At 64.2% G+C, this 55,942-nt stretch carries 54 protein-coding genes, 4 tRNA genes and 1 pseudogene; 38 read left to right on the top strand and 21 right to left on the bottom strand.

The window, feature by feature from the left end:
* The first annotated feature begins 391 nt into the window (after window positions 1-391).
* Window positions 392-1,744 carry an IS1182 family transposase gene (locus SMD10_RS18590; RefSeq protein WP_331687228.1) on the top strand — a complete coding sequence of 451 codons (1,353 nt, stop codon included), beginning with the start codon at window positions 392-394 and terminating at the stop codon, window positions 1,742-1,744.
* Window positions 1,745-1,866: 122 nt separating this feature from the next.
* Here the strand turns inward: SMD10_RS18590 and SMD10_RS18585 are convergent, their stop codons facing one another.
* From SMD10_RS18585 to SMD10_RS18575, 3 genes are all read right to left on the bottom strand, one after another.
* A complete protein-coding gene (locus SMD10_RS18585) occupies window positions 1,867-2,007 on the bottom strand; it encodes a hypothetical protein (protein WP_331687227.1) in 141 nt (46 codons plus the stop codon).
* 242 nt (window positions 2,008-2,249) lie between these two features.
* Window positions 2,250-2,387, bottom strand: coding sequence for a hypothetical protein (locus SMD10_RS18580; RefSeq protein ID WP_331687226.1), 138 nt, complete (start codon window positions 2,385-2,387; stop codon window positions 2,250-2,252).
* Between the two features lie 55 nt (window positions 2,388-2,442).
* Window positions 2,443-3,555 carry a GNAT family N-acetyltransferase gene (locus SMD10_RS18575; protein WP_331687225.1) on the bottom strand — a complete coding sequence of 371 codons (1,113 nt, stop codon included), beginning with the start codon at window positions 3,553-3,555 and terminating at the stop codon, window positions 2,443-2,445.
* A gap of 236 nt (window positions 3,556-3,791) precedes the next feature.
* Here SMD10_RS18575 and SMD10_RS18570 point away from each other — a divergent pair, with 236 nt between their 5' ends.
* Window positions 3,792-4,760, top strand: a complete 969-nt coding sequence (locus SMD10_RS18570) for a LysR family transcriptional regulator (RefSeq protein ID WP_331687224.1) — start codon at window positions 3,792-3,794, stop codon at window positions 4,758-4,760.
* A gap of 11 nt (window positions 4,761-4,771) precedes the next feature.
* Here the strand turns inward: SMD10_RS18570 and SMD10_RS18565 are convergent, their stop codons facing one another.
* The 3 genes from SMD10_RS18565 to SMD10_RS18555 form a co-directional block, all read right to left on the bottom strand.
* A complete protein-coding gene (locus tag SMD10_RS18565) occupies window positions 4,772-5,053 on the bottom strand; it encodes a helix-turn-helix domain-containing protein (RefSeq protein ID WP_432757274.1) in 282 nt (93 codons plus the stop codon).
* A gap of 605 nt (window positions 5,054-5,658) precedes the next feature.
* The gene (locus SMD10_RS18560) at window positions 5,659-6,042 is read right to left on the bottom strand and encodes a helix-turn-helix domain-containing protein (protein WP_331687222.1); all 384 of its coding nucleotides are present in this window, start codon (window positions 6,040-6,042) and stop codon (window positions 5,659-5,661) included.
* Window positions 6,043-6,123: 81 nt separating this feature from the next.
* Window positions 6,124-6,534, bottom strand: coding sequence for a thermonuclease family protein (locus SMD10_RS18555; protein ID WP_331687221.1), 411 nt, complete (start codon window positions 6,532-6,534; stop codon window positions 6,124-6,126).
* Between the two features lie 410 nt (window positions 6,535-6,944).
* Between SMD10_RS18555 and SMD10_RS18550 the strand changes: the two genes are divergently transcribed.
* From SMD10_RS18550 to SMD10_RS18540, 3 genes are all read left to right on the top strand, one after another.
* Window positions 6,945-7,035, top strand: a tRNA-Ser gene (locus SMD10_RS18550).
* A gap of 317 nt (window positions 7,036-7,352) precedes the next feature.
* Window positions 7,353-9,788, top strand: coding sequence for a phosphoketolase family protein (locus tag SMD10_RS18545; protein WP_490338294.1), 2,436 nt, complete (start codon window positions 7,353-7,355; stop codon window positions 9,786-9,788).
* A gap of 75 nt (window positions 9,789-9,863) precedes the next feature.
* Window positions 9,864-10,679 carry an aminoglycoside phosphotransferase family protein gene (locus SMD10_RS18540; RefSeq protein ID WP_331687220.1) on the top strand — a complete coding sequence of 272 codons (816 nt, stop codon included), beginning with the start codon at window positions 9,864-9,866 and terminating at the stop codon, window positions 10,677-10,679.
* 91 nt (window positions 10,680-10,770) lie between these two features.
* On the opposite strand, the gene SMD10_RS18535 is transcribed toward SMD10_RS18540, so the two are convergent.
* Window positions 10,771-11,367 (bottom strand): hypothetical protein, encoded by a 597-nt coding sequence (locus SMD10_RS18535; protein ID WP_331687219.1) that lies wholly within the window; start codon window positions 11,365-11,367, stop codon window positions 10,771-10,773.
* 239 nt (window positions 11,368-11,606) lie between these two features.
* Window positions 11,607-12,794: a cystathionine beta-lyase gene (locus tag SMD10_RS18530; protein WP_331687218.1), complete on the bottom strand. Its 1,188-nt coding sequence runs from the start codon at window positions 12,792-12,794 to the stop codon at window positions 11,607-11,609.
* A gap of 227 nt (window positions 12,795-13,021) precedes the next feature.
* Here SMD10_RS18530 and SMD10_RS18525 point away from each other — a divergent pair, with 227 nt between their 5' ends.
* The 5 genes from SMD10_RS18525 (at window position 13,022) to SMD10_RS18505 (ending at window position 19,060) form a co-directional block, all read left to right on the top strand.
* Window positions 13,022-14,071: an amino acid ABC transporter substrate-binding protein gene (locus SMD10_RS18525; protein WP_331687217.1), complete on the top strand. Its 1,050-nt coding sequence runs from the start codon at window positions 13,022-13,024 to the stop codon at window positions 14,069-14,071.
* A gap of 85 nt (window positions 14,072-14,156) precedes the next feature.
* Window positions 14,157-15,347, top strand: a complete 1,191-nt coding sequence (locus SMD10_RS18520) for an amino acid ABC transporter permease (RefSeq protein ID WP_331687216.1) — start codon at window positions 14,157-14,159, stop codon at window positions 15,345-15,347.
* A 12-nt stretch (window positions 15,348-15,359) separates the two neighbouring features.
* Window positions 15,360-16,853: an amino acid ABC transporter permease gene (locus SMD10_RS18515; RefSeq protein WP_331687215.1), complete on the top strand. Its 1,494-nt coding sequence runs from the start codon at window positions 15,360-15,362 to the stop codon at window positions 16,851-16,853.
* Window positions 16,854-16,872: 19 nt separating this feature from the next.
* On the top strand, window positions 16,873-17,646 hold the full coding sequence (locus SMD10_RS18510; protein WP_331687232.1) for an amino acid ABC transporter ATP-binding protein: 774 nt from the start codon (window positions 16,873-16,875) through the stop codon (window positions 17,644-17,646).
* Window positions 17,647-17,884: 238 nt separating this feature from the next.
* Window positions 17,885-19,060: an AI-2E family transporter gene (locus tag SMD10_RS18505; RefSeq protein ID WP_331687214.1), complete on the top strand. Its 1,176-nt coding sequence runs from the start codon at window positions 17,885-17,887 to the stop codon at window positions 19,058-19,060.
* 256 nt (window positions 19,061-19,316) lie between these two features.
* Here SMD10_RS18505 and SMD10_RS18500 read toward each other — a convergent pair whose 3' ends face one another.
* From SMD10_RS18500 to SMD10_RS18490, 3 genes are all read right to left on the bottom strand, one after another.
* Window positions 19,317-21,329 carry an OmpA family protein gene (locus tag SMD10_RS18500; RefSeq protein WP_331687213.1) on the bottom strand — a complete coding sequence of 671 codons (2,013 nt, stop codon included), beginning with the start codon at window positions 21,327-21,329 and terminating at the stop codon, window positions 19,317-19,319.
* Between the two features lie 151 nt (window positions 21,330-21,480).
* The gene (locus SMD10_RS18495) at window positions 21,481-22,659 is read right to left on the bottom strand and encodes an FAD-dependent oxidoreductase (protein WP_331687212.1); all 1,179 of its coding nucleotides are present in this window, start codon (window positions 22,657-22,659) and stop codon (window positions 21,481-21,483) included.
* Between the two features lie 2 nt (window positions 22,660-22,661).
* Window positions 22,662-22,907 carry a zinc-finger domain-containing protein gene (locus SMD10_RS18490; RefSeq protein WP_331687211.1) on the bottom strand — a complete coding sequence of 82 codons (246 nt, stop codon included), beginning with the start codon at window positions 22,905-22,907 and terminating at the stop codon, window positions 22,662-22,664.
* A 144-nt stretch (window positions 22,908-23,051) separates the two neighbouring features.
* On the opposite strand from SMD10_RS18490, the gene SMD10_RS18485 reads away from it, so the two are divergent.
* The 3 genes from SMD10_RS18485 (at window position 23,052) to SMD10_RS18475 (ending at window position 25,156) form a co-directional block, all read left to right on the top strand.
* Window positions 23,052-23,819, top strand: a complete 768-nt coding sequence (locus tag SMD10_RS18485) for an alpha/beta fold hydrolase (RefSeq protein ID WP_331687210.1) — start codon at window positions 23,052-23,054, stop codon at window positions 23,817-23,819.
* Window positions 23,820-24,025: 206 nt separating this feature from the next.
* Entirely contained in the window at window positions 24,026-24,850 is an 825-nt protein-coding gene (gene cysE / locus SMD10_RS18480) for a serine O-acetyltransferase (RefSeq protein ID WP_331687209.1), read from the top strand.
* 90 nt (window positions 24,851-24,940) lie between these two features.
* Window positions 24,941-25,156, top strand: a complete 216-nt coding sequence (locus tag SMD10_RS18475) for a DUF3126 family protein (RefSeq protein ID WP_432757273.1) — start codon at window positions 24,941-24,943, stop codon at window positions 25,154-25,156.
* 128 nt (window positions 25,157-25,284) lie between these two features.
* Here the strand turns inward: SMD10_RS18475 and SMD10_RS18470 are convergent, their stop codons facing one another.
* Both SMD10_RS18470 and SMD10_RS18465 read right to left on the bottom strand, forming a co-directional pair.
* Window positions 25,285-25,884, bottom strand: coding sequence for a transglutaminase-like cysteine peptidase (locus SMD10_RS18470; protein WP_331687207.1), 600 nt, complete (start codon window positions 25,882-25,884; stop codon window positions 25,285-25,287).
* 461 nt (window positions 25,885-26,345) lie between these two features.
* Window positions 26,346-26,951 carry a PilZ domain-containing protein gene (locus SMD10_RS18465; RefSeq protein ID WP_331687206.1) on the bottom strand — a complete coding sequence of 202 codons (606 nt, stop codon included), beginning with the start codon at window positions 26,949-26,951 and terminating at the stop codon, window positions 26,346-26,348.
* A 156-nt stretch (window positions 26,952-27,107) separates the two neighbouring features.
* Here SMD10_RS18465 and SMD10_RS18460 point away from each other — a divergent pair, with 156 nt between their 5' ends.
* Together SMD10_RS18460 and SMD10_RS18455 are read left to right on the top strand one after the other, a co-directional pair.
* Window positions 27,108-27,851 (top strand): rhomboid family intramembrane serine protease, encoded by a 744-nt coding sequence (locus SMD10_RS18460; protein WP_331687205.1) that lies wholly within the window; start codon window positions 27,108-27,110, stop codon window positions 27,849-27,851.
* Between the two features lie 67 nt (window positions 27,852-27,918).
* A complete protein-coding gene (locus SMD10_RS18455) occupies window positions 27,919-28,350 on the top strand; it encodes a CBS domain-containing protein (protein ID WP_331687204.1) in 432 nt (143 codons plus the stop codon).
* Window positions 28,351-28,524: 174 nt separating this feature from the next.
* On the opposite strand, the gene hisI is transcribed toward SMD10_RS18455, so the two are convergent.
* Window positions 28,525-28,971, bottom strand: coding sequence for a phosphoribosyl-AMP cyclohydrolase (gene hisI, locus SMD10_RS18450; RefSeq protein ID WP_331687203.1), 447 nt, complete (start codon window positions 28,969-28,971; stop codon window positions 28,525-28,527).
* The gene (folE, locus tag SMD10_RS18445) at window positions 28,971-29,582 is read right to left on the bottom strand and encodes a GTP cyclohydrolase I FolE (RefSeq protein ID WP_331687231.1); all 612 of its coding nucleotides are present in this window, start codon (window positions 29,580-29,582) and stop codon (window positions 28,971-28,973) included. Before folE ends, hisI begins: the two co-directional genes overlap by 1 nt.
* Window positions 29,583-29,766: 184 nt before the next feature.
* Here folE and SMD10_RS18440 point away from each other — a divergent pair, with 184 nt between their 5' ends.
* The 5 genes and pseudogenes from SMD10_RS18440 to SMD10_RS18420 all read left to right on the top strand — a co-directional run bounded on the left by SMD10_RS18440 (window position 29,767) and on the right by SMD10_RS18420 (window position 34,163).
* A complete protein-coding gene (locus SMD10_RS18440) occupies window positions 29,767-30,219 on the top strand; it encodes an iron-sulfur cluster assembly scaffold protein (RefSeq protein ID WP_331687202.1) in 453 nt (150 codons plus the stop codon).
* Complete coding sequence (locus SMD10_RS18435) at window positions 30,200-30,769, top strand: GNAT family N-acetyltransferase (RefSeq protein ID WP_331687201.1); 570 nt, start codon at window positions 30,200-30,202, stop codon at window positions 30,767-30,769. The genes SMD10_RS18440 and SMD10_RS18435 overlap by 20 nt, the downstream gene beginning before the upstream one ends.
* Window positions 30,769-31,026 (top strand): annotated as a pseudogene (yidD, locus tag SMD10_RS18430) (membrane protein insertion efficiency factor YidD); the annotation flags it as partial. The gene SMD10_RS18435 and the pseudogene yidD, both read left to right, overlap by 1 nt.
* A gap of 165 nt (window positions 31,027-31,191) precedes the next feature.
* The gene (gene thrS, locus SMD10_RS18425) at window positions 31,192-33,192 is read left to right on the top strand and encodes a threonine--tRNA ligase (RefSeq protein WP_331687200.1); all 2,001 of its coding nucleotides are present in this window, start codon (window positions 31,192-31,194) and stop codon (window positions 33,190-33,192) included.
* Window positions 33,193-33,350: 158 nt separating this feature from the next.
* The gene (locus tag SMD10_RS18420; RefSeq protein ID WP_331687199.1) at window positions 33,351-34,163 is read left to right on the top strand and encodes a MipA/OmpV family protein; all 813 of its coding nucleotides are present in this window, start codon (window positions 33,351-33,353) and stop codon (window positions 34,161-34,163) included.
* A gap of 106 nt (window positions 34,164-34,269) precedes the next feature.
* On the opposite strand, the gene SMD10_RS18415 is transcribed toward SMD10_RS18420, so the two are convergent.
* Window positions 34,270-35,388: an RgsD C-terminal domain-containing protein gene (locus SMD10_RS18415; protein ID WP_331687198.1), complete on the bottom strand. Its 1,119-nt coding sequence runs from the start codon at window positions 35,386-35,388 to the stop codon at window positions 34,270-34,272.
* Window positions 35,389-35,541: 153 nt separating this feature from the next.
* Between SMD10_RS18415 and SMD10_RS18410 the strand changes: the two genes are divergently transcribed.
* The 5 genes from SMD10_RS18410 (at window position 35,542) to SMD10_RS18390 (ending at window position 39,893) form a co-directional block, all read left to right on the top strand.
* Window positions 35,542-36,165, top strand: a complete 624-nt coding sequence (locus tag SMD10_RS18410; RefSeq protein ID WP_432757272.1) for a nitroreductase family protein — start codon at window positions 35,542-35,544, stop codon at window positions 36,163-36,165.
* Window positions 36,165-36,785 carry a flavin reductase family protein gene (locus SMD10_RS18405; RefSeq protein WP_331687196.1) on the top strand — a complete coding sequence of 207 codons (621 nt, stop codon included), beginning with the start codon at window positions 36,165-36,167 and terminating at the stop codon, window positions 36,783-36,785. Before SMD10_RS18410 ends, SMD10_RS18405 begins: the two co-directional genes overlap by 1 nt.
* 55 nt (window positions 36,786-36,840) lie before the next feature.
* Window positions 36,841-37,644 carry a GNAT family N-acetyltransferase gene (locus SMD10_RS18400; RefSeq protein WP_331687195.1) on the top strand — a complete coding sequence of 268 codons (804 nt, stop codon included), beginning with the start codon at window positions 36,841-36,843 and terminating at the stop codon, window positions 37,642-37,644.
* Window positions 37,645-37,816: 172 nt separating this feature from the next.
* Window positions 37,817-38,662, top strand: coding sequence for a prephenate dehydrogenase/arogenate dehydrogenase family protein (locus SMD10_RS18395; RefSeq protein WP_331687194.1), 846 nt, complete (start codon window positions 37,817-37,819; stop codon window positions 38,660-38,662).
* Window positions 38,663-38,753: 91 nt separating this feature from the next.
* Window positions 38,754-39,893, top strand: a complete 1,140-nt coding sequence (locus tag SMD10_RS18390) for a DUF2336 domain-containing protein (protein WP_331687193.1) — start codon at window positions 38,754-38,756, stop codon at window positions 39,891-39,893.
* A gap of 17 nt (window positions 39,894-39,910) precedes the next feature.
* On the opposite strand, the gene SMD10_RS18385 is transcribed toward SMD10_RS18390, so the two are convergent.
* Complete coding sequence (locus SMD10_RS18385) at window positions 39,911-40,684, bottom strand: NAD kinase (RefSeq protein ID WP_331687192.1); 774 nt, start codon at window positions 40,682-40,684, stop codon at window positions 39,911-39,913.
* Window positions 40,685-40,846: 162 nt separating this feature from the next.
* On the opposite strand from SMD10_RS18385, the gene SMD10_RS18380 reads away from it, so the two are divergent.
* From SMD10_RS18380 to glgX, 7 genes are all read left to right on the top strand, one after another.
* Window positions 40,847-40,921 (top strand) — tRNA-Thr (locus tag SMD10_RS18380).
* 400 nt (window positions 40,922-41,321) lie between these two features.
* Window positions 41,322-42,323, top strand: coding sequence for a cytochrome c oxidase subunit II (coxB, locus tag SMD10_RS18375; protein WP_331687191.1), 1,002 nt, complete (start codon window positions 41,322-41,324; stop codon window positions 42,321-42,323).
* Between the two features lie 9 nt (window positions 42,324-42,332).
* Window positions 42,333-44,279, top strand: coding sequence for a cytochrome c oxidase subunit I (gene ctaD / locus SMD10_RS18370; protein WP_432757271.1), 1,947 nt, complete (start codon window positions 42,333-42,335; stop codon window positions 44,277-44,279).
* Window positions 44,272-44,892: a cytochrome c oxidase subunit 3 gene (locus tag SMD10_RS18365; RefSeq protein WP_331687190.1), complete on the top strand. Its 621-nt coding sequence runs from the start codon at window positions 44,272-44,274 to the stop codon at window positions 44,890-44,892. The genes ctaD and SMD10_RS18365 overlap by 8 nt, the downstream gene beginning before the upstream one ends.
* Window positions 44,892-45,338, top strand: a complete 447-nt coding sequence (locus tag SMD10_RS18360; RefSeq protein ID WP_331687189.1) for a hypothetical protein — start codon at window positions 44,892-44,894, stop codon at window positions 45,336-45,338. The genes SMD10_RS18365 and SMD10_RS18360 overlap by 1 nt, the downstream gene beginning before the upstream one ends.
* Window positions 45,339-45,373: 35 nt before the next feature.
* A complete protein-coding gene (locus SMD10_RS18355) occupies window positions 45,374-45,712 on the top strand; it encodes a c-type cytochrome (protein ID WP_331687188.1) in 339 nt (112 codons plus the stop codon).
* Window positions 45,713-45,842: 130 nt separating this feature from the next.
* Window positions 45,843-48,083 (top strand): glycogen debranching protein GlgX, encoded by a 2,241-nt coding sequence (glgX, locus tag SMD10_RS18350; protein WP_331687187.1) that lies wholly within the window; start codon window positions 45,843-45,845, stop codon window positions 48,081-48,083.
* On the opposite strand, the gene SMD10_RS18345 is transcribed toward glgX, so the two are convergent.
* Both SMD10_RS18345 and SMD10_RS18340 read right to left on the bottom strand, forming a co-directional pair.
* A complete protein-coding gene (locus tag SMD10_RS18345) occupies window positions 48,074-49,039 on the bottom strand; it encodes a cation diffusion facilitator family transporter (RefSeq protein ID WP_331687186.1) in 966 nt (321 codons plus the stop codon). The two genes, glgX and SMD10_RS18345, sit on opposite strands and share 10 nt — an antisense overlap.
* 308 nt (window positions 49,040-49,347) lie before the next feature.
* Complete coding sequence (locus SMD10_RS18340; protein WP_331687185.1) at window positions 49,348-50,022, bottom strand: helix-turn-helix domain-containing protein; 675 nt, start codon at window positions 50,020-50,022, stop codon at window positions 49,348-49,350.
* Window positions 50,023-50,190: 168 nt separating this feature from the next.
* Between SMD10_RS18340 and SMD10_RS18335 the strand changes: the two genes are divergently transcribed.
* The 3 genes from SMD10_RS18335 to SMD10_RS18325 are packed head-to-tail and all read left to right on the top strand — an operon-like array spanning window position 50,191 to window position 52,871.
* Complete coding sequence (locus SMD10_RS18335; protein ID WP_331687184.1) at window positions 50,191-51,714, top strand: PAS domain S-box protein; 1,524 nt, start codon at window positions 50,191-50,193, stop codon at window positions 51,712-51,714.
* Window positions 51,704-52,345 (top strand): response regulator FixJ, encoded by a 642-nt coding sequence (fixJ, locus tag SMD10_RS18330; RefSeq protein WP_331687183.1) that lies wholly within the window; start codon window positions 51,704-51,706, stop codon window positions 52,343-52,345. The genes SMD10_RS18335 and fixJ overlap by 11 nt, the downstream gene beginning before the upstream one ends.
* 25 nt (window positions 52,346-52,370) lie before the next feature.
* Window positions 52,371-52,871, top strand: coding sequence for a response regulator transcription factor (locus SMD10_RS18325; protein WP_331687182.1), 501 nt, complete (start codon window positions 52,371-52,373; stop codon window positions 52,869-52,871).
* A gap of 157 nt (window positions 52,872-53,028) precedes the next feature.
* Here SMD10_RS18325 and hemN read toward each other — a convergent pair whose 3' ends face one another.
* Entirely contained in the window at window positions 53,029-54,378 is a 1,350-nt protein-coding gene (gene hemN / locus SMD10_RS18320) for an oxygen-independent coproporphyrinogen III oxidase (RefSeq protein WP_331687181.1), read from the bottom strand.
* A 63-nt stretch (window positions 54,379-54,441) separates the two neighbouring features.
* Entirely contained in the window at window positions 54,442-55,308 is an 867-nt protein-coding gene (gene rlmB, locus SMD10_RS18315; protein WP_331687180.1) for a 23S rRNA (guanosine(2251)-2'-O)-methyltransferase RlmB, read from the bottom strand.
* Window positions 55,309-55,485: 177 nt separating this feature from the next.
* Between rlmB and SMD10_RS18310 the strand changes: the two genes are divergently transcribed.
* The 3 genes from SMD10_RS18310 to SMD10_RS18300 form a co-directional block, all read left to right on the top strand.
* Window positions 55,486-55,570 (top strand) — tRNA-Tyr (locus tag SMD10_RS18310).
* Window positions 55,571-55,586: 16 nt separating this feature from the next.
* Window positions 55,587-55,660 (top strand) — tRNA-Gly (locus SMD10_RS18305).
* Window positions 55,661-55,815: 155 nt separating this feature from the next.
* Window positions 55,816-55,942: GTP-binding protein (locus SMD10_RS18300; protein WP_331687229.1), on the top strand; the 127-nt coding region annotated here is incomplete at its 3' end.

The following is a 55,942-nucleotide window of genomic DNA, read 5'->3' as shown; positions in this document are numbered from 1 at the left end:
GCCGCCACCAATCCAACGACACGTCCAACGAAGATGGTGTCAGCTTGGCGGACGGCCTCAGGCGTCAGTGCCCGGTGCACGGGGCACGCTTGTGCGGGCGCAACGACGAGCGATAGTCCGAAAGCAATTGCGAGCGTTCTCTGCATCACTCGTCCATTCTCTGGCTCTCTTGGTGACGAATCAGGTCACCTTACATCGTCAGCTGGCAGAAAGCGGACCGTCCGGAACTCTCCCATCTAGGTCGACCGCCTAGCCAACCACATGTCCGCTTCCGAGATCGGCTATTGACGCAAGGAAAGACCTTTATGGGCGTATTCCGTTGAAAAACTCGGCTGTTGAACGGAAGGCGTTTCGCTGATTCACTCCTGTAGAAGGACAGGAGGCGAAAGCGATGATGGGCCCGCGTCAAGTTGATCAGGCGTCGCTGTTCTACGAATTCTCGCTCGATCGGCATGTGCCGGCGAGCCATCTTCTTCGCTCGATCGACCGGTTCGTGGACCTGTCCGACCTGCGGCGAGAGCTGGCACCGTTCTACAGCACCACGGGCCGTCCCTCGGTTGATCCGGAACTGATGCTGCGCATGCTGATCGTCGGCTACTGCTTCGGCATCCGCTCCGAGCGGCGGCTCTGCGACGAGGTGCATCTGAACCTCGCCTATCGTTGGTTCTGCCGGCTCGGACTCGACGGCGCCGTGCCGGATCATTCGACGTTTTCGAAGAACCGGCACGGCCGCTTCCGCGACAGCGATCTTCTGCGGCGTCTGTTCGAAACGGTGCTGACACGCTGCATCGACGAGGGCCTTGTCGGCGGCGAAGGATTTGCCGTGGACGGCAGCCTGATCAAGGCCGATGCCAGTCGGCAGAAGGGTGTCGAACCGGCCGACTGGCCGACGGCGATCAAGCCCCGTCGCGCTGTCGAGGAATATCTCGCCGTCCTGGACGATGCCGCCTTCGGTGCCGCAACGCCGGTGGAGCCGAAGTTCATCTCTCCCGTCGATCCAGCGGCTCGCTGGACCGGCGCCGACGGTGGGCTGGCCTACTTCGCTTACGAGACGAACTACCTGATCGACCTGGACAACGCGATCATCGTCGATGTCGAACCGACGACGGCGATCCGTCAGGCCGAGGTCGCGGTGGCCAAGCAAATGATCGAGCGAACCCGGCAGCGCTTCGGCCTCTATCCGGCTCGCCTCGCGGCCGACACAGGTTACGGCTCCGCCGGCATGCTCGGTTGGCTGGTCTACGATCAGGGGATCGAGCCGCATGTCAGCGTCTTCGACAAATCGGCACGTCGGGATGGCACCTTCGAGCGCAGCGCCTTCACCTACGACCATGTCGGCGACGTCTACTTCTGCCCGACCGGCAAGATGCTCACCACCAAGGGCACGCTGGTCAATGACGGCGCCACGCTCCTCTACCGGGCGAGTCGGTTCGACTGCCAAACCTGCGATCTGAAGCAACGCTGTGCGCCGCGCGAACCGGCGCGCAAGGTCTCCCGCTCCCTCTTCGAAGGCGCTCGTGACATGGCGCGGGACATCATGAACAGCGAGGAAGGCCGCGCCTCGAAACGGCAGAGGAAGAAAGTCGAGATGCTGTTTGCGCATCTCAAGAGGATCCTGAAGCTGGACCGGCTGCGATTACGCGGACCATGCGGTGCCCGCGACGAATTCCACCTCGCAGCCACCGCCCAGAACCTCAGGAAGATGGCAAAGCTGATCCCGATGCCGGAGCCCAGTCCCGCATAGAACCGAGCGGAGGCTGTCCGTCGGCAACCTTCAGCCATCTGCAAACGGGCCGCGCCAGTCACAACGCCGGGTTCTTCAACGGAATAGGCGCTATCCGGACCATGCTTATTGGCCCGTGGGCCCTACGACCAAACGAACCAGCCCGTCACCAGCATGACGATACCGGAGCCGATCAGCGTCCAGTTGGACACGAGGATCGGTCCAAGGAGCGTCTTCCAGTCTTCGCGCCGCAACTGCCCCTGGCGCAGCAGTTTCCATGCCATCCGCCATCGTCCGAGGCGAGGGTGGTCGTGCCACCACAGCTCGCGGCGGAAATAGCGTTCAGTCTCTTCCAGTTGTTCAGGTGTCGGCTCCATTATACTTCTTACCTTTCGCTACGATCTGGAGCGCGTCGTCAGTCGTTCGGTCACCAGACAGAACGGCGGAGGTAGAGCCTCATTTTTTGGAATAGTACTACGGCTGCATGAGGATGAAAGGGCACTTGATCCATAATCCGGACGGACGTTCATTCGTCTTGTTCATCTTCGTCGGGATTGGTGGACATCAGAAGAACCGCAAGCTCTTGAGTGGCCAAATGAAGCGCGAATGCTGCGGGCCTGCTCACGTCTCGAACTTCTGGAATGATGTACTGGATCAGCTGCATCAGCGCCTTGACTTTCCGAGATTCATCCGGACGCAAGCCCTTCGGCCCCTGTCGCCTATTTTCCAACTGGATCGCCTCCGGCGGGATCGTTAGCCTCAAGCCTGCCTACCTCGTGCCAACGTCCTTCTGGTCTCAGCAGGACATACGCTCCGCTGTGAGCGGTGAGGTATTCATTGGGACGCGGGGTCTCCAGATCGCCTTCAAGATAGGTTCGCTCAGTGAGATAGCTCACCGCCGACCCTTCGCGCGCCTGAAACCCAAAACGTCGCCAGAGGGGATATATCGACGCCTCGGCCTGGCCGTAGAACTTGTGGTAGCCCTTCTCGCGCGCAAAGGCGATCGCCGCGCGAACCATCCGAAACGCAATCCTGGTGGATCGAAACCTCGGCAGGACTGCCAGCCGTTCGAGCTTTACGAAATCGGAGAAGTAGCGGAGCCGAAGGCATGCTGCCGGTTCGGCCCCGACATAGCCGATGAGATGCGTGCCCGTGAAGTCGTTGCCATCGACGTCTTCGTTGTAAGGGATGCCCTGTTCGCCAATATAGGCTGAACCCCGGATCGCGAGCACCTGCAATAGTTCGTCCAGCGAGTGGACAACCTTTATCCCGATCAGCCTGGTGCCGCGCGCCTTGGCGGGGTCAAAGCTGTCATAGGGCTTTGCGATTGAAAGTCTGCTGCCCGGCGCCTCAGGTGTTGCAACGGCTTCGACGCGGCGTTGGTAGTGCAGGATATCGGCCGCCAACCGCCCGTGCTTCTCGGTGCCCGGGATGAACCCGAGCGTTTCAAAAAAATGCAGCGCCTTCTCATTGGCCGCTTTGCAATACAGCGGAGCGGCTCGAAACTTATTGGAGGACAGTCGCTCCATCAGATGAGCGATGCCGCCCGACAGGCGCGGCGTGACCCAGATCCCCCAAACATAGACCGAGACGGCCGTCTCGCTCGGCCGGCAGATATACTGGCGAGCAGGTGCAACGGTGTCGAGTTCGCCGCTGAAGAGCGCCTGGTCGCCCGCCGCATTGAGCGGGAGAAGCGCGATAAGCCCCGTTTCGCGGTTGTCGTCGTGGGCGTCGGACGTTCGGACGATTTCCATCATCGTATCGGGGTTGTGCCGATACATCTCGATCACCGTCTCGGGTGTCGCTATGCCGGGCACGTCGGATGCTGCCATCGTTACGAGAGCTCGAAGCCGCTCCTCTGACGGAGCGCGTGCCATCGTGCCACGACCGACCCGCTGCAGATCCATACTGTCCAGATCTCGCATAGACCGTCGTTGGCTGGTGACGCCGCGATGAAAACCTTGTTCCATCGATAACACCCCCTGTTGATCGAATCTCTGTCCTGGACAACTCTGGCAGGAGGTGATGCAGTCGGGGAGGTTCAAAAAATGCGTAGCGCGGTGCAGGTTTGAGACCTCTTCCCGAAAAATTGGCCATCAGCTGGGATGACGTTCGCGTCTTCGCTAAGGTCGCCGAATTGGGGAGTATGAAGGCGGCGTCACGAGCGCTCGGGATGACCATCAACACGGTTCGGCGGCGCTTGGCGACATTCGAGACCCAGATGGATGCGGTGCTCCTGAACCGAACCGCAAAAGGCGTCGAGCTCACGCCGGAAGGCCGCAGCGTCTTCGACATCGCGGTCGAGATGAGCGAACATTCGGTCGCTTTACAGCATCTCTCACAACGTCATAGCCACGCTGCGTCGGGCATAGTCCGCTTGGCCGTGACGGAAGGGCTCGGGGCATTCTGGCTTACCCCGCATCTGGTAGCATTTCAGCGCGAGAACAGCCGGATCAAGCTCGACGTGCGGCACGACATGCGCATTCCGGACCTCTCGCGTCTCGAATGCGATGTTGCCGTGCAACTGCTGCGCCCGCGTGATGATAGCCTGATCGTTCGGCGGCTGGGATACCTGCACCTGATGGTCTATGGCTCGCGCGCCTATATCGCGAAACACGGGCAACCATCGACGTTCTCCCAGATGGAAAAATTCTCGTTTGTGCATCAGGTCGCCGAGCAGATCCCGAGTGCAATGCTGCAGGAGTTGGTCAGAAGCGATCCGATGATGCACTACGTGTCGATCATCGTGAACACAGCGAGCGCCCAGGTGCTAGCTCTGTTCAACAACGCGGGATTCGGCGTATTGCCGACCTACACGTCAGCCTTGACGGACGACCTCGTACCAGTGCGCACCGACTTTCAAATGCGCAGAGAGGTCTGGCTGGTCTATCATCCCGAAGCGGGAAAATTGGCGCGGGTTAGACGCCTGATAAGGGCAATCACCGCGGCGTTCGATCCCGGCCGTTACCCATGGTTCAGAGAGGAATTCGTCGATCCGAGCGAATTCGCCGTGGCAGACCGACCGCTATTCGACTAGAGATCTGCTGATCAGGAGGCCTCGCTTTTGACGATGGCCTTGATCAGATTCTCCACAGCCCGACGAACGCGATCATTGTCGATCGATGACAGACCCTGCCTTGGCTCGGCAGTATTGGCCTCAACCTGCACCGGTTCGTCGTCACAGCCTTCGAAGAAATAGGTTGGCGAGACATCGAGCGCTCGGCACATGAGGTGAAGTCGACTGGCGCCGATGCGGTTGGTCCCCTTTTCGTATTTCTGGACTTGCTGGAATGTTGTGCCGATGGCCTTTGCGAGGGTCGATTGGCTCATCCCCAATTCCAATCGACGCCTTCTGACCCGTGAACCAACAAATACGTCGACCGGCGTTTTCGGCATGCAGGACCCCTCCAAATGAAAAGCACATCTCATGCTTTCATAAGTTCGGAGAACAGATGCAATCCATAATTGTGAAATAAATTAGGTCAGTGCCTTCACATCTCCATTAAGGTAGATAAACGGTTAATTTCGATGAGACGCTCAGCGGTCGAGTTGGCAGGTTGTCGTATCCAGTGGATGGCTGGAGCCGGTTCTGCGCTCGGTCGCGCGCATGACAGTGTCCCAAAGCGCGCTTTCCCTACGTGGTCGCCGGACGTCGCCACTCACGAGCGTCGATCCATGCCGCGGCTGCTCCTTTCTGAGCAGCATGATGGCAGCCGGGCGCCACGCTCGTGCGATTTTAACCCTGCGGAAACTATTCGAGTGACACGGCGTTCACTCGATATATTATGCAACTATGGATAGATCGGAACAGACATCCGAGAAGATCAACGCCCTGCTGAGGTTGCTCGAATACGCCGCAGACGAGCTTCTAGATCTGTCTGTGAGCGCGTCTGAACACATCCGTCGCGCGATCTCCGATCTGGAGCGCCTGGACCTCAAGAGTGAATAGCATCCGGCTCATTCAAGGGCTCCTGATCCTCCGATCCGTTGATTGCCCGCACAAGACTGCGGATGGCGGACCGGACGCGGCGATCGCAGATATCATCGAGCTGCGGTGTGGCGAGGATTGTCGATTTCTTGAGCGAGGACGGCGGCCAATCGTCGTCGAAGCCGTCAAAGAAGGAGGCGGGCTCAACGCCAAGTGCCTTCGCCGCTCGATAAAGCCGGCTGGCGCTTATGCGGTTGATGCCCTTCTCGTATTTCTGCAGCTGCTGGAAGGTCACGCCGAGAGCTTCGCCAAGCGTTTGCTGCGATATGCCACGATCCGTCCGCAGCTCTCGCAACCGCTCGCCGACGAACAGGTCTACTGGATCCGCCAAAGTTGTCCCCTGAACACATAAATGGATGCAGGGTTGTAGCGTTTGCCGTAACGGAAGACGGTTTCAAAATGTAACGAATCGTCACCAACCGCACCAGACGTTGCCGTCGTTCGGCCAGGGCTGTGCCAGACCTTCGCTGATCAACACATCGCCGGCATCTCGGCCGTCGGAGAGCCGTACACGCGCCAGATCGCGCCCGTACGATCCCTTCTTTCCCGACCACTCGATTTCGTAGCCACCGGCCATCAAGGCCCGGAGCCGGTCGCGCGCCTCTTCGGCCTTGCGCTTCTCGGCGCCGCACTCCGGCTTGGACAACTCCGGGGTGTCGATGTCGAGCATCCGCCATTTGACGCCAAGCTCCCATCCGGTGTCTCCATCGACGATGCAGGTTAGCTTGCGCTCCGCGCGATTCCCTCCCGAGCAGACGGGCAGGGGTTTGGCCACCGCACTTCCAGCGACCAGCATCGCCATCGCGACAACGATCAGTCTCATGTTCTTCCCTGAATGTCGGCCGGGTTTACGGTCACAGTTGGATGAAAGTCGGTGCCGCCGCACTCTTTGCATTTGATCGGTAGCCGAACATTCTTGCCGACCATCACGAAGTCCGGACCGACGCGATCTAGCAGCTTCTGCAGGTCTACCTCGAAGGATCGCCCGCAGCCTCGGCAGTGGCAGGTAAGGCCATAGCCGAGATCGATATAGCCGGCGAGATTTGTGTTGCTGATTGTCATGGCCAGCAGGATAGGGCTCGCGCAAGCGATCGTCGAGAACGTACAGAGAACGCAATCCCCCAATTTTCCCCCGCATTTGTCGGGGGAATCCCGTTTCGTTCCGTTTTCTAGCGCAAAAAGCTGCAAGGATGGGGTTGCGCGAATCCTAGTGAAAGCCCTATGAGCGGCGTTGGAGAGGTGGCCGAGTGGTCGAAGGCGCTCCCCTGCTAAGGGAGTATACGTCAAAAGCGTATCGAGGGTTCGAATCCCTTCCTCTCCGCCAGTTTCCGCAAGTTCGCGATATCTCGCCGCCTGCATTCCGTCACCCATTGATTGCCTAGATGACCGGTCGGCGAACGTACCTTCGCGTGGCCGTCGCACGGCCCGAACGCTCTTGTTGGGGCAATTCTGACGGACGGCGCCTCTGCCTCCCGCCTTGCCGCGGCCATCTTCATCTTCACAAAGCGACTGTCGGGAGATGACGAGCGTCCGATCGGCGCTACCTCCGGGTGCGATCCGCTGCAACCGACGCGCTGAAGCGGTGGAACGAGGCGGCGCGGATCCTTGATCTTCCCCAGAAGCTCGATCGGAGAGGCCGAGATGCAAGAGCACGGAGCGAACACAGCGCTGAACCCCGACGCGATCAGGCAGGCGGCCGACGCTCTGCCCGGCGACGAGATGACGCTCATCGACGCCTATTGGCGCGCCGCCAACTATCTGTCGGTCGGGCAGATCTACCTGATGGACAATCCGCTCCTGAAGGAGCCGCTGCAGTCCGCTCACACCAAGCCGCGGCTGCTCGGCCACTGGGGCACGACGCCGGGCCTCAACTTCATCTACGCGCATCTGAACCGCATCATCGTGCGCCACGACTGCAAGGTTCTCTACATCTGCGGGCCGGGCCACGGCGGGCCGGGCATGGTCGCCAACACCTATATGGAAGGCACCTACAGCGAGATCTATCCCGAGATCGCCCAGGACGCGGCCGGCCTTCAGAAGCTGATGAAGCAGTTCTCGTTTCCCGGCGGCATTCCGAGCCACGCGGCGCCGGAAACGCCGGGCTCGATCCACGAGGGCGGCGAACTGGGCTACGCGCTGCTCCACGCCTATGGCGCAGCCTTCGACAATCCCGATCTGGTGGTGGCCGCCGTGGTCGGCGACGGCGAAGCGGAGACGGGGCCGCTGGCCGCCTCCTGGTTCTCCAACAAGTTCCTCAATCCCATCCGCGATGGCGCGGTGCTGCCGATCCTTCACTGCAACGGCTACAAGATCGCCAATCCGACGCTTTTCGGCCGCATGGAGGAAGAGGAGCTTCGCAGCCTGTTCGTCGGCTACGGCTATGATCCGGTGTTCGTTTCCGGCGACGATCCGGCGCTGATGCATCCGCTGATGGCCGCCACGCTCGACGCCTGTTTCGCGCGCATCCGCGAGATCCAGAAGCAGGCGCGCGACAGCGGCAAGGCGGGCGAGCCGCGCTGGCCGATGATCGTGCTGAAGAGCCCCAAGGGCTGGACCGGCCCCAAGGAGGTGAACGGCAAGAAGGTGGAAGGCTTCTGGCGCGCCCACCAGGTCCCGATCACCGACGTGCGCGACAACGGCCAGAACCTCGGCCTGCTCGAGGAATGGCTGAAGAGCTATCGTCCGGAAGAACTGTTCGACGAGGGCGGCCACCTGAAGCCCGAACTCGCGGCGCTCGCGCCCAAGGGCAACAAGCGCATGGGCGCTCTGCCGGAAGCCAACGGCGGACTGCTCCGGCGCGATCTGGAGATGCCGGACTTCCGCGACTATGCCGTGACGGTCGACAAGCCGGGCGAGGGCCGGGCGGAGGCGACGCGCGAACTGGGCAAGTTTCTGCGCGACATCATGAAGCTGAACGAGCCGCACCAGAACTTCCGCGTGATGGGGCCGGACGAAACCGCCTCGAACCGCCTGAGCGCCGTGTTCGAGGCGACCGACCGCGTCTGGATCGAGAAGACCGAATCCTACGACGAAAGCCTGAGCGAGAGCGGCCGTGTGATGGAGGTCCTGTCCGAGCATCTCTGTCAGGGCTGGCTGGAAGGCTACCTCCTCACCGGCCGGCACGGCTTCTTCTCGACCTACGAGGCGTTCATCCACATCGTCGATTCGATGTTCAACCAGCATGCCAAGTGGCTGAAGATCACCCGCGACTTGGAATGGCGCAAGCCGATCGCCTCGCTGAACTACCTGTTGACCAGTCACGTCTGGCGCCAGGACCACAACGGCTTCACCCACCAGGACCCGGGTTTCATCGACCACGTGATCAACAAGAAGGCGGATGTCGTGCGCGTCTACCTGCCCGCCGACGCCAATTCGCTGCTCTGGGTCGCCGATCATTGCCTGAAGACCTGGGACCGCATCAACGTCATCGTGGCGGGCAAGCAGCCGCAGCCGCAATGGCTGACGATGGAGCAGGCGATCGCGCATTGCGAGAAGGGCATCGGCGTCTGGGACTGGGCCTCGAACGATGAGGACGGCGAGCCTGATCTGGTGATGGCCTGCGCCGGCGACGTGCCGACCCTGGAGACGCTGGCGGCGGTCGACATTCTGCGCACCTACATGCCGGAACTGAAGATCCGCGTCGTCAACGTCGTCGACCTGATGACGCTGCAGTCGCACGGCGAGCATCCGCACGGGCTGACCGACATGGACTTCGACAGGCTGTTCACGCGCGGCAAGCCGGTAATCTTCGCCTTCCACGGCTATCCCTGGCTGATCCATCGCCTGACCTACCGGCGCGCCAACCACAACAACATCCATGTGCGGGGCTACAAGGAGGAGGGGACGACGACCACGCCGTTCGACATGGTCGTGCTCAACGATCTCGACCGCTTCCACTTGGCGCTCGACGCCATCGAGCGTCTGCCGGGCTGGCGCAACCAGGCGGGTTCGGCGGTCGAGTACTGCAACGCTAAGCTCAAGGAGCATAAGGCCTATGTCCATGAGCATGGCGAGGACATGCCCGAGATCCATGGCTGGGGCTGGCCCTATCAGACGGCGGCGCGTGCCGGCGACTGACCGTTTTGATCAGGAGGCGGGGCGGCGCCAGACCGGCGTCGCCCGCGCATCCAGCGGACGGGACCTTGAACCGGCATGACGCTGGAGTCCTATATTCGACGTTGGGAACTCGTACCGGACGGCGAGGAAATCGTCACTGCCAGCAGTCGGCTCATGCCGGTTCTCCGGCGCGGCGACCCGGCGATGCTGAAGCTCGCCCTGATCGACGAAGAACGGCGCGGCGTCGCGCTCATGGAATGGTGGGGTGGCGCCGGCGCGGCTGCGGTACTGGCAACGGGCGAGGGGGCGGTGCTCCTCGAACGAGCCACGGGGCCACGCTCGCTCATCCGGATGGCTTATGACGGCCAGGACGAAGAGGCTTGCCGCATCCTTTGCGCGACGGCGGCGCGACTGCACGCACCCCGACCGCGGCCCAAGCCGGCGGATCTCGTGCCGCTTCCGGTCTGGTTCAGGGATTTGGCGCCGGCGGCCGAACGCCATGGCGGAATTTTTGCCCGTTCGGCCGACGCTGCCCGGCTCCTGTTCTCCACCCAGAAGGATGTCGTCGTGCTGCACGGTGACATTCACCACGGCAATGTCCTCGACTTCGGGCCGCGCGGCTGGCTGGCGATCGATCCCAAGTCGCTGATCGGCGAACGCGGCTTTGACTTCGCCAATATTTTCCCCAACCCCTACGTGGCCGAACCCGGCCGACCCGTCGACATCGACCCTGACCGTTTTCGGGCGCGAGTGGCCGTCGTGGCGAAGGCCGCGGACTTGGAGCGACGGCGGCTCCTCCTTTGGATTCTCGCTTGGTCCGGCCTGAGCGCAGCGTGGAGCCGGCCCGATGCGTCCGACCCGCCGCTCACTCTGCAAGTCGCAGAACTGGCGGCCGCCGAACTCGGTCGATGAACGGCGGCCTCGATTCAAGGAGCTAACGCCCGAGCGGCGGCGCTAACTGGTCTGTTTCACGGCGAGATCAGGGCGCCTAAGGCAAGCGGTGCTACCGGGGACCATCCGGAGAAGGTCCGGGCGGGCCCGACATGGGCCGATCGGGCGGCGGCGTATCCAGCCGGTTGTCGGCAACTGACGAATAGCCGCCGGGCCGTGGGCCGCCCGCAAGGCCGAGATCCCGGCAGTCGGAAAAGACTTCGATCGTACTGGCGTTGGCGCCCGCCACCTGCTTCAGGACGAAGCCGAGGCTTCCGTCGGCAGCGCGCTGGCCCTCGACGCGGAACAGCCGCGCTTCCGTGGCGCTCCCGTCCGATCTTCGAGCATTGACCGCGCCGCAGACAGCAAGGTCGCCCGCAACCGTTTGCCCGGCCTTCACGGTGAAGATCTGCACGGTCTCGGGCGTGGTGAAGGCGTTCCCGACCACCGTATGAACGGCATCCTCCTCCGCCTGGGAAAGCGTATGAGGCCGCGTCGCCGTCAGCCGTTGCTTCGAACGGCCTCCAGGCAGCGCCATACGCGACAGGTTCAGCTCGGGCAGTTCCAGTTGCGACAGTTGCTGCGTCGGCCACGCGAGATGGGAGGCCGTTCCGGCGCAAGCCGACAGGCTCGAAAGGCTAGCAAGCGCGACAAGGGCTGTGAGCTTCATACTGCGGATTCTGGGCCGCGCCTGATATTTTGCAATGCTCTTTCGTTGCATTGCATCGCAGCCAAGCCGACGAAAGATCATCCTGTTGCACAAATCCGACATTCGCACCCGAGCCATCGCGGCCCGAAGCAAATGTCGGATTTGAAGATATCGTTATATCATATTGATGACGCGTGTTTTTTGTCAGACAAGTCTCAGGCGATTTCCGGTCTTTAGCCGCAGAACACTGCGCCGCCAATCTAGGCCTGGGCGATCCGTCTCGCGGCGTCCAGCCCCCGTTCGATGTCCGCCTGAAGGTCCGTGACGTCCTCCAACCCGATCTGCAGTCGGATCACCGCTCCCTCCTGCGGCGCCTTGGCCACCTTGCGGTCGGACAGGTCGACCTCCACCGCGAGGCTTTCGAAGCCGCCCCAGGAATAGCCCAGGCCGAAGATCTCCAGCGCGTCGAGGAAGGCCGCGGCGGCGTCCCGGCCACCACCGTCCAGAACGATCGAGAACAGGCCGCTCGATCCGGAGAACTGGCGTTTCCAGAGGTCATGACCGGCAAAGGACGGCAACGCCGGATGCAGGACCTTGGCGACGCCCTCCCGTCCTTCGAGCCATTCGGCGAGCGCCAGAGCGGAGCGTTGGTGCTCGGCAAGCCGCACGCCCATGGTCTTCAGGCCACGCAGCAGAAGATAGGCGTCGTCCGGAGCGGCGTTGACGCCGATCGTCATCTGCGCCTCGCGCAGCCGGGTCAGCGTCTGCTCGTTGGCCGACACGCTGCCCATCATGACGTCGGAATGGCCGCCGGGATATTTCGTCAGGGCATGGATCGACAGATCGACGCCATGCTCCAGCGGCCGGAAGAACAGCGGCGTCGCCCAGGTGTTGTCGATCATCACGACGGCATCGTGCCGATGCGCGACCGCCGAAGCGGCGGCGATGTCCATCATCTCGAACGTGTTGGAGCCGGGCGCCTCCAGAAACAGGACCCGGGTTTCCGGCCGGAACCGCGCCTCGAGATCCGCCATGGTGAGCGCCGGATCGAAATACTCCACCTCGACCCCCATGCGCTTCAGCATCGTGTCGCAGAAGCGACGTGTCGGAGAGTAAACCGAATCCACCGCGAGAAGATGATCGCCCGCCGACAGGAAGCCCAGCAGAGGGACCGTCACCGCAGCCAGACCCGATGGAACGAGCACCGTGCCGGCCGAGCCTTCGAGCTCGTCGATGGCCGCCTCGAGCGCCTGCGTCGTCGGCGTTCCGCGCAGTCCGTAGGTATAGCGCTGCGACCGCGACCGCATCGTCGCGGTGTCCGGATAAAGCACGGTGGAAGCGTGCACCACGGGCGGGTTGACGAAGCCGAAGTACTCGCTGGGTTCGTGCCCGCTATGAATGATACGAGTGCCGATTTTTTGCGCAGATTGTGAGGATGTTTTGGTCAATGGAGCGGCTTTCTTACTCGATTCTATGGCGACCTTAAAAATCAGCGGTCACTTCGTGGAAAAAACAAGACGGAAGCTTGACCTGCTGAAAATTATGGCATGTGATCTGTGCGCGACGGCGTTCTGCCGCCTGGCGCAGTTTGTCCCCCATGCCTTCTAGCACAGGGGACGGCTTTACTCGCAAACCAACGAAGCAGAAACCTGAAACGAATGGGAAGGTTATCCTGATGAAATTGAAGCTCCTGACGGCCGCCCTTGGACTGACGGTCGCAGCGGTGGCCGCTGGCGGCGCATCGGCGGCGACGCTTGACGACGTCAAGTCGCGTGGTGCCCTCAAGTGCGGCGTGAACACTGGCCTGCCGGGCTTCGCCTCACAGAACGACCAGGGCGAATGGCAGGGCCTGGACGTCGACTACTGCAAGGCGATCGCGGCGGCGATCTTCAACGATGCGAGCAAGGTGCAGTATACGCCGCTCTCGGCCGTGCAGCGCTTCCCGGCTCTTCAGAACGGCGAGATCGACGTTCTCGCCCGCAACACGACCTGGACGATGGACCGCGACACCGCGCTTGGCCTGAACTTCGCCGGCGTCAACTACTATGATGGCCAGGGCTTCATGGTGAAGAAGGACATCGGCGTCAACTCGGCGCTGCAGCTGTCCGGCGCCACCGTCTGCGTGCAGTCCGGCACCACGACAGAGCTCAACCTGGCCGACTACTTCTCGGCCAATAACATGGACTACAATCCGGTCGTCATCGAGGCGCAGTCGGACGTGAATTCGGCCTATGACAGCGGCCGCTGCGACGTTTTGACCACGGATGCCTCGGGCCTCTACGCCTCGCGCCTGGAGATGGGCAACCCGGACGAGAACGTCGTGCTGCCGGAGATTATCTCCAAGGAGCCGCTGGGTCCCGTCGTGCGGCAGGGTGACGACCAGTGGTTCAACCTGGTCAAGTGGGTCCATTTCGCGCTGCTGAACGCCGAAGAGATGGGCGTGACCATGGACAACGTCGACCAGATGGTCGACGAGCAGACCAAGGCGGTCGACAGCGGCGAGGGCCAGAACCCGAACCTGTCGCGTCTTCTGGGTGTCGGCGAGAACTTCGGCGAGAAGATCGGCCTGGAGCAGACCTGGGTGGTGAACATCATCAAGGCGGTCGGCAATTACGGCGAGATCTTCGAGCGCAACATCGGCACCGACACCCCGCTCGGCATCGCCCGCGGGCAGAACGCGCTGTGGACCGAAGGCGGCCTGCAGTACGCGCCGCCGATCCGCTGAGCCCATTTGGACTGAGCCGTAACACATGTGAGCTTCGTCGCCCTCGGGCGGCGAAGCCGTGGTGCTATCAAATGATCGGGCAGCGATGACGGTTGATATACGGCCCTTGCCGCGTGGGCGCTCCGGCGACTCCCTCCTGACGAACCCCTTGGTTCGCAGCATTGTCTTTCAGGTCGTGCTCGTTCTCGGACTGGCCGCCTTTATCTGGTGGATCGTCGACAACACGGCCCGCAATCTCGCCCAGGCCCACATCGCCTCGGGCTTCGGTTTCCTCGATAACCGCTCCGGCTTCGACATCGCGCAGCAGCCGATAGGCTATTCGAGCAACGCGACCTATGGCCGCGCCATCGTGGTGGGCATCGTCAACACGCTCATCATCGCGGGCACGGGCATCGTCATGGCGACGATCCTCGGCTTCATCGTCGGCATCGGGCGGCTGTCTCACAATTTCCTACTGCGCGGTCTCGCCACCATCTATGTCGAGACGTTCCGCAACATTCCGCCGCTGCTGGTCATCCTCTTCTGGTATTTCGGCGTCCTGTCGGTTCTGCCGTTGCCACGACAGGCGGTGGCGCTGCCGTTCGGCGCCTACATTTCCAACCGTGGCCTGCAGACCCCCAGCGCGGCCTTCGAGACGCTGGCCTGGCTGACGCTGGCGGTGTTCGTCATCGGCGTCGTCGTGACGGTCTTCCTCTATCGCAGGGCGCGCAAGCGTCAGATGGCGACGGGTGAACAGCGCTCGCTTCTCGGCCCGGCGCTGGGTCTCATCGTCGGGCTGCCGTTGCTGGTGTTCCTCGTCACCGGCCTGCCGGTGGTCCTCGACTACCCGACGAAGAGCACCTTCAACCTCGTCGGCGGCTTTCAGATCCGCCCCGAGTTCCTGGCTCTCTTCCTGGCGCTGTCGGTCTATACGGGGGCCTTCATCGCCGAAATCGTGCGCGCCGGCATCCTGTCCGTCTCCAAGGGACAGACCGAGGCGGCGCAGGCGCTGGGCCTCAGGCGAGCCCAGACGCTGAGGCTGGTCGTCGTGCCGCAGGCGTTCCGGGTCATCATCCCGCCGCTGACCAGCCAGTACCTGAATTTGACCAAGAACTCCTCGCTCGCTCTGGCGATCGGCTATCCCGACCTCTTCGCGATTGGCTCGACGGTGCTCAATCAGTCCGGCCAGTCGGTGGAGATCATCATCATCTGCATGGCCTTCTATCTGACCTTCAGCCTGCTGGTGTCGGCCTTCATGAACTGGTTCAACGCCAAGATGGCGCTTGTCGAGCGGTAGGGCGGAAATCCAATGGAAGAACAAGTCGCCCGCTTCGTCGCGCGGGAACAGAAACAGCCGCTGCCGCCGCCGGCCGACGAGACCGGAGTGATCGGCACCGTCCGCAAGAACCTCTTCTCGACCCCCGTCGATGCGGTGATCAGCGTCGTCGCGCTGTTCTTCATCGCCTGGGCCGTCTGGAACCTGCTGCAATGGGCGTTGTTCGACGCGGTCTTTACCGGCCAGGGTCGCGAGGCCTGCGTGGCGGGTGACGGCGAGGCCGCCGGCGCGTGCTGGATCTTCGTTTCCTCGAAGTTCCAGCAGTTCGTCTATGGCCTCTATCCGGTGGCCGAGCGGTGGCGCGTCAACCTGGTCTTTCTGCTTCTGGCGGTGCTGACCATCGGGCTGCTCGTGCCGTCGCTGCCGCGCAAGGGACTGAACGCGGTCCTGTTGTTCGGAGTGTTTCCGTTCGTCGCCTTCGTCCTGCTCACCGGAGGCCAACTGGCGATCGGCAGCGGCGCGGTGGCGTTGTTTCTGATGCTGGCGGCGGTCGGATCGCTGATCCTGGTGACCTCGCGCAGCGATGTCGACTGGACGGACACGTTGATGAAGGTGGCGGCCGTTCTGGTTCTGCTGTCGATCGTCGCGCTGTTGCTATCGAACACCGTCGCGCGAACCTCGATCGCGCTGTTCGGGCTTCGCTTCACGATCTTTTCGCTGCTCGCGCTCGTCCTGGCGCTGGCGTCGATCGGTGTCGCCGCCTTTGCGGCGCTGCGCGCCAACGACCGGAGAATTGCGCTCGCGGCGGTCTGGCCGCCGGTCGCGATGGTCGCGGTCCTCGTCTTCCTGTCGGTCGACGTCGGGCTGCGGGTCGTTCCCACGCATCTGTGGGGCGGATTGCTGGTGACGCTGGTGGTGTCGGTCACCGGCATCGCCAGCTCGCTTCCGCTGGGTGTCCTCCTGGCGCTGGGCCGGCGCTCCGACATGCCCGCCGTTCGGCTCCTGTCGATCATCTTCATCGAGTTCTGGCGCGGCGTTCCGCTGATCACCGTCCTGTTCATGGCGCAGTTCATGCTGCCCCTGTTCATGCCGGACGGCGTTTCGTTCAACCAGCTGCTGAGGGCCCTGGTGGGCGTGGCGCTGTTTTCTGCGGCCTATATGGCCGAAGTCGTGCGCGGCGGCCTGCAGGCCATCCCCAAGGGGCAGTACGAGGCCGCCGACGCCATGGCGCTGACCTATTGGCAGAAGATGCGGATGATCATCCTGCCGCAGGCGCTGAAGCTGGTGATCCCCGGCATCGTCAACACCTTCATCGGGCTCTTCAAGGACACCAGCCTCGTCTACATCATCGGCCTGGCCGACCTGCTCGGCACGGTCCGGCGCGGCTTCAACGATCCCAACTGGATCACGCCGTCGACGCCTGCCACCGGGCTGGTCTTTGCCGCCTTCGTCTATTGGCTCTTCTGTTTCGGCATGTCGCGCTACTCCATCTTCATGGAACGGCGCCTGGATACCGGACACAGGTAAGGAACTCCTCCTCATGGCAATGCAAAACACGGCCGTCCGCAACGACATCGATGCCAACCGCGAGGTCGGTGTCGAGCTGATCAACGTCAACAAGTGGTACGGCGAGTTCCACGTCCTGCGCGACATCAATCTGAAAGTGCGCAGGGGGGAGCGCATTGTGGTTTGCGGACCATCGGGCTCGGGCAAGTCGACCATGATCCGCTGCATCAACCGGCTGGAGGAGCACCAGAAGGGCACCATCGTCGTCGACGGCATCGAACTGACCAGCGATCTGAAGAAGATCGACGAGGTGCGACGTGAGGTCGGCATGGTGTTCCAGCACTTCAACCTGTTCCCGCATCTCACCATTCTGGAGAACTGCACGCTCGCGCCGATCTGGGTGCGCAAGATGCCCAAGAAGCAGGCCGAAGAAGTCGCCATGCGCTATCTCGAGCGCGTCAAGATCCCCGAGCAGGCCAACAAATATCCCGGCCAGCTCTCCGGCGGCCAGCAGCAGCGCGTCGCCATCGCGCGCTCGCTGTGCATGAACCCCAAGATCATGCTGTTCGACGAGCCGACCTCGGCGCTCGATCCGGAGATGATCAAGGAGGTGCTCGACGTCATGGTAGGCCTCGCCGAAGAGGGCATGACCATGATCTGCGTCACGCACGAGATGGGCTTCGCGCGGCAGGTGGCCAACCGCGTCATCTTCATGGACGCCGGCCAGATCGTCGAGCAGAACGAGCCGGAACAGTTCTTCACCAATCCCCAGCACGATCGCACCAAGCTGTTCCTGTCGCAGATCCTGCACTAACGGGTGCCGGAGCCACGTCGTGGCGCCTGCGATGGCGCCACGGCCGAACTCGCCAGCCGCGGCGTCGGCCCTGATCGATGGCATGCGTCGAAGACTTGCGTTCGGCGGGCGATCGTCACGCGTCCGAAGCGCTCCCAAAGTGCTCTAGGAAACGGTTAACCGCCGGAGCCTTCCGTGCCCGATCCACCGGAACCTTAGACCTGCCGCTCCGTTACAGCGGCTGGCCTTGGAGAGTGCTGTGCCGGATTCCACGATCGAGCATCGGAATGACAAGAACTCGATCGTTGCGCCTGCGATCGGATTGGTCAATTCGCAAACCTTTCAGCAGGGTCCGCGCTGGGCGATCATCGGGATCTTCCTGATTTTGTTTTTCGGCGCGCTCTATCTCGCCGCCAGTTTCGTGCTGCCAGTGGTGATCGCGCTTCTTTTCGCGCTCGTGCTGAGCCCGATCGTAAGGTTTCTGCGCCGCCGCCTAAAGATCTGGGAGCCCGTTTCAGCCATCGTCCTGGTCTTCGGCGCGCTGATCACCCTGGTGTTCGGATTCTATATGTTGAGCGATCCGATCGCCAACATCGTCAACAACGCGCCGCGCTACGCCGCCGCCGTCAATCACCAGATGGACGATATCCGCGACCGCGTGGAGCGACTGCGGACCGCGCAGCAGACCGTCGAAAAGACGGCGGACGACGCGGCGCCCGAGGCGCCGAACACCGATGATGACAAGCCTCAGGAGGTCGTCGTTCAGAACCCCGGGCTGCTCGACAACGCTGCGTCCGCGCTGCCGCAGGTCATGGCCAGCATCGGCTTCACTCTGGTATTCCTGTTCTTTCTCCTGTCCTCGGGCGACCTGTTCTATCAGAAGCTGGTCAAGGCGATGCCGACGCTCTCCGACAAGAAGCGGGCACTCCACATCGCGCACGACATCGAGCGCGAGCTGTCGCGCTATCTCTTCACCATCACCTTGATCAACATCTCGCTGGGCGTCGCTGTCGGCAGCATGCTTTGGATCGCGGGAATGCCGACGCCGTTGATCTTCGGCGCGTTGGCGACGCTGCTCAACTACATCCCCTATATCGGCGCGATCGTCGGAATGGCGCTGGTCGGCGTCATCGGGCTCGCCGAGTTCGGTACGCTGTGGGACGCCCTGTTCCCAGTTTTCCTGTACCTCCTATGCACCACCATCGAAGGCCAGTTCATCACGCCGATGATCGTCGGCCGCCGCCTTCAGATGAACCCTGCCGCGGTTTTTCTGGCCGTCGCTTTCTGGGGCTGGATCTGGGGCGTCATCGGCATGTTCCTCGCCGTGCCCATGATGGTCGCGATCAAGGTCTTTGCCAGCTACATCCAGCCGCTGTCGCCGGTCGGCAACTTCATCTCGGCGGAGGAACAGCCCGAAGCCGACGGCAGCGATTGATCGCGACCATTTGCGATCGGCCGTCAAGGGTAGGGTGCCGAGCAACCGCCTGGGCGTTTGGCCATCGGTACAACTCCCACGGGTACAGAGACTTCGGTTCTTGACCCTTCGAGCGCCTTCCTCGTCGTCATCCCTTTCACGGTCAGGCGGCGTACGTCTGGGGTCGTGTCCTTCCGGTGTCTTCTCCACACGATAAAAAAAGGGTCGGCAGCCACACGGACTGCCGACCCTTCTCGTCGAGTTATTCGACCGACGCTCAGTTGGCGCTGGCGGAATCCACCGGCTTCACCAAGGGGGTGATCCGGCGCAGTGTCACGCGGCGGTTCTCCCGGTTGGCCTCCTGGGTGTCAACCTTCAGGTACTGCTCGCCATAGCCCTGGGTGACCAGATTCTCCGGCGGGATGTCGAAGTAATCCGTCAGCGCCTGGGCGACGGCCTCGGCTCTTTGGTCCGATAGGGCCAGATTGGCGAGTTCGGAGCCGACTGCGTCCGTGTGACCCTCGATCAGGAAGGTCTCACCCGGATTGTCCCCGATCACGCGGCTGACCGCCTCGGCCAGTGCCTGCAGGTCTTCCACTTCGTCCTGCGAGATCGAGGAGGAGCCGAAGTCGAAGTTGATCGTGTTGAGATCGATCCGCCGCACCTTGTCGCGAATACGCTCCGACCGACGCACTTCGTCGACCGAATAGATTCGCTCGACCGTCTCGACCGGCGGCGCGACGATGGTATCGAAATAGAGCTGCTCGTCGGGCTGCTCGACATCGACGATGTAGCGGTCGCGCGGAATCGCCAGCTCCAGCGGCGGCAGGTCGGCGCCGGGGTCGTAGGTGTAGTCGCGGTGGCGCGGCCCCTCGGCACTCGGATCGTAGAACAGCACGACCTCGCGGCCGTCCGGCATGATACGCGAACGCTGGATGATGTCGCCGTAGCGATTGGAGATGGAGACGACCTGCACGCCGTTCGGACGAACGATGGTCTCGCGGGTGCGACCGCGCGGCAGCTCTTCGACATAGCGTTCGTCGGCACCGCGTCCGAGCCGTTCCTGATCGTCCGGCTGGATGAAATAGGCGGCTGCGGCACCCGCTGCGGCGCCGGCCACGCCGGCTCCGACGATCGCCAGGATGTCGCGATCACCCACCCGGCGCACGACCTCGGCGTCTGGCGGCAATTCGCGATCGGGCCGGCGGTCGATCCGCTCGCCTTCCTCGGACCGCGCCGAACGGACCTCGACGGGTTCCCTCAACTGCTGAGCGCGCGCGTCGCTTTCATCCAGCCGCTTGGGATCGACCGGCTGGGTCTGGACGTCGGCGGGCACGGCCTCGGGCGTCTCGGCCTGTTCGTCCATCGGTACGAAGCCGTCCTGACCCTGCTGTGCCTCCGCCGGCTGCTCGGCCGGCATTTCCGCCGGCTGGTCGGGAGCGGGTTGCTGTTGCGCGTCGCTGGGCTGCTTTTCGCCAGCGGGCGGAGCCGGCTGATCCGACTTGGTCGAATCAGGCGTCTGGCCGCTCTCTGGCTGCGACTGATCCGGTTGCGGCGCGGGCTGGTCTTCATCTGCCGGAGCCGGCAGCTCGTCGGGGGATTGGAAGGATCCGCTTCCTTCCGGCGCCGCCGCGCCGTCGCTTTGCGGCTCGGTCGGGGCAGGGGGTTCGGCCTGCGGTTCGGCGGGCTGCTCGGCGGCCGGCTGTTCGGGCGCAGCCTGCTCCTCCGGAGCGCTGGGCGGTGTCGGTTCCTCGGCCGGCGCCGCGTCGGGCACGTCGGGTTCGGCTGGCTCTTCGACGGCCGGTTCGTTCACCGTCGGCTCCTCGACGGTGGGCTCGGCGGGCTCGGAAGCCTGTGGAGCTTCGGGCTCGGGCGCAGCCTCAGGCTCGGGCGCCGGTACCGGAGCAGGCTCCGGCTCGGAAGCCGCTTGCGGCTGGGGCGCTGGTTCGGGCTCCGGTGCAGGTTCCGCCGCCGCCGGAGGGGCCGGTTCAGGCTCGGGCGCAGCCTCAGGCTCGGGTGCGGGTGCGGGTTCCGGCGCAGGAGCGGGCTCCTCGGCCGCCGGGGGAGCCGGTTCGGGCGTGGGTGCCGCCTCGGGCGCAGGCGATGGTTCGGGCTGCGGCGCGTCGTCGGGTGCCGGTGGCTGTTGGCCGGGTGGCAGAAGCAGGGGCTGATCCTGTCCCGGTGCCGGAGCGGCGTCCTGCGCATAGACGGCGGCCGGGCCGCTGAGCACGGTGGAGGTGGCGAGCGCCGCGGCCGTCACGAGCCTGCCGGTGCGTTTCAATCTGATCATGTCGTAGCCTTGGGTTTGTCCGTCCCTTACCAGTCCGGCCTGCGGCGGCGTCGCCGTAACGATGCCGCGTCCTCTTGCCGGGCGGCCGGTGCCCCTACAACAAGGCAAGTCCGGGCAGCGTTCCCTTGCGTCGGGTGGATCGCGGACGAGGTCAGGCGACGGGCGGTGTCCAGCCGTACAGCCAGGCCAGATCCTGGCCCAGATTCGTCGGCGATTTCAGGCCGAGCACGGCATCGCGTCCCAGCGAGAGCGGGAAGGGCAGGTGATAGACCATCTCGTGAAAGCGCACGCGCGAGCGAACTCTGTCGATGCGGGGTCGGCGCAGGGTCTCGTAGAGTTCGAAGGCGGCGGCTGGGCTGTCGGCCTTGGCGAGCGCATGGGCGACGATGCACCCATCCTCGATCGCCATGGCGGCCCCCTGGGCGGCGTAGGGCAGCATGGCGTGGGCCGCATCGCCGATCAGCAGGATATTGTCGTGCCGCCACGGCCGCTTGTCGTCGACCACATACATCGGCCAGGCGAGCGCCGGCCCGCCCGCGGCGATCAGCTTTTGAAGCTGGCTGTCCCAGGATCGGAATTCGCGGGCCAGCCGGTCGACCTCGACCGGCGCCGGAGCGCTGCCGGCGGCGCCGTCGCTCGGCACGATCAGCACCACATTCACCTCACGGCCCTGGCGAATCGGATAGGCCACCGCGTGGCGGCCCGCGCCCAGCCAAGCCTCGATCCCGTTGAACGCCGGACGATCGGCGGCGATCCGCTCGGCCGGGACGGTCATCCGCCAGGCCGTGGTGCGAGTGTCGACGGGCGGCGGCAGAACAAGCGCTTCGGCGACCCTCGACCGGACGCCATCGGCCGCGACGACGATTTCGGCGTGGATTTGGCGATCGGTCTTGCCGTTCCGAAAGACGAGCAGAGTGGTCTTCGGACCGGGTTCGGCGCCGACCAGCTCTTGGCCGAGATGGAGGTTGATCGCCGGGTCCGTGCTGGCTGCAATGGCCAAGCCGGCCTGCAGATCGGCCCGGTGGATCGACATGTAGGAGGCGCCGTCGTGTCCTCCGACGGACACCGCGGCGATCTGCCGACCGGAGCGGCCCGATTTCAGCTTGACCGTCTTGGCGACCACGGCGTGCCGCACGAGACCGTCCGCCAGGCCGAGCCATGACAGGACGCGCACGGCGTTGGGCGAAAGCTGAAGCCCGGCGCCCACCTCCTGCAAATCGGTCGCGCGTTCGTAGATGTCGACGGAAAAACCGGATCGTGCGAGGCACAGCGCCGCGGTCAGACCGGCGATGCCGGCTCCGACGACGACGATTCGGCCCCTGGACGGCATGATCAGGCCGCCTTCTCCTCGAACAGGCAGCCGGCCGGGACCGTCTCGGAGGGCGCCAGCGAGGTGTTCAGGCGGTAGAGCGTGGAGCAGTAGCTGCACACGGCCTCTTGTTCATCGCCCATGTCGATGAACACATGCGGATGGTCGAAGGGCGGATTGGCGCCGACGCACATGAACTCGCTGACGCCGATCTCGATCACGTCGTAGCCGCCGTCATTCTGAAAGTGAGGGATGACGTGTCCCGCCATTGATCGCTCCTTCATGCAAGATTGCCCGCCGGCGCGGACCATAATATCGGTGCCGCAAAAAGAACAGGGTGATGCTGTCGCGCCGCGACGCTGTCATGGGGACAGGCGGCCGGCTGGCGTCGTTCGAGAATGGAAAGAATATGCATGGCTGTCTTTGAGAACGAAAATTTGAACCTCGTCTACCTCGACGAGGGGGAGCGCGACGGCAAGGCGGTCCTGCTCCTGCACGGATTTGCCTCCAACATGAGGGTGAACTGGATCGAGCCGGGTTGGGTGTCCGCCCTTGTCGACGCCGGCTATCGGGTTCTGGCCTTCGACCATCGCGGGCACGGCGACAGCGACAAGCCCTACGACGAGACCGCCTATGCGCCGGATCGGATGGCCGCCGACGCTCTCGCCCTCGTCGACCATCTCTCGATTCCGCAGGCCGCGCTGTTCGGCTATTCGATGGGCGCGCGTGTCGCCGCCTTTGCGGCGCTGGCCGCGCCGGATCGCTTTCCGCTGCTGGTCTTCGGCGGGCTCGGCATCGGTCTCGTCCACGGCGTCGGAGAATGGGACCCGATCGCGGAGGCCTTGCTGGCTCCGTCGCTGGATGACGTGAGCGGCGAGCAGCCGCGCATGTTCCGATCCTTCGCCGATCGCACCGGCAGCGATCGGTTCGCCCTGGCTGCCTGCATCTCGACCTCGAGGCAGGAACTGACGGCTGAACAGGTCGGCAGGCTCGATCAGCCGACCCTCATCGGTGTCGGGACGAAGGACGACGTCGCCGGCTCGGCCTCGGAACTGGCCGCCCTGATGCCGAACGCGACCGCTTTCGACATCGAACGGCGTGACCACATGCTGGCCGTCGGCGATCGCAGCTTCAAGGCCGCCGTGCTCCGGTTCCTCGGCGAGCATCAATCTCTCCTTTAAGATCTTTGCGCCACGACCTCGGCCTCGCCATCATGGGCCATTGATTTTGCGACCCCAGGGCTCTTAATTTCGAGAGGCGTGAATGGAGCGGGGTTTGGGCGAAGCCGAACCCGCTCTAGATTTGCCCTTACGATACGAGGCTGGCCGATCGACGGCCCGCCAACGCTGCTCGTCGGCCGGCCCGCCGGCACATGGAGACATACCAAATGACCGTTGTGGGCAGGCAGCCGCACGATCGGCTGGAAGCGATCGATCCGATCTGGGCGCAGATTCGTCTGGAGGCCGAACGCGTGGTCGAGACCGACCCGGTTCTGGCGGCGTTCATCTACGCGACCATCCTCAATCATCCGAGCCTGGAGAACGCGTTGATCCACCGCGTCTCCGAGCGGCTGGACCATCCCGACATTCCGGCCGTTCTGATCCGCCAGGCCTTCGAGAGCATGTGGCAGAAGGACACCGGCTGGAGCGAGACGCTGCGCATCGATCTCCAGGCCGTCTACGACCGCGATCCGGCCTGCGAGCGCTACATCCAGCCGCTGCTCTACTTCAAAGGCTTCCACGCCATCCAGACTCATCGGCTGGCGCATTGGCTGTGGCAGGAAGGGCGGCAGGATTTCGCCCTCTATCTGCAGTCGCGCTCGTCCGCCGTCTTTCAGACCGACATCCATCCGGCCTCCAAGATGGGCCGCGGCATCTTTCTGGATCATGCCACGGGGTTGGTCGTCGGGATGACCGCGTCGATCGGCGACGACGTGTCCATCTTGCAGGACGTCACGCTGGGTGGCACCGGCAAGGAATTCGGCGACCGCCACCCGAAGATCGAAAGCGGCGTGCTGATCGGCGCCGGCGCCAAGATTCTCGGCAACATCCGTGTCGGGAAATGCTCGAAAATCGCCGCCGGCTCGGTCGTCCTGAAGCCGGTCCCGGAAAAGTCGACCGTCGCCGGCGTGCCGGCGCGCGTGATCGGCATGGTGGATTGCCAGGGCGAGCCGGCACGGGCGATGGATCAGACATTCGACAAGGTGGACTGACCGTCGGACCGATACGGCAAGGGTGCGCGACGGGCGCAGCCATTGAAATCGCGGCGCCGTCTCTAGCTAGTCTGGTGCCCACCAAGGAGTATGCTCGTGAAGCCAGAAGAAATCCGCAAGCTCGAAAGCTATCTGAAGTCGCGCTTTGCGGGGTCGCCCATCCAGGTGCGGGCGTTGCCGCGCAAGGCGGATTCGGCGGAGGTCTATCTCGACGACGAGTTCGTCGGACTTCTGTCCAAGGACGAGGAAGAGGGCGAACTGTCCTATCATTTCACGATGACGATCCTCGACATCGATCTGGACTAGGAGTCCGCTTCAATGGCCTCCGGAACGGGAGCCTGAACGCACCGCGATCGATCGCGGGCCATGCCCGCTCCCGGCCAAGCTTGTCATAGGATGATGCCGAAAAGTTCGCCGCTTTTCGGCATCATGCGTTAGCGAAGGCTGCCGACGAGGACGTTCCGGTCGTCGGCGATCGCCACCCACCGGCCCGGATTGCTGTCGGACTGGCGCTTCAGATAGGTGTAGTGCGTCTGCGTCCAGGGCAGGATTTCGTCCGCGAGATTGTCGAGGATGTATTCGCCGGCGTCGGTGCGCACCGTCAGCACGGCATGGCCGTCGCCATTCGGCTGTCGCACTACCGTGATCAGCAGCGCCGAGCGCGGGAAACCGTCGCGCTCCAGCATATATTGCTTAAGCAGGACATAGTCTTCGCAATCGCCTTCGGTCGTCGGATACGACCACCGCTCCGGCACGCCGTACATGTCCTGATCGGTGCGCGGATAGATCGCCGTATTGACCGCGCTGTTCACCTCGATCAGCTTGTTCCAGCTGGATTGCGTGAGCTGTACGACGCCGACCTGGCCGCTGGGGCGGCATTCGTCTGCATATTGCTGGCAGAATTCGTAGTGCCCTATCGGCTGTGAGGTGGCGCCCTGAATCGGCATGCGCAGAGGCTGAGCCCAAGCCGTTGCCGACGATGCGATGACGGCGAAGACGCCGAGGGCGAAAGCCCGCTTGCTGATCGACTTCAAGTGTTCTTCTCCCCGTTGTAGATGGAGAGAATGGCACATGCGTTTTACTTTCGAGCGAAGTCATGATCGGCAAATTAACTCAAATTGTCGAAGAATGCCGGAAAATATACTTTACTGGAACTGAAGCCGTCCGCTCAAAATCGATTCACATTTGAACGATCGGAGCCGGCGCATGACGCCTCGACTCCGATGCCTGGCGCTGAGCGGTGGGCGAAGCAGGCAGACTGTGTCGTCTGAGCCGTCAGAGAAAACGGGTCGCGGAACTGACGGTAAGGCTTAGGTGGCAAAGCGGAGAAGACGGTCGGGGGCCGCCACTGCTCGTGGCGAGCGTTGCGTTGCGGCGCCGAAACCGGGAGCGCTATCGCATGACGGCCCGTCGTTCGTCCGCACGAGCCGACGATCGGACAGGATACTGGGAAAGGGAATGGTGATGCCGGCTGCCGTCCCGGCGGGGAAACGCCTCAGCCGAACCGGCTTTCCAGCGCTTCACGCTCCTGCACCGCAGCGAACTCGATGGCGAAGCCGCTCTCCAGCAGGCGCACGACCCGGCCCGGCGTGGAGCCGAGCGTCACTCGCGTGCCGATGGCGGGATGGGCGTCGCACTGGACGGCGGCCCCGGACAGCGACAGGTCGATGATCAGGGCATCGGCCGAGCGCCCGTCTTCGAAAAGGATCGCAACCACCCGCTGACGCGGCTGAACGCGCTCGTGCCGGCGATCCTCGGGCAGGTCGAGTTCATGCCTGTTGGCGAGCCAGGTCAACTGCGCGGCGAGCTTTTCGCGTTTGCGCTCGCTGCCGCGCAGCAGCACCGAAAAGCCGCCGGGAAAGACATGGCGCACCATACCTTCCAACCGGCCCACATGATCGATATAGAAGATCGCCAACTCATCGCGGCGAGGCGTGGCGTGAGTAAGGACCATCGCGTCGCCCGGCGACATGGCCTCGATCCGGCATGGATATTCGCTTTGATCCTCCAGCATGAACCGCCCGAGCAAATCGACGTTCACGCACTGGAACTCGTGCGGCTCGACGGAGCTCTGCTGCTGGGCCATGGCGGTTTGATACATGGTCGAATCGATCGCGCTACGAATCGGCGGAAGCCTGCGAGATGGCCAGTCTAGGTGCGGGACGTTAACGATTCGTCGATGTCTCGATCCCGACGAGAGACTGCCGTGCCTTTGCACGCCAAACGAGACCGTCCTTTTTCAAAGGGAGACCCTTTCGTGACGCCTGAACACCAGAGCGGCCAGCCCGTTCGACACAATCCGCCCGCGTTCAACGTACCGGGCGTCGTCTTGGTCCTGCTGGCAGCCTTCTTCCTGGTCCAGATCGTTCGCAGCGTGCTGAGCCCATGGGCCGACGCGCTGGTACTCATGAACTTCTCCTTCCTGCCAGGCTGCTACGATTCCGTTTCGGAGGTCTGCGGTCTGCGCACTGCCGGTTCGGGGCTCTGGTCGCCGCTCTCCTATGCCTTCCTGCATGGCGGCTGGACGCATCTCCTCGTCAATACGGTCTGGATGCTTGCGTTCGGCTCGCCGGTGGCCCGGCGCCTCGGGGTAACTCGGTTTCTGCTGATCTGCGCGGCGGGGGCCGTCGCCGGCGCGGCGCTGTTCGGGCTCGTCAATCCGACATTGGTGGAGCCGGTGGTCGGCGCATCGGGCATCATTTCCGCGCTGATGGGGGCAGCCTGCCGGTTCGCGTTCCATCCGGGGGCGCGCGTCGGCGGCCGCATCGAGGTCGACGGCCGGCGATTGTCGGTGCTCGAGTCGCTCGCCGACCGAACGGTACTGTTCTTCATTCTGGTGTTCTTCGGCATCAACCTCGTCGTCGGCACCGGCGTCGGCTCGATGTTCGGCGGCGGGGAAGGGCAGGTTGCCTGGGAGGCTCATCTCGGCGGCTTCGCCTTCGGTTTTCTGTCCTTCGCGCTGTTCGACCGCAGCGAGCGTTACGGCCGTCGGCAGGGTTGAACTCGCGTCGTCTTTGTTCCACCTTGCCAAGTCGGAAGTGCCTGTTGCACGGGTGAGGAAACGAACAATGACGGTCAAGCTAATCTTGGAGCGCAAGGGGCGCGACGTGGTGACGATGAAGCCCAACGTCACCTTGGCGCAGGCGGCGGCCCGGCTGGCGGAAAAGCGCATCGGCGCTGTCATCCTCCTCAATGAGGACGCGGGCGTCGCGGGCATCCTGTCGGAACGCGACATCGTGCGGCTGATCGGCACGCAGGGCCCCAGCTGCCTGGATGAGCCGGTCTCGCAAGTCATGACCCTGGAGGTCGTCACCTGTCCCGAAAAGACGACCGTCGCGGAAGCCATGGAGATCATGACGGAGCGACGCTTCCGACATCTGCCTGTGGTCGAGGGCGGCAAGCTCGTCGGGCTCGTGTCGATCGGCGACGTGGTGAAGCAGCGGATCGCCGCCGCCGAGCAGGAGGCTGAGGATATCCGCAACTATATCGCCGCCAGCTAGCGGCCCGAGCGACCATTCGGCCGAACGAGGACTGCTCCGGCGGCTTTCCTGGGCAGTCCCCGCTTTTGTGACACCGCGCCGGTTTCAAAGTCGGTGCGGACCGCATGATGCGTGGGCTCGACCGCCGCCCCTCATCCTTGAGACGGGGGTTGCACCGCCGTTGGCTACGAGGGGTCAGGGCAGGGCGCGCTTGGCCTCTTTCGTGAGCTCCAGAACCGCGCCGCCATCGTCCCAGCGGGCCTGCCGGTAGAAGCAGCTGTTGCGCCCGGTGTGACAGGTCTCTTCGGGCCGCGCGACGTCGACCTTGAGCCAGACCGCGTCCTGGTCGCAGTCGACGCGGACCTCGCGCACGGTCTGCAAGGCGCCGGAGGTCTCGCCCTTCTTCCACAGCGACTGCCGCGAGCGGCTGAAATAATGCGCTGTCCCGGTTTGAAGTGTCAGTGCCAGCGCTTCGGCGTTCATATGAGCGACCATCAGCAGATCGCCCGTCGTCGCATCGGTCACGACGGCCGTCACCAGGCCCTTGTCGTCGAAACGCGGCGTCAGGTTGCGCCCTTCTTCCAGTTCCGCCTTGTCGGAAGAGGGTGGCGCGAACGAAGTGCCGGAATCGTTCGCCGGCATCAGCGCGTACCGACCATACCGAGGAAGCGGGCCTGCTCGGCCTTGTCGTCGGCAAAGGCGCCGTGGAAGGCGGTCGTGATCGTCTTCGAACCCTTGGTGCGCACCCCGCGCATGGCCATGCAGAGGTGCTCGCCCTCCAGCATGACCGCGACGCCGCGAGGGCCGAGCACCTCATCGATCGCGGCTGCGATCTGCGCGGTCATCGCCTCCTGCGTCTGCAGCCGGCGGGCGAACGTCTCGACACAACGCGCGATCTTCGACAGGCCGAGCACGCGGCCCGCGGGCAGATAGGCGATATGGGCCTTGCCGATAATAGGCACCATGTGGTGCTCACAATGCGAATAGAAGTCGATATCGCGCATCAGCACGATGTCGTCGTACCCCGCCACCTCCTCGAAGGTGCGGCCGAGGATCTCGGCGGGATCCATGCCGTAGCCGCCGAACAACTCCTCATAGGATTTGACCACCCGTGCCGGGGTTTCCAGCAGCCCCTCGCGGTGCGGATCGTCGCCGGCCCAGCGGATCAGCGTCGCCACGGCGGCCTCGGCCTCCTCGCGGCTCGGCCGTTCGGTGCCAGGCTTGTCGGGAAAGCGCTCGACGATCGCGTTCATGCCGGTGTCTTTCGTGATGCTGGAAGCCATGGAACAGGAGCACTTCGATACGAGGACCAAGGCCCGCGAGCAGGCCTCGTTCTGAAATTACGCCGGCCAATTTTAATACCGAGCCTGCGGGGCTATATAAACAGCCGAACCGGCGTTTTGAATATCGCCCGCATCCTCCGAGCGGTGACGGACCATGATCGATGAAGTGTACAATGCCCGCATTCTCGAGTTGGCGGGCAATATTCCCCGTATCGGGCGGCTCGAAAATCCCGATGCGACGGCCACAGCTCACTCCAAGCTGTGCGGTTCGACCGTCACGATCGATCTGAAAATGGACGGCGGCGTGGTCGGCGACTTCGCCCATGAAGTGAAGGCCTGCGCGCTGGGTCAAGCGTCGTCGTCGGTGATGGCGAGCGTCATCGTCGGAGCGACGCCGAACGAGCTGCGCGAGGTCCGCAAGGCGATGCTCGCCATGCTCAAGGAGAACGGGCCGCCGCCCGCCGGGCGCTTTGCCGAGCTGAAATATCTGCAGCCGGTGCGCGACTACAAGGCGCGGCAGGCGTCCACCATGCTGACCTTCGACGCGGTGGTCGAGGCGCTCGACAAGATCGAGGGCAGGAAGGCCGATGCCAGCGCCGCAGCCTGAGAACGATGAGGGGATGCGGCCGCCAGAGCGGTTCGAGACCCGACGCCTCGTCATTCGCAAGCCAGTCATGGAGGACGCAGAGGCGATCTATGCGGAGTATGCCACGGACCCTTCGGTCACGCGGTTTCTAACCTGGCAGCCGCATCGGACGTTACTGGACTCGCAGGCGTGCATAGCACGGTGGCGCGATGAATGGGCCGCGGGGCGGTCGTTTCCCTTTGTCATAGCCGAGTGGGCCACTGAGAAGCATCCGATCGGCGCTATCCATCTCCACCCGCAAGGGCATATGGTCGGCTTCGGCTATCTGCTGGGAGTGCGTTACCACAATCGCGGCTATCTCACCGAGACGCTATCGGCCCTCGTCGAATGGGTATTGGCGCAACCTGGTATCTATCGTGCCTTTGCCGTCTGTGACGTGGAAAATACGGCGTCCGCGCGGGTAATGGAAAAGGCGGGCCTACGGCTGGAAGGCAAATTGCACCGCTACATCGTCCATCCGAACATTTCGAGCGAGCCGCGCGACGCCTACGTCTATGCCAAGGTGAAGTGATGGCCGTCCCCTCTCGTAACTACACCGGTCCTTGGCGCAAGACGCCGGGGCGGCTTGTCGGCGTCGGCCTGATCCGGCTCTATCAGCTCACCCTTTCGTCGCTAGTGGGCGGTCACTGCCGGCATCTGCCCACCTGCTCGGAATACGGCTACGAGGCGATCGCCCGCCACGGTCTCCTGCGCGGCGGCTGGTTGGCCGCAAAACGGGTGTCGCGCTGTGGGCCTTGGGGCACGAGCGGCATCGACAACGTGCCGGACTGAAATGCCGGCTGCCGAGCTCCAGTCCGAGACAGGCTCCGGCTTATAGTCAGCCTCCTTGCTTGAGCGTGGTGGTCAATCCGCCTATATCGCGCCCGGACGATTCTGTCCCCATTCACACCACCCGCGCTCGTAGGCGGGACTGGACAACAGGAGATCGAACGAATGGCCGAAGCCGTTTCCCTTTCCTTTCCCGATGGCTCCTCGCGCGAATACGCCGCCTCGCAGAGCGGCCGCGAGGTCGCCGAGTCGATTGCCAAGTCGCTGGCCAAGAAGGCCGTGGCCTATGCGCTCGACGGAGAAATCCGCGATCTGGCCGATCCCGTCGCCGGCTCCGGCACCATCGAGATCATCACCCGCGAAGATCCCCGCGCCCTCGACCTCATCCGTCACGACGCCGCGCATGTGATGGCCGAGGCCGTGCAGGAACTGTGGCCGGGCACCCAGGTGACCATCGGCCCGGTGATCGAGAACGGCTTCTACTACGACTTCGCCAAGAACGAGCCGTTCACCCCGGACGATCTGCCGGTGATCGAGAAGAAGATGGCCGAGATCATCCGCCGCAACGCGCCCTTCACCAAGGACGTCTGGCCGCGAGACAGGGCCCGCCAAGTGTTCGCTGACAAGGGCGAGGCCTTCAAGGTCGAGCTCGTCGACGCCATTCCCGAGGATCAGGACGTCAAGATCTATTCGCAGGGCGAATGGTTCGATCTCTGCCGCGGCCCGCACATGGCCTCGACCGGCCAGATCGGCGAGGCCTTCAAGCTGATGAAAGTGGCGGGCGCCTATTGGCGCGGCGACGCCAACAATCCGATGCTGACCCGCATCTACGGCACCGCCTGGGCGACCAGGGAGCAGCTCCAGGCCTACCTGACCATGCTGGAGGAGGCCGAGAAGCGCGACCATCGCCGCCTCGGCCGCGAGATGGACCTGTTCCATTTCCAGGAGGAGGGGCCGGGCGTCGTGTTCTGGCACGCCAAGGGCTGGAAGATGTTCCAGAACCTCATCGCCTATATGCGCCGGCGTATCGAGAACGACTACGACGAGGTCAACGCGCCGCAGATTCTCGACAAGTCGCTTTGGGAGACCTCCGGCCACTGGGGCTGGTACCAGGAGAACATGTTCGCGGTAAAATCCGCCTACGCCTTCACTCACGAGGACGAGGAGGAAGCCGATCACCGGATCTTCGCGCTGAAGCCGATGAACTGTCCGGGCCACGTGCAGATCTTCAAGCATGGGTTGAAGTCCTACCGCGATCTCCCTATCCGGCTTGCGGAATTCGGTAACGTCCACCGCTACGAACCGTCCGGCGCGTTGCACGGTCTGATGCGCGTGCGCGGCTTCACCCAGGACGACGCGCACATCTTCTGCACCGAGGACCAGCTCGAGGCGGAGATCCTCAAGATCAACGACCTGATGATGTCGGTCTACAAGGATTTCGGCTTCGAGGAAGTGCTGGTGAAGCTCGCCACCCGGCCGGAGAAGCGTGTCGGCACCGACGAGATGTGGGACCACGCCGAGGACATCCTGAAGCGCGCGTTGAACCGGATGGCCGCCGAAGACAGCCGCATCAAGACCGGCATCAACGAGGGCGAGGGCACCTTCTACGGACCCAAGTTCGAATACACGCTGAAAGACGCGATCGGCCGCGAATGGCAGTGCGGCACCACGCAGGTCGACTTCAACCTGCCGGAGCGGTTCGGCGCCTTCTACATCGACAAGGATTCGGAAAAGAAGCAGCCGGTGATGATCCATCGCGCCATCGTCGGCTCGCTGGAACGCTTCCTCGGCATTCTCATCGAGAGCCATGCCGGGCATTTCCCGCTGTGGTTCGCGCCGGTCCAGGCTGTGGTGGCGACGATCACCTCGGAGGCCGACGACTATGCGACGCACGTGGTCGAGACCCTGAAGGCGGCCGGGCTGCGCGTCGAGGCCGACCTGCGCAACGAGAAGATCAACTACAAGGTCCGTGAGCACTCGCTCGCCAAGGTGCCGGTGATCCTCGTCTGCGGCAAGCGCGAGGCCGAGGAGAAAGCGGTCAACGTGCGTCGGCTGGGCTCGCGCGATCAGGCGTCGATGCCGCTCGTCCAGGCGATCGCCCTGCTGACGGACGAAGCGACGCCGCCCGATGTCCGGCGTCAGCGCGAAGCCGCAACAGCAGCCTAGCGCCCTGAAGGCATTGTAGCGATCGGGTCACGCCGGCGTCCCTCTTTGGAACGACGGCGACAATGCTCTTGGGTTTTCTCCCGTTTTGACCGAAGCTTAACCAAAGACGCCGATCTGTAAGGCGTCTTTGGTTTTTCCGGCGAAACGAGAGAGCTTCGATGATCCGTCCTTTTCGGCCGCTCACGCCTGCCGCCATGGTTGTCCTGTGCGGTGCCCTATCGCCGGCGCAGGCGGCCGACGCGCTTCCTGCCTCGGCCACCAGCCCTGACGATTTCGCTATCACGCTGGAACTCGGCTTGGGCGCCAAGCTCTCTCCGGCCTATGTCGGCTCCGACGAGTACGAGTTCAGCCCCTGGCCGGTGATCAGCCTCGAATATCTCTACATTCCCGGGGTGGTGGAGATCGGCGGCCCCGACAGCCACAGCGGCGGTCTCTCCTTCGGTCCGTCCTTCGCCTATCAGGGTGAGCGCGATTCGAGCGACAACCGCGATCTTCGCGGGCTCGCCGATGTCGATCCCACTTACGAAGCCGGCATGAAGGTCGGCTATGAGTGGAGCCATGCCGAAGTCTTCGGCGCGGTCCGCTATGCCTTCGGCGGTGCCGACGGCTTCGTTGGCGATCTCGGCGCCAATGCCATCGTCTGGCCGACGAACGATTTCCAGCTCAAGGCGGGGCCTCGGGCAAGCTTTGCCTCGGCTGATTATATGGAAGCCTATTTCGGCGTGAGCCCCGCCGAGTCGGCGGCTGGCGGAGGACGCCTCGACGCCTACGATCCCGACGGCGGCTTCAAGTCGGTGGGTGTCGGCGTCGAGACCCGCTACGAGTTTCGGCCGGACTGGTTCCTGAACTCGGAAGCGTCCTACGAACGGCTGGTCGGCGACGCTGCGGATTCGCCGCTGGTCGATGTCGGCAGCGCCGATCAGTTCAGCGTCGGCCTCAGCCTGTCGCGGCGGTTCACGATCGGCTTCTGAGCATGATGCCGAAAAGTTGCAGGCTTTTCGGGCAGACATCCTGCGACAAGACAAGACGATCGAGCGACATGGCGATTCGATCTGGACGCATGTCGCTCTGGAGCGATCAGTCGCCGGACCCTTCGTCCGATCCGGCGGCGGCGAGAAGATCGCTGGTCAACACCTCCACCTCGGCGTTCTTGCCCGACTCGACTTCGAATTCGCGCTGGTAGAGCCGGTCTTTGTTCTTGGCGACGACGACATAATCGCCCTCGGCGAGAACCATCGTGGCGAACGCCCCGACGCTTTCCCGGATCACGTCGCCGGACATGGACGACACCGACCAAGCGGTATCGGCCAAGGCCTCGCCGCCTGCGTCGCGAACCAGCTTGAAGGTCAGTTGAGCGGCGTGATGCTGGATCGTCGCGGTGGTGAGCTTGCCCGGCTCGACCCGGATATCGGCGCGGATCACCGCGTTGTCGGAGCCGTATTTGGAGACGATCTGATAGGTCCCGGCGTTGAGCCTGATGGTTCGTCCGGGCTCCACGTCCGCGACAATCAACTGCCGGTCGCGTTCGTTCTCGGCGCTGCTGTAGATGTCGAAGCTGAGCAGATTGTCGGCGATCGGCTCGTCGTTGCCCAGCGAGGCGTTGAGCTTCAGACCGCCCGCGTCGAAGACCACGACCTCACGCGTTTGCAGGCCCGTGAAGTTGACCCGCTTCGTCACGCCGGCGCGGCCATAGGCGGCATACAGGATGTAGGAGCCCGGCGGTATATCGAAGGAGGACGAACCGCCCGTGGCCGACGCGATGAGCGGCAGCCTGCCGTCACCGCCCGGGATCGGCGAAAACAGCCGCCAGACCACGCCGTCGGGAATCGTGTCGCCGTCTTCGGTGAGCCGTGCCTCGAAGGCGATGGTACGTGGGGCGTGGTTGCGCAGCGTCGGCACCTGTTGCGGGGCGTAGGCCGGCAGATTGGGCAGGTCGAGGTCCGGGACATAGGGCTGCATCGGCGCCTCGGGCAATGCGATCGGGTCGAACTGGCGTAGCGCCCCGGTCGGTGCGGCGCCCACCGACCCGGCGTCCGGCACCAGGTCGCCGGGAATCGCGGATGGCGATGCATAGGCCCGGTTGCCGCCCGGTTTGTCGTCCTGAAAACTGCGCAGCCCGCGCTCGATGAAGGATGGCGTCGGAATGTTCTGCGCCAGGACCGGCTGGGTGAGGACGAGCCCGATCAACGCGGCCATCGACACCCCTGAACTCAGCTTGCGCACAGAACAGAACCCCCTCGCACCATGCTCGAACCTCTTTCATCGCAATTGATGGACGAATTCAAGGCACCGCCGCCGCGCGTCTTTGATTCCGGGCTTGGGGCGAGTAGGTGTTCTGTTCAGGAGGCGATGCGGCCTCTACGAAGTCCGAAAGAAGGGAATCATCCGTTGAGCGAGATCTTGCAAACGCTGGGCACCCGCCGGTCGGTGCCGCTGCCGCTGATGAGCGCCCCGGGGCCGGATGCCGCCGAGCTCGAACAGATCCTGACGATCGCCTCGCGCGTGCCCGATCACGGCAAGCTCGCGCCCTGGCGCTTCATCGTCTATCGCGGCGAAGCCGCCGCGGCGATCGGCGAGGCCCTGCTTGCGATCGTCGAGGGCAGGGACGGTGACGCGATCACCGAGACGCGGCGCCATGCCGAGCGGACGCGCTTCACACGGGCGCCGGTCGTCGTCGGCGTCATTTCCACCGCCAAGCCGCACGTCAAGATTCCCGAATGGGAGCAGCAGTTGTCCGGCGCTGCGGCGGCCATGAACCTGACGACCGCTGCCAACGCGCTCGGCTACGGCACCAACTGGCTGACCGAATGGGTCGCCTATGACGACGAGGCCAAGGCCGTGCTGGGCATCGCGCCGGACGAAAAGGTCATCGGCTTCATCCACATCGGCACGCGGGCGGAGGTGATCGAGGACCGGCCGCGTCCGGCTCTCGCCGATATCGTGACCGAGGCCAAGGCCACCGGGCTGCGCTGATGTTCTACGAGACGGCGGACAATCGTCACGGGCTGCCGCACGATCCCTTCAAGGCGCTGGTCGCGCCGCGGCCGATCGGCTGGATTTCCACGCGGTCGACGGCCGGCGCGGTCAACCTCGCGCCGTACAGCTACTTCAACGCCGTCTCCGACCGGCCGAAGCTGGTGATGGTCTCGTCGGCGGGCATGAAGGATACGGTGAGTTTCGCCATCGAGAGCGGCGAGTTCGTCGCCAATCTGGCGACCTCCGACCTCGCCGAGGCAATGAACCGCTCCTCTGCGCCCGCGGCGCGAGGAGAGAGCGAATTCATCGTCGCCGGGCTCACCGAGGCGCCGTGCAAGCTGGTGGCGGCACCGCGCGTTGCCGAAAGCCCGGCGGCGCTCGAATGCAAGGTTACCGAGTGGTTTCGGCCCAAGGGGTTGGATGGTGCGCCGTCGGATAACGTCATGCTGCTCGGCCAAGTGGTCGGCATCCATATCGACGAGCGCATCCTCAAGGACGGTCGCATCGACTTGAGCCTGGCACGACCGCTGTCGCGCCTCGGCTATCTCGACTATGCCGCCGTCGCCGAGGTGTTCGCCATGCCGCGGCCGAAGCTGCCGGACGCCAGCGACCTCTAGCCTGTCTACGAAATCCTGACCGAGCGCCGCCGAGCGTTCGCCGTAAGGAGGTGACGTGACCGATCTTGGGCTTTGTTGGCGGATCGAGGAAGCGTGCTGGAACGGACGGCCGTCACCGGTTGAAGCCTATTTCGACGGATGGCTGATCCGGGCCTCGGGCGGCCCCGTCCGAAGAACGAATTCGGTCAACGCGACCCGTCAGGCGACCAAGGATTTCGCCTCCGTCATCACCGAAGCGGAGCGCGTCTACGACGGGCTCGGTCGCCCGACGATCTTCAAAGTTCCGTCCTTTGCCAACGATATCGACGATGCGCTCGCATCGCGCGGCTACGCTGTTCTGGCCGAAAGCAAGGTTCTGCTCGCTCCTCTGCAACGAACCATGACGGAGCCGGAGGACATCGAAATCGACACCGGACCACCGGGCGACGAATGGATCGAAGCTTGGTCCGTGATGGAGGGGCCGGCATCGGCGATCGCCGTCGAAGCCTTCCGGCGCTCCGTCGACAGCATCGTGCTCCCGACCGCCTTTGCCTGCGTACGGGTTGATGATCGCATCGTATCCGTCGCTTACGGCGTGGTGCATCGCGGTCTGATCGTTCTGGAAGCGGTGGCGACTCATCCCGATTTTCGCGGCCGGAGCTATGCGTCTCGGACGGTGTCGGGCCTCCTGGCATGGGGCAACAGGCAAGGAGCCTATGACGCCTGTCTGGCCGTGATGGCCGACAACCCGCCAGCCCTTGCGCTTTATCGCTCTCTCGGCTTCAGCCGAGAGGCCTATACATACTATTACCGCCGCCGAGAGCCGTCTGCCATCCGCTCTCAGTCCGTCGAGCCGCTCGACGGCGTTGACACGCCCTGACGTGGGCCTTAATGGGCAGCCCATGACAAAGGCCGCTTTCCTCGCCGGGATGTATTACGCGCCGCTTGAATAGCGGCGGGATGCTTTGTCGTCTTTCAACCGCTGCGAAGCCAGCGGTTGATTTCCGGCGGGACGGCTCTGGCTCCGTGGCATCTCTCGGAGTTTTTCAGAGATGGCCTCTTCTTCCCGACAGGCTCAAAAACCGACGCTCGGCTTCGTCGGCTTCGGCGCGTTTGCCCGGCTCGCCGCCGGGCATCTGCACGAGCACTTTTCCCTGTGTGCGCACGACCCGGCATTCGACGGCGTGGCGGTCGATCCTTCGGGCGTGGTCTTCACCGATCTGGCGACCGTCGCGCGCTGCCCCGTCGTCGTCCTTGCCGTGCCGGTCGGCCGGTTCGCCGAGGCTGCCGAAGCGATCGCCCCGCATATCGAGGCCGGAACGCTGGTTCTCGATGTGGGCTCGGTCAAGGTCGGTCCGGCGCGGGTCATGCTGGAGCTTCTGCCCGACCATGTCGATATCGTCGCGACGCACCCGCTGTTCGGCCCGCAGAGCGCGCGGGCGGGCATCGCAGGTCTCAAGATCGCCGTGTGTCCGCTGCGTGGTTCGGCCGGCGGGCGCGTGGCGGCCTTCCTGCGCCGTTTCCTCAGGCTCGACGTGATCGTCACCACGCCGGAGCGGCACGACCGCGACGCAGCAATGGCGCAAGGGCTGACGCATCTCATCGCCAAGGTGCTGGTCCAGATGGAGCCGTTGCCCACCCGCGTCACCACGCGCAGTTTCGATCTCCTGGTCCAGGCGGTCGAAATGGTCCGCCACGACGCGCCCGAGGTCTTCGATGCGATCGAGCGGCTGAACCCCTACGCCGAAGATGTGCGTCGCCGGTTTTTCGCGCTGGCGTCCGATCTGGCGCTCGCGCTCGATGATCGGCCGAACCAGCCGCGCGGGCTGATCGAGGTGGCCGATCCGTCCGAAGGCCGGCCCGGCGGCGAACTCAGCCACGGGTTCGCCGTGTCCTGAGCAATCGTTACCAAGCATGGTGAACGATTCCTAAACTTTTCCTCCGCAGACTGGGGCTCCTCGCCGAGTTTGAGTCTGCGAAAGTTCGCTCATGATCGTTCAACGTTTTCACGACTGGTGCCAAAGCGCGAGCTGCGCCGAGCGGTGCTATGGCGTTGCGGCCCTGGCGGCCGCGTGGGCCGAAGGACGCATTCCGCCGGACGAGCGCAATCACCTCGAAGCCGCCTTTTCGCTGATCCTGGATGATCCGTCGCCCAAGGTCCGGCACGTGCTCGCCGAAGCCGTGGCCGGGTCGCGAGCGGCGCCCCGGATTGTGGTGCGGGCGCTGTGCGACGATGTCGACGAGGTGGCTTGCGTCGTGGCCGCGCGTTCGCCTCTTCTGAGCGACGCCGACCTCGTCGATCTGGCCGCTGCCGGCTCGACCCGTCTTCAGGAAACGATTGCGGGCAGGGCGTTCCTGCCGCCCCGTGTCGCTGCGGCCCTGGCCGAGGTCGGCTGCCGGACCGCCTGTTTGACGCTGCTCGCCAATCGCGAGGCGGCGATCGCGCCGATCACCTTCCGCCGTCTGGCCGAACGCTTCGGCGAGGACGGCGGCATCCGTGCGGCCCTGATCGACCGCGACGACCTGCCGGTCTGGGTGCGCCAGTCCCTGGTCCGTCAGTTGGCGACAGCGCTTTCGACCATGCCGCTGGCGCGCAATCTGCTGGGAAGCGAACGCACCGGCGCGGTGACACAGGCTGCCTGCGAACGTGCCACGGTACAGCTGGCCGAGTCGGCTTCCGGCGCCGACATTCCGGCCCTCGTCGAACATCTGAGGCTGTCGGGCGAGCTATCGGCGGCCTTCCTCATCCGGGCGGTCTGCCGCGGCAATGTCGACCTCTTCGCCGCTGCCCTGACGTCGCTGAGCGGACGCTCGGAACGCCGCGTGCGCGCCATCGTCGTCGATGGCAGACGTGCCGCCTTCACCAGCCTGCTGGTCGGGTGCGGGCTGCCGGCGGACCTCGCGCCGCTGTTGCGCAGCGCCGTGCAGATCTGGAAGAAGACCGTCGTCTCGCGGACGCTCGGAACGTCCGACGCGGTGCCCTTGGAGGTGATGCGGCAGATCGAGGAGGCCTTCGCCGCCAGCGCCGAAAGCAGTTCGGAGGAATTGGCCTCGCTGCTGCGCCGGCTGACGCGCGAGGCCGCCGACGATGCGGTTCGCTTCCGGGCGCGCCGCCTGCTGGCGGCCTGAGCCGAAAAGCGTTCCGGCTAGTAGCGGAACTGCTCGGCCAGGATGCGTTCCTCCCAGGAATGCTCCGGGTCGAACAGGATGAGGCTGGTGACGTCGCTCGTCTCGCGTACGATGACCGACGAGATCTTGCGCACCTCGGCGTGGTCGGCAAAGGCCGTGACCGGTCGCTTCTTGGCCTCCAGCACCGTGATCTGTACCTCTTGATGGTTCGGCAGCAGCGCGCCGCGCCAGCGCCGCGGCCGGAACGGGCAGACCGGCGTGAGCGCCAGGAGCGGCGCGTCGATCGGGATGATCGGGCCCTGTGCCGAGAGGTTGTAGGCGGTGGAGCCGATCGGGGTTGCGACCATCACGCCGTCGCAGACGAGTTCCTCCAGCCGGGTATGTCCGTCGATGTCGATCTGCAGGCGCGCTGCCTGGTAGGACTGGCGCAGCAGCGAGACTTCGTTGATGGCAAGCGACTTGTGCTCGACGCCCTGATCGTCGATGGCGATCATCTCCAGCGGGTGAATGGCCGTCTCCACCGCGACCGCAAGACGTTCCTTCAGACCCATCTCGCGGAACTCGTTCATCATGAAGCCGACCGTGCCCTTGTTCATGCCGTAGATGGGCTTGCCGCTTCCCATGAACCGATGAAGCACCTGCAGCATGAAACCGTCGCCGCCCAGCGCCACGACCACGTCGGCCTCTTCCGGCCGGTCGTTGCCGTAAAGCGCCGCCAACTGCTTGGCGGCGGTCCTCGCCTCCGGCGCGCGGCTGGCGAGAAAGGAAACGGAGGGGAGTCGGCTATGCATGGCGGATCCGCTGTTGTCGCCTGTTCTCGGCTAGCATGACGGGCCCGGTGGCGAAAGCGTCTCGTCGCCACGGGGCCGTCCGGGGCAGGATGTAGGCAGGCCGTATGACGATCGGCAAGGGGCCTCGCGCGGAACCGGATTTCATGCTAACGCCCGTCTCGGGCCGGCGTAGCACAGCGGTAGTGCAGCGGTTTTGTAAACCGAAGGTCGGGAGTTCGATCCTCTCCGCCGGCACCATTTTGGCTCATGCCCGGTCCCGTTTGTCTCGCCCAGCGCTGGGCAATTGAGCGCAGCGCCGCGCTGAGGTTCCGGGTCCATTGCCTGGAACCCGATTTGCCGACTTGCCGAGGCCGCTTGTCGGCATAACTGTTAGCCCTGCTCCCCGCTCGGGGATTCCAGCCGCCGATTTCCAGCAAGCCGCCACGTGTCGAGCGCTGAAACGCGGCGAGGCCGACGATCATGTCGGCGAGGCGAAGAAGGGGAACGGATGCTGCGGTCGATGTCTCGGTGCGCTGTCGGCAAAACTGCTGCCGGACAATTTGCGCCTGGGCCTGACTGCACCGCCTCCGCGCCCCCATCATGGCTTCGCGTCGCCCGGACATCAGGCCGCGCCGCTCTCGTCTTGATTGGAACCCTGGTGCTGTTGCCAGCAAGCGCTGCGCGGGCGGCGGCGTTCGATCTGCCGATGGCCTATCTCGAAAGCTTCGGGCCGAAAGGGCAGGCGACGACACCGCTGCTCTGGGGCCTGATCGTGCTTTCGGTGATCGTCGTTCTGGTGATCAGCGGGCTGGTGCTCTTCGGCATTTGGCGTCGCCGCAGCTTCGACGATCGTCTCGTCGGCCACACCCTGCCGGTGTCGCGCCCATCCGGGTCTCTGGGGTGGATCTATTTCGGCCTGGCGCTGACGACCGTCATTCTCGCCGGCTTCGCGGTGTGGACGGTCGACGTGATGGCCGAGATCGACGAGCCGCACGGCGATCCGCGCTTCACCATCGAGGTGTCCGCCGAGCAATGGTGGTGGGCGGCGCGCTATGTCGACGCAGACGACCCGTCGCGCAGCTTCACCACGGCAAACGAATTTCACATTCCCGTCGGCGAGCCGGTGCGCATTCTCCTGCAGTCGCCCGACGTCATCCACTCGTTCTGGGTGCCGGCGCTTTCGGGCAAGACGGACGTCATCCCCGGGCAGGTCAACGAGACCTGGATCCAGGCCGACAAGGCCGGCGTCTATCGCGGCCAATGCACCGAATATTGCGGGGCGCAGCACACGAACATGGCCTTGCGGATGTTCGCGGACACGCCGCAGGATTTCGACCGCTGGTGGGCCGATCAGGCTGCGCCGGCCGAAGAGCCCGAGGCGGGAACGGCGGCCGTCGACGGGCAGCGTCTGTTCGTTCAGCGCTGCGGCGCGTGCCACACCGTGCGCGGCACGGCGGCGAAGGGTGAGACGGCGCCGGATCTCACCCATCTCGCCAGCCGCACCACTATCGCGGCCGGCATGTTGTCGAACACGCCCGGCCATCTGGCCGGCTGGATCGCCAATCCGCAGGTGCTCAAGCCCGGCAACAAGATGCCGGCGGTCGAGTTGTCGGCGGACGAGCTCGACGCGATCCAGCGCTATCTTTCGACGCTCGACTGAGGAGTGGACGTGGCCACCACACGCTACAGCAGGATCCCCCGGGTGGATGTCGCAACGCCGGCGCTGGAGGAGAAGCTCAAGGCCATGTGGGAGACCAAGCCGGGTCTCTTCGGCTTCATCGGCTCGGTCGATCACAAGGAAATCGGCATCCGCTACATCTTCACCGCCTTCGCCTTCCTGATCGCGGGCGGCATCGAGGCGCTGATCCTTCGCGTGCAGCTTGCCCGTCCGGAGCAGAGCCTGCTGACGCCCGAACAGTACAATCAGCTTTTCTCGATGCACGGGCTGACGATGGTCTTCCTCTATGCGCTGCCGGTGCTGTCGGGCTTTTCGAACTACCTGTTTCCGCTGCTGTTCGGCAGCCGCGACATGGCCTTTCCGCGGCTCAACGCATTGTCCTACTGGGTCTATCTGGCGGCCGGCCTGTTCATGTATGCGAGCTTCCTGGTCGGTGCGGCGCCCAACGACGGCTGGTTCAACTATCCGCCCTATGCCCTGAAGGAGTTCAATCCCGGTCCCAACATGGATTTCTATGCGCTGGGGATGATCTTCCTCGGCGTGTCGACCTCCGTGGGCGCCGCCAATTTCGTCGTCACCTTCCTGCGCTGCCGAGCGCCGGGCATGTCGCTCAACCGCATCCCGATCATGGTCTGGGGCACGATGACCATCTCGGTCGGCGTGCTCCTGTCGGTGCCGGCGGTGAGCCTCGCCTTCTTCCTTCTGTGGATGGATCGCCAGTTCGGCACCCACTTCTTCGAGACGACCGGAGGCGGGGAGCCGCTTCTATGGCAGCATCTGTTCTGGATCTTCGCCCATCCCTGGGTCTACATCATCGTGCTGCCGGCCATGGGAATGGTCTCCGATGGCCTGCCGGTGTTCTGCCGGCGCCCGCTCGTCGGCTATTCGCTGGTCATCCTGGGAACGATCAGCACCATGGTGCTCGGCTTCGGCGTCTGGGTGCACCACATGTTCGCGACCGGCATTCCGTTTCTGTCGCTGTCGTTCTTTTCGGGCGCCTCGCTGATCATCACCATTCCGAGCGCCATCGCAGTCTTCTGCTGGGTGGCGACGATCCTCACCGGACGGATCGTGATGACGACGGCGTTTCTCTATTTCGCGGCCTTCATTTCGATGTTCGTCGTCGGCGGCGTCTCGGGTGTGATGACGGCCTCGGTGCCGGCCGATCTGCAGCTCACCGACACCTATTTCGTGGTCGCCCATCTCCACTACGTGCTGATCGGCATCAACATGTTCGGCGTGCTCGGCGCGCTGCACTTCTGGTTTCCGAAAATGACCGGGCGGCTGATGAGCGAACGGCTCGGGCGCTGGGCGTTCTGGACTATCTTCCTGGGCTTCAACGTCGCCTTTCTGCCGATGCACCTGACCGGCCTTTTCGGCATGCCGCGGCGCATCTACACCTACCCGGCCAATGTCGGCTGGGGCACGTTGAACATGATCACCTCGGTCGGCTCCTTCATGCTGGCGTTCGGCGTGCTTCTGTTCCTGGTCAATCTGTTCGTCAGCCGTCGGCGCGGCGCCGTTGCGGGGCCCAACCCATGGGACGCGCCGACGCTGGAGTGGGCGATTCCCTCGCCGCCGCCGGCCTACAATTTCACCGTCATCCCGGTGATCGCCAGCCGCCATCCGCTCTGGGAGGACCGCCTGGACGAGGGCACCGGCCGCAGTTCCCTGAAACGCGGTCTGATCCTGGATCACGGCAAGGAAACCATCCTGACGACGGCCCTCGACGCCGAACCCGATCTGATCGTCAAGATGCCGGACGACGATCCGTGGCCGTTCCTGCTGACGGTGGCCATGGCCGTCGGTTTTGCGGCGGCGCTCCTGCATTGGTGGTGGATCGTCGGGGCGGCGGTCCTCGGACTGATGGCGAGCCTGGTCGCCTGGCTCTGGCCGCGCGCCGATCTCGGCCAGACCGCGGGAGCGGCCCATGAGTGAAACGGCGATCGAGGACCGAAACAGGACGCTGGAGATCGGCCGGCTTCCTGTCGGCAGCATCGGCAAGCGCTCCGCCGGCTGGTGGGGAATGATGACGCTGATCGCCACCGAAGCGGCGCTCTTTGGCTATCTCCTGTTCAGCTACTACTATCTCGCCTCGCACCGGGGGGCGGAATGGGTGCCGGAACTGCCGTCCTTCAAGCTGTCAGGGCCCGATACGGTTATCCTGATCCTGTCGAGCGTCGCCGTCTGGTTCGGCGAGCGCGGGGCAAAGAAGAACGCACGGACGCAGCTCGTCGCCGGTCTCGCAGGCGGTGTCGTTCTCGGCGTCGTCTTCGTCGGCATCCAGATGAAGGAGTGGATGGACAAGAGCTATACGCCCGCCACCCATTCCTACGGCTCGACCTATTTCACCATCACCGGCTTCCATATGGCGCATGTGGTTGCAGGACTGCTGGTGCTGGTCGTGCTGACGGTGTGGTCGGCGCTCGGCTATTTCGATCGCGAGCGGATGGCGCCGATCACTATCGGCGCCATCTACTGGCACTTCGTCGACGTCGTATGGCTGGCGATTTTCTTCACCATCTACGTTTCGCCCTACCTGATGAAATGATGACGGACGCCAACCGACGCTTTTCCATCGGCCATCCGGCGCCCGATCGGCTCCGGGTCAGCCACTGGCTGCTCGGCATGGGCCTTCTGGGCGGTCCACTCGCCTGGCTCGTCGAGATCTGCGCGACGACGGCGTTGTCGGGCCTGGCCTGCTCGGCGGGCGATGGGCCGGTTACGCCGATGCTCGACATGGCCGACGGCATCTACGGGGCCTTGATCGCGGTGAACGTCGCAGCCCTGATATTGACCGTTCTCGCCTTCGGCGCGTCCTACCGGGCCTTTCGGGCAACCGCGCACCGCGAGAACGACAGCCCGGAAGACGTGACGGAATCGGGCGAGGGGAGGACGCGTCTGCTTGCCGTCTGGGGCATCGGACTGAGCATCCTCTTCTTCGTTGCCACCGCGGTCAACACGATCTCCGCGTTCTGGTTCGGTCTATGCGGATGACGGTGAAATCGATCCTGGTCTGGGCGGGACTGGCTTTGATCCTGGCGCTCGGCGGTTGCGAGGATGGCGGCACGCCGTCGAAGGTGGAATTGATCGGAGACAGCGAGATCGGGGCGCGGCGCATCGACGACGCAGGCTGCGGGTCGTGCCACATCATTCCCGGCATCCGCGATGCCAAGGGGCTCGTCGGCCCGCCGCTCGACCACATGGCGCGGCGCGCCTATATTGCGGGCCTCCTGCGCAACACGCCGGGAAATATGGTAAGCTGGCTACGAAGTCCGCAGGCGATCGTGCCCGGCAACGCCATGCCCGACATGGGCTTAAGCGAGCAGGAAGCGCGCGATATCGCGGCCTATCTCGCGACGTTGCAGTAGGGCTGGCCCGCTCGATCCGAGACCATGCGCCGATTGTGCCCCCTGGGCGACCGGTTGATCCAGGCAATATACCCTTGCGGAATTGAACCTTCGGCTGCTTGTTTCCTGCAGCCTACTCATAAGGAATTTTATGAGCTCCAAGTCTTCGGCGAGCCGCCGGTTTATCGGCTCGGGTCAGCGCTCTGTCCTGCAGGAAGGGCGTCCGTTTCCTCTCGGGGCCACATGGGACGGCCTCGGCGTCAACTTCGCCATCTTTTCCGCCAATGCCACCAAGGTCGAACTCTGCATCTTCGACTTCGACGGCAAGCGCGAGCTCGAACGCATCGAACTGCCCGAATACACCGACGAGATCTGGCACGGCTATCTGCCGGAGGCGCGGCCGGGCATGGTCTACGGCTATCGCGTCTACGGCCCTTACGAGCCGGATGCCGGCCATCGCTTCAATCCCAACAAGCTTTTGCTCGACCCTTACGCCAAGCAACTCGTCGGCAACCTGAAATGGGGTCCGGAGCTGTTCGGCTACCGGATCGGCCACAAGGACAAGGACCTGTCCTATGACGAGCGCGACAGCGCGCGGCTGATGCCGAAATGCCGGGTCATCGATCCGGCCTTCACCTGGGGCTCGGAGCGCAAGCCGATGACCTCCTGGGAACGCTCGATCGTCTACGAGATGCACGTGAAGGGCTACACAAAGCTCAATCCGCACATCCCGGAAAAGGAGCGTGGCACGTTTGCCGGTCTCGCCCACGCGCGGGTCGCCAACTATCTGCGCGCGCTCGGCGTCACGGCGGTCGAACTGCTGCCGATCCATGCCTTCGTCGACGACAGCTATCTCGTCGAAAAGGGGCTCGCCAACTATTGGGGTTACAATTCGATCGCCTTCTTCGCGCCGGCGCCGCGCTATCTCCAACTGCCGCTGGTGAGCGAGTTCAAGGAGATGGTGAACCAGTTCCACAATGCCGGCATCGAGGTGATCCTCGACGTGGTCTACAACCACACCGCCGAAGGCAACGAACTGGGGCCGACGCTGTCCCTGAAGGGCATCGACAACGCCAGCTACTATCGTCTGCTGCCCGACCAGCCGCGCTACTATATCAACGACACCGGCACCGGAAACACGGTCAACCTGTCGAACTCCCGCGTCCTCCAGATGGTGGCCGACAGCCTGCGCTATTGGGCACAGGAGATGCGGGTCGACGGGTTCCGCTTCGATCTGGCGACCATCCTGGCGCGCGAGCCCTACGGCTTCGACGAGAACGGCAGCTTCCTCGACGCCTGCCGCCAGGACCCGGTGCTGAACAGCCACAAGCTCATCGCCGAGCCGTGGGACGTCGGTCCCGGCGGCTACCAGGTCGGCCAGTTTCCGCCGGGCTGGGCGGAGTGGAACGACAAGTTCCGCGACACAGTGCGCGCTTATTGGAAGGGCGACGAGGGCATGCTGCCGGAGTTCGCCAAGCGCATCTCCGGCTCCGGCGACCTGTTCAACAAGCGCGGCCGCAAGCCGTGGGCGAGCGTCAACTTCATCACCGCCCACGACGGCTTCAACCTCAACGATCTCGTCTCCTACAACGACAAGCACAACGAGGCGAACGGCGAGGACAATCGCGACGGCCACTCCAACAACCACTCCTGGAATCACGGCACCGAGGGGCCGAGCGACGACGAGGAAATCATCGAGCTGCGCGAGCGCCAGAAGCGCAACCTGATGGCGACGCTGCTGCTCTCCCAGGGAACACCGATGATTCTCGCCGGCGACGAATTCGGCCACACCCAGCAGGGCAACAACAACGCCTACGCCCAGGACAACGAGATCGCTTGGCTCAACTGGGACGGAATCACCGCGAACGGGCGCAAGCTGCTGGAATTCTCGCGCAAGGTCATCGCGGTCCGGCGCGCCTATCCGATCCTGCAGCGCAACCGGTTCCTGATCGGCGAGTACAACGAGGAGCTCGACGTCAAGGACGTGACATGGTTGCTGCCGACGGGCGACGAGATGTCGGACGAGCATTGGCACGACGGCAATGCCCGCTGCTTCGGCATGCTGCTCGATGGCCGGGCCCAGCCGACCGGCATCAAGAAGCGCGGCATGGACGCCACGCTCCTGATCATCACCAACGCCTATCACGACGTGGTGGAATTTACGCTGCCGGAGGTGCCCGAGGGCCGCAAATGGGTCAGCCTCATCGATACCAATCAGCCGGACATGACGAATACGCCGAGCTATGACTTCGGCCACGTCTATGGCGTGACCGGCCGATCGCTGCTGATGTTCGTACTGAGCCAAGAGGACCGGCAGCCACGCAACCTGCGCGAGGCCATCGGCCGGATTCTCGACATCAGCGAGCGTCCGGTCGGTCCCGGCTACGACTGAGCGAGAGCTGCGGACGCCGCGCCCGAAAGTGCGGCGTCCGCTGATGCGGTCTTGGCCGACACCGGGCGCAGGAAGACGCGCGTGATCTCCGGCCGGGCCGCTTGCAGCTTCGCCGTCAAGTCATGCGCGGCGGCTTCGATCTCCGGGCTGGTCATGGCATCGTCGAAGTCGATGGAGACAGCGACGAGAATGTCGCTCGGCCCCAGATGCATGGTCAGCAGGTCCTGGACATGCACGACACGCGGATCCTCCGCCAGGACCGTCCGCACCTCGTGGATGACCTCGCGCGACGCGCTTTCGCCGGTGATCAGGCTGAGCGTCTCCCTTGCCAGGAAGCCCGCCGTGAGGATCAGCACGCAACCGATGCCGATCGAAGCGGCGCCGTCGTAGATCGGCGCGTCCAGCCAATAGGCGAGCGTAAGGCCGGCAAGGGCGATGCCGAGCCCGATGAGGGCCGCGGCGTCCTCGCACAGCACCGCGAAGACGCTCGGGTCCTTGCTGCGCTGAACCGCCGTGAACGGCGACAGATCGGGATGGCTGGTGCGCAGCTCCTTCCAGGCCACCCGGAAGGTCAGCGCTTCGATGACGATGCTCGCACCGAGCACGACGAAGTTTATCCAGATGTCGTGCAGCGGTTCGGGATCGGACAGCTTGTGCACCCCTTCGTAGATGGACAGAGCGCCGCCGAGCGCGAAGATCATCAGCGCCACGACGAACGCCCAGAAATAGATCTCGATGCCATGGCCGAAGGGATGGCGCTCGGTGGCCGGTCGGGCCGCCCGCCGGAGCCCGAACAGGAGCAACGCCTGGTTCACCGTGTCGACGAGGGAGTGAATCGATTCGCTGAGCATCGCGCTCGATCCGGTCCACAGCGCCGCGCCGAACTTGGTCGCCGCGATCGCCAGATTGCCGACGAGCGCGGCATAGATGACCTTTTTGGAGCCGTGAGCCGACATGAACGCGTCCTTCGATGCTGCGGGCAGGGCGGTTCCTGCCGGGGCAGGAAACGATAGGCTCAAAACCGCCCCGGTCTATCCCTGTTCCCGCCACCGATTGCGGCGGGACGCCGAGAGGCGAGCGATTCTGGCCACTATAGTGGGTGCTGGTGGCTCCGGCCCTCGATGACCGAGTGCCGAACAAGCGAAAGGCCGCCTCCGATTTCGCGGAAGCGGCCTTCGGGCAGCCGGCGGGCGTCGGCCGTCGTTCAGCCGGGTGTGGCGGTGACGGCAGCGGTCTTGGGAGGTTTCGCTATGCTGTTGAAGGCTCAGGCAGCCAGGCGCCGGCGGGTATGAAGATGGACGCGGCGCGCGGTTTGCAGCGTGATCGCGCCCGTTGCCTCGAGTTGCGAGAAGGTGCGCGACACGGTCTCGATGGTCAGTCCGAGGTAGTCCGCGATATCTTGACGCGACATCGGCAGGTCGACGATCTCGTCGCAATCCAGCCTCTCGGCCATTTCGGCGAGGAAGGTCTCGATCCGCTCGGACGCGCATTTGCGGCCGAGAAGCAGCATCTGGCTCTGGGCCCGTTTGAGGTCGCTCGCCGTCACCGCCCAAAGCTCGTTGGCAAGCGCCGCATCGTGGCGGGCCGCGGCGACCAGCACGCCGCGCTTGATGGCGCGCACGGTGCAGCGTCCCAGGCTTTCGGCGCAGAAGGAATGCGTTTCGCCAGGCTCGAAGCCGAAGACGTCTCCCGGCAGGTGGAAGGCGCCGATCTGGCGGCGGCCGTCGCTGAGGAGCTTGCAGCTCCGGACCACGCCCGACACAACCTGGTAGACGTAGTCGGCGGGGTCTTCCTCCGCATAGATTTCAGCGTTGGCGCCGTAGCTCATGCGCACGCCGCTGGTTGCAAAGGCTTCGGCCAGCGAGTTATCGGTTTCGCTGTCGACCGGCTGAAACGGCAGGATGTCACGGCGGTTCGCGAAGTGGACAGCGTCGAGCATGGATCACGTTTCCTTGCTAAGCTTCGATGGCCAAGTGATACCGGGCCGTCAGGCTTGCGAAAATTCCGGTTTTGTCCCTAAGGGGTTTTACGTAGTCGGCTACCAGCGTCGATCCGCGGGTCCGGGTCGGCTTATCCCCTGTCCGGCCCTGTATCGGAATGCTTCGTAATGTCGCTGCTTCCCCCATCCGCCACGAAACCGTGTCGAGCGCCGGCCGATCTGGGCTCGACGGCCCGCTGGTTGCCGTTCGTCGCCGCGGTCGTCGCCGTGCTGGTCACGGCGGTGCTGCGTTATCTGATGTCGGGGGTGTTCGGCGAAAGCGGCGATTTCATCGCCTTCATTCCGGCGGTGCTGCTGGCGACCGGCCTCGGCGGATTATGGCCGGCCCTGGTGGCCACGCTCCTGGGGCTTCTGTGCGGCATCGTGCTGGCCCCGGTCTCTGTGTTTCGCGATCCGTCCGTCATGGCGACGGCGCTCACCTTCGTCTTTTGCGGGGTCGTCGCGGCCGTGCTCGGCGAGTGGCTGCTGCAGGCCCGCCGGGCCACCGACGCCGGCAATGCGGTGCTGCGCGCTCGCGAGGCCCACCTTGTCTCGATCCTGGAGACCGTGCCCGACGCCATGGTGGTGATCGACGAGCAGGGCGTCATGCAGTCGGTCAGCTCGGCCGCCGAACGACTGTTCGGCTACGATGCCGCGGAACTGCTCGGCCGCAACGTCAAGATGCTGATGCCGAGCCCCTACAGCGAGGCGCATGACGGTCACCTCATGCGCTACCTGCGCACCGGCGAGCGTCGCATCATCGGGATTGGACGGGTGGTCGTCGGTGCCCGCAAGGACGGCTCCACCTTTCCGCTGGAACTCGCCGTCGGCGAGATGAATTCCAGCGGCCAGCGGTTCTTCACCGGCTTCATGCGGGACCTGACGGAGCACCAGCAGGCCGAGGCGCGCCTGCAGGAACTGCAGTCGGAGCTGGTCCACATCTCGCGGCTTACCGCCATGGGAGAAATGGCCTCCGCGTTGGCGCACGAGCTGAACCAGCCGCTGTCGGCGATCGCCAACTACCTCAAAGGCTCCCAGCGCCTTCTCGAGAAAGGCGATCTGGCGGCAAACGGCGATCGCTTGAAGACGGCGCTGTCGCTGGCCGGCGAACAGGCGATGCGCGCCGGCGAGATCATCCGCCGCCTTCGCGATTTCGTGTCGCGCGGCGAGACCGAGAAGAAGGTCGAAAGCGTCACCAAGCTGTTGGAGGAGTCGAGCGCCCTGGCGCTCGTCGGGGCCAAGGAGCGTGGCATCCGGGTCAATTTCGAGATCAGCCCGGAGTCCGATCTGGTTCTGGCCAACCGCGTGCAGGTGCAGCAGGTGCTCCTCAACCTGATCCGCAACGCGATCGACGCCATGGAAGATAGCGAACGGCGTGAACTCATGATATCCGCTGAGCCGACCGAGGGGCATTCGGTGCTCGTCTCGGTGTCGGACACCGGCCCAGGGATCGCCCGCCACGTGGCCGAACAGCTCTTCCAGCCGTTCGTCACCAGCAAGAAGAACGGAATGGGGGTCGGCCTGTCGATCTGCCGCACGATCATCGAGGCGCATGGCGGCCAGATCTGGCCCGAGGCGCGGCCTGGCGGCGGCACGATCTTCCGGTTCACCATTCCTGCCGTGCGAAGCGAGGAAATCGAGCATGCCCTCTGAACCGACCGTCTACGTCATCGACGACGATCAGGGCGTTCGCCATTCCTTGTCCTTTCTCCTCGAAACGTCGGACTTCAACGTTCGGGCGTTCGATTCGGCTGTGTCGTTCCTGTCGGAGCTGTCGGAGATCGGTCCGGGCTGCGTCATCACCGATATCCGGATGCCGGGCATGACCGGCCTGGAGCTGCTCCAGCATCTGAAGGACAGCCAGCCGGGCATTCCCGTCATCGTCATCACCGGCCATGGCGACGTGCCGCTGGCCGTCGAGGCGATGAAGGGCGGTGCGCTCGATTTTCTGGAAAAGCCGTTCGACGAGGACCAGTTGTTGCGAGCGGTCCGCTCGGCGCTCGAACAGAGCGACGCCGAACGCCAGCGCGACGAGGAGCGCCGCGAGGTCGAGGGCCGCATGCAGTCGCTGACCTCGCGCGAATGGCAGGTTCTGAAGGGGCTGGTCGCCGGCCATGCCAACAAGCGGATCGCCTTCGATCTCGAAATCAGCCCGCGTACCGTCGAAATCTATCGTGCGAACGTGATGACCAAGATGAATGCGTCGAGCCTGTCCGATCTGGTCCGCATGTCGCTTCTGGCCGATCTGCCGATCAACGACGCCGGCGAGTTCAGGCAACCTTAGGTAGTTTCTTCCTTCGGCCCTCCTATTGCGACAGATCAAAGCGAATTGGACCGGACCAGGGTTTGAAATGGCCAGAAGGCAACGTTTGCTTGGCCAGACAAACCGCGATATCGACATGACGACATTCGAGGGGCCGAGCCGGCCAGTTGTTTTGGTGATCGATGATGACGGTGCAGTCCGTCGGTCACTGCAATTCTCGCTAGAGTTGGAAGGTTTCGAGACCTGCGCCTTCGCCGACGCGGCGGACTTCTTTCGGCAGCCGGACGTCTCGCCCATGGCCTGCCTGGTGGTCGACTACATCCTGCCGGGGCTGGATGGCCTGCAACTCATCGAAGAACTCCGCGAGCGCGGATCGCATTCCCCGGCGATTCTCATCACCAGCCAGCCGAAACCGGCGGTGACGGCCAAGGCGGCCACGTTGGGGGTGACGATCGTCGAGAAACCGCTGCTCGGCAATACGCTGGTCGAGGAGATCAAGCGCTCGCTGGCCGGGGTCGCGGCCAAGTCGGCGACGCAATTGCCATAGCGCTGCAGCCGGCAGGTCCACCGCAAGCGTTCCACGATGGAACCGACGGCAAGCGCCTCGTCACTGCTGCCGCTCCCAACGAAATAGACCCTGGTCGGCCAAGTCGTCGAATGCCGGGGATGGCGCTTTTAAGACGAGGCGCACTATCGCGGCGCGACTAGACCGCGATCGAGTGGCGTCCCTTGCCGGCCCTGAGATAGGTGTCGAAGGCCGCTGCGACCGTGCGCACGAAGGGCCGATCGGATTCGCGCAGCCGCAGAACGCCGCCCTCGAACTCCACCAGATCGCGCAGTTCGCCGGTGGCCAGCGCCGCCATCTCGTATTTCAGGAAATCGGCCGACAGCCCGAATCGCTTGTCCAGTTCGGCCGTGGAAAGCTCGAAACTGCACATCAGGCGCTCGATCACGAAGGCCCGCATCGTGTCCTCGTCGGAGCGCACCACCCCCTTGGCGATCGGCAGCCGGCCCTCGTCGACGGCACGTCCCCATTCCCCGATCGCCACGATGTTCTGCACGTAGCCGCTGGGGCACGAACCGATGGCCGAGGGGCCGAGCCCGACCAGCGCGGCGGTGGCGTCGGTCGTATAGCCCTGGAAATTGCGATGCAGGCGCTGTTCGCGCGCCGCGACGGCCAGGCTGTCCTCGGGCAGGGCGAAATGGTCGAGGCCGATGCGTTCGTAGCCGGCGGCCACGAGGCGCTTGGCGGCGGCCGCGGCATCCTCGAAGCGCGAGACGGGACCCGGCAGCGCGGCCTCGTCGATCAATTGCATATGCTTCTTCATCCACGGCACGTGGGCGTAGCCGAAGATGGCGATCCGGTCGGGCCGCAGGGTAACGACGCCGTCCACCGTTGCGAGCAGGCGATCCTGGGTCTGATGCGGCAGGCCATAGACGAGATCGCAATTGATCGAGGATACGCCCCGGCTGCGCAGACCCTCGACGGTGTCGCGCGTGACCTCGTAGCTCTGCTGCCGGTTGATGGCGTCCTGGACGATCTCGCTGAAGTCCTGGACGCCGATCGACGCACGGCCGATGCCGGCATCGGCCAGAGCATCGAGCTTGTCCTCCGTCAGATCGCGCGGGTCGATCTCCACCGCGAGTTCGGCATCCGGCGCAAACGCGAAAGCTTGGCGAAGATGCGCGGACAAGGCCCGCGTGTCGTCCGGCAACAGCATGGTTGGCGAGCCGCCGCCCCAGTGAATGTTGGACACCTCGACACCAGCCGGGATCAAGGCCGAGATCAGATCGATCTCGCGATAAAGCTGTTCCAGATAGCTGGCGACCGGTTCGTAGCGCAGCGTGTGCTTGGTGTGGCAGCCGCAGAACCAGCACAGCTGGTCGCAATAGGGCACATGCACATAGAGCCCGATGCGCATGCCGGGCTCGAGGGCGGCGAGCCACTGCCGATAGGTCACGCCCGTCACGCCGTCATGAAAATGCGGCGCCGTGGGATAGCTCGTGTAGCGCGGAACCGGCTTCGAGTAGCTTAGAATCTTTTCAGCTTGCATGGCGGTACCGAAACATCGATCGCGAGGTGTCGTCCTTGATTTGGCGCAAGCAGTTTGCGCGGCTCAGGCGCGTTCGCTTCCCGTCCGTTGCAGGAAGCGCCGCGCGGCATAGAGCGCGATCGCGGCGGCATTGGAGACGTTGAGCGAGCGGATGGCTCCGGGCATTTCCAGCCGCACCAGGCTGTCCACGGTCTGGCGGGTCTTGGCGCGCAGGCCCTTGCCCTCGGAGCCCAGGACCAGGGCGATGCGCGGCTTGGCCAAGGCCGTCTCCAGGTCGCCGTCGCCGTCCGAATCGAGGCCGATCGTCTGGTAGCCGAGGCGGGCAAGCTCGCCCAGCGCATCGGCGAGATTGACCACCTGGATGTAGGGAACGAGTTCCAGCGCGCCCGAGGCGGCCTTGGCCAGAACGCCCGATTCCTGCGGAGAGTGGCGGGTCGTGGTGATTACTGCGCCGGCGCCGAGCGCCGTGGCGGATCGCAGAATCGCGCCGACATTGTGCGGGTCGGTGACCTGGTCGAGCAGGATGAGGAGATCGGCTTTGCCCAGTTCGGCCAGTGGGCGGGCAGGCAGCGGATCGGCCTCGAGCATGATCCCCTGATGCACCGCATCGCTGCCGAGCAGCTTGTCGAGCGCGCGCGGCTCGGCGATCTCGACCGGGCAGGGCAGCGATGCCTCGTCCATCTCCAGCCGGTTCATGGCGTTGCGGGTGGCGACCAAACGATGGCAGCGCCGCTCCGGGTTGCCGAGGGCAGCGACCACCGTGTGCAGCCCGTAGAGGCGGACCTGGTCGTCCGGCACAGGCTCTGCCGCCACCGCGCGCCGATTGCCGCGTGCCGGCCGATCCGATCCGCGCTTGGCGTCGCGATGGGCGCGGCGCAGCTTGGCATAGTGCCGGTCCTTGGGCGTGCCGGCTCGCTCGTCTTGGGTCATGGCCGCTTCCTATACCGCGGCGGCCTGCCGCACAACGAGCGCGATGGCCTGCGTTTCGCATGTTGACAGAGGTGGCGGCGGTCTGCATAACGCCGCCCCAAGGCCACGGCGCGCTTGCTTGTCGAGCGGGCCCAAGTCTTCTCGATGCCGGGTGTTCTCGTGCTTCGAAGGCAGATCGGAGGGGTGTCCGAGTGGTTAAAGGAGACGGACTGTAAATCCGTTGGCTACGCCTACGCTGGTTCGAATCCAGCCCCCTCCACCACCTGTCGCGAAGCGACGCGGGTATAGCTCAATGGTAGAGCAGCAGCCTTCCAAGCTGAATATGCGGGTTCGATTCCCGCTACCCGCTCCAAAATCCTGATTGCGGTTGCGATCCTTCGCCGTCTCCATCGCGTCGCGGCCGCTCGCAAGGCTTGAATCCTTGGATAAAGATCAGTAATCCGTGCCGATCTTCGGCAGGCGGGCGAGAGGTCTCCTGTCGCCAGATTGTCAACAACGGGACAGGCAATGGCCAAGAGCAAATTTGAGCGTACGAAGCCGCATTGCAACATTGGGACGATTGGTCACGTTGACCATGGGAAGACGTCTCTGACGGCGGCGATCACGAAGTATTTTGGCGAGTACCGGGCGTACG

The sequence above is a fragment of the Consotaella aegiceratis genome (assembly GCF_036541425.1).
Classification (GTDB): Bacteria; Pseudomonadota; Alphaproteobacteria; order Rhizobiales; family Rhizobiaceae; genus Consotaella; species Consotaella aegiceratis.
This window is presented reverse-complemented; position numbering and strand designations above follow the sequence as displayed.

Coding starts and splice junctions, on each gene's coding strand:
- SMD10_RS18495 (WP_331687212.1), bottom strand. CDS start 22,659: ATGCCGTCCAGGGGCCGAATCGTCGTCGTCGGAGCCGGCATCGCCGGT.
- SMD10_RS18345 (WP_331687186.1), bottom strand. CDS start 49,039: ATGTCGGCTCACGGCTCCAAAAAGGTCATCTATGCCGCGCTCGTCGGC.
- SMD10_RS18410 (WP_432757272.1), top strand. CDS start 35,542: ATGCGGCCTCTACGAAGTCCGAAAGAAGGGAATCATCCGTTGAGCGAG.
- thrS (WP_331687200.1), top strand. CDS start 31,192: ATGGCCGAAGCCGTTTCCCTTTCCTTTCCCGATGGCTCCTCGCGCGAA.
- SMD10_RS18420 (WP_331687199.1), top strand. CDS start 33,351: ATGATCCGTCCTTTTCGGCCGCTCACGCCTGCCGCCATGGTTGTCCTG.
- SMD10_RS18575 (WP_331687225.1), bottom strand. CDS start 3,555: ATGGCAGCATCCGACGTGCCCGGCATAGCGACACCCGAGACGGTGATC.
- SMD10_RS18395 (WP_331687194.1), top strand. CDS start 37,817: ATGGCCTCTTCTTCCCGACAGGCTCAAAAACCGACGCTCGGCTTCGTC.
- SMD10_RS18535 (WP_331687219.1), bottom strand. CDS start 11,367: ATGAAGCTCACAGCCCTTGTCGCGCTTGCTAGCCTTTCGAGCCTGTCG.
- SMD10_RS18580 (WP_331687226.1), bottom strand. CDS start 2,387: ATGCAGCTGATCCAGTACATCATTCCAGAAGTTCGAGACGTGAGCAGG.
- SMD10_RS18545 (WP_490338294.1), top strand. CDS start 7,353: ATGCAAGAGCACGGAGCGAACACAGCGCTGAACCCCGACGCGATCAGG.
- SMD10_RS18465 (WP_331687206.1), bottom strand. CDS start 26,951: ATGTATCAAACCGCCATGGCCCAGCAGCAGAGCTCCGTCGAGCCGCAC.
- SMD10_RS18490 (WP_331687211.1), bottom strand. CDS start 22,907: ATGGCGGGACACGTCATCCCTCACTTTCAGAATGACGGCGGCTACGAC.
- SMD10_RS18515 (WP_331687215.1), top strand. CDS start 15,360: ATGGAAGAACAAGTCGCCCGCTTCGTCGCGCGGGAACAGAAACAGCCG.
- SMD10_RS18485 (WP_331687210.1), top strand. CDS start 23,052: ATGGCTGTCTTTGAGAACGAAAATTTGAACCTCGTCTACCTCGACGAG.
- SMD10_RS18365 (WP_331687190.1), top strand. CDS start 44,272: ATGAGTGAAACGGCGATCGAGGACCGAAACAGGACGCTGGAGATCGGC.
- folE (WP_331687231.1), bottom strand. CDS start 29,582: ATGAACGCGATCGTCGAGCGCTTTCCCGACAAGCCTGGCACCGAACGG.
- glgX (WP_331687187.1), top strand. CDS start 45,843: ATGAGCTCCAAGTCTTCGGCGAGCCGCCGGTTTATCGGCTCGGGTCAG.
- SMD10_RS18440 (WP_331687202.1), top strand. CDS start 29,767: ATGATCGATGAAGTGTACAATGCCCGCATTCTCGAGTTGGCGGGCAAT.
- SMD10_RS18340 (WP_331687185.1), bottom strand. CDS start 50,022: ATGCTCGACGCTGTCCACTTCGCGAACCGCCGTGACATCCTGCCGTTT.
- SMD10_RS18525 (WP_331687217.1), top strand. CDS start 13,022: ATGAAATTGAAGCTCCTGACGGCCGCCCTTGGACTGACGGTCGCAGCG.
- SMD10_RS18520 (WP_331687216.1), top strand. CDS start 14,157: ATGACGGTTGATATACGGCCCTTGCCGCGTGGGCGCTCCGGCGACTCC.
- cysE (WP_331687209.1), top strand. CDS start 24,026: ATGACCGTTGTGGGCAGGCAGCCGCACGATCGGCTGGAAGCGATCGAT.
- SMD10_RS18415 (WP_331687198.1), bottom strand. CDS start 35,388: ATGGCCGCGTTGATCGGGCTCGTCCTCACCCAGCCGGTCCTGGCGCAG.
- SMD10_RS18585 (WP_331687227.1), bottom strand. CDS start 2,007: ATGGCATGGAAACTGCTGCGCCAGGGGCAGTTGCGGCGCGAAGACTGG.
- SMD10_RS18405 (WP_331687196.1), top strand. CDS start 36,165: ATGTTCTACGAGACGGCGGACAATCGTCACGGGCTGCCGCACGATCCC.
- SMD10_RS18540 (WP_331687220.1), top strand. CDS start 9,864: ATGACGCTGGAGTCCTATATTCGACGTTGGGAACTCGTACCGGACGGC.
- SMD10_RS18475 (WP_432757273.1), top strand. CDS start 24,941: ATGCTCGTGAAGCCAGAAGAAATCCGCAAGCTCGAAAGCTATCTGAAG.
- hisI (WP_331687203.1), bottom strand. CDS start 28,971: ATGCCGGCGAACGATTCCGGCACTTCGTTCGCGCCACCCTCTTCCGAC.
- SMD10_RS18335 (WP_331687184.1), top strand. CDS start 50,191: ATGTCGCTGCTTCCCCCATCCGCCACGAAACCGTGTCGAGCGCCGGCC.
- rlmB (WP_331687180.1), bottom strand. CDS start 55,308: ATGACCCAAGACGAGCGAGCCGGCACGCCCAAGGACCGGCACTATGCC.
- SMD10_RS18390 (WP_331687193.1), top strand. CDS start 38,754: ATGATCGTTCAACGTTTTCACGACTGGTGCCAAAGCGCGAGCTGCGCC.
- hemN (WP_331687181.1), bottom strand. CDS start 54,378: ATGCAAGCTGAAAAGATTCTAAGCTACTCGAAGCCGGTTCCGCGCTAC.
- SMD10_RS18385 (WP_331687192.1), bottom strand. CDS start 40,684: ATGCATAGCCGACTCCCCTCCGTTTCCTTTCTCGCCAGCCGCGCGCCG.
- SMD10_RS18500 (WP_331687213.1), bottom strand. CDS start 21,329: ATGATCAGATTGAAACGCACCGGCAGGCTCGTGACGGCCGCGGCGCTC.
- fixJ (WP_331687183.1), top strand. CDS start 51,704: ATGCCCTCTGAACCGACCGTCTACGTCATCGACGACGATCAGGGCGTT.
- SMD10_RS18510 (WP_331687232.1), top strand. CDS start 16,873: ATGCAAAACACGGCCGTCCGCAACGACATCGATGCCAACCGCGAGGTC.
- SMD10_RS18360 (WP_331687189.1), top strand. CDS start 44,892: ATGACGGACGCCAACCGACGCTTTTCCATCGGCCATCCGGCGCCCGAT.
- SMD10_RS18590 (WP_331687228.1), top strand. CDS start 392: ATGATGGGCCCGCGTCAAGTTGATCAGGCGTCGCTGTTCTACGAATTC.
- SMD10_RS18555 (WP_331687221.1), bottom strand. CDS start 6,534: ATGAGACTGATCGTTGTCGCGATGGCGATGCTGGTCGCTGGAAGTGCG.
- SMD10_RS18455 (WP_331687204.1), top strand. CDS start 27,919: ATGACGGTCAAGCTAATCTTGGAGCGCAAGGGGCGCGACGTGGTGACG.
- SMD10_RS18435 (WP_331687201.1), top strand. CDS start 30,200: ATGCCAGCGCCGCAGCCTGAGAACGATGAGGGGATGCGGCCGCCAGAG.
- SMD10_RS18565 (WP_432757274.1), bottom strand. CDS start 5,053: ATGAGCCAATCGACCCTCGCAAAGGCCATCGGCACAACATTCCAGCAA.